This is a genomic window from Bifidobacterium vansinderenii (assembly GCF_002234915.1).
Classification (GTDB): domain Bacteria; phylum Actinomycetota; class Actinomycetes; order Actinomycetales; family Bifidobacteriaceae; genus Galliscardovia; species Galliscardovia vansinderenii.
The window spans coordinates 1-56,484 of record NZ_NEWD01000002.1; the positions used below are offsets into that span (position 1 = coordinate 1).

The window sequence follows — 56,484 nt, forward strand, 5'->3', positions numbered from 1 at the left end:
GCACTCGAACGGCTCGAAAAGATCAATGCCGATGATGCCGCCACGCTGCGCNNNGCAGNNCGGGGTGCTCGTGCGCGTTCTGCAACTGCAGCAGCTGCACGGTCCACTCCACGTCGGACAGGCCGCCCTTGCCGAGCTTGAGATGCCGTTCGCGGCGTACGCCTCGGGGCAGTCGTTCGGCCTCCACGCGCGCCTTGAGTCTGCGGATGTCCATGAGCTCGACGTCGGTCAGCTGGCCGGCCGGGTAACGCAATGGCGCGGCGATGATCTCGAGGAAGTCCTGAGCCAATGCCTGATCGCCGGCCGCGTACCTGGCGCGCAGCAGCGCTTGATGCTCCCACGTGCTCGCCCACGACGTGTAGTATTCGCGGCAGGATTCGTAGGAGCGGACCAGCGGGCCGTTCTTGCCTTCGGGCCGCAGATCCAAGTCGAGTTCGATCTTGGCTTCGGTGGAGATCGGCCCCATGAGGATGCGTCGCAGATCGTCCACCACGTTCTTGGCGAAGGTGAACGCGGTCTGGTCCTCCACTCCCCCGTTCGGCCGGTAGATGACGATCACGTCGGCATCGGAGCTGAAGTTTACTTCGCGGCCGCCGTAACGTCCCATGCCGATGACGGTCAGTCGTGCGGGAGGCTCGTCGTAGCCGTGCTCACGGCACTGGTTGTCGAGCGACCAGTCGAGCGCGCAGTCGATCAGTGCATCATACACGGTGGTCATGGCGTCGAGGCTCTGGATGTCGTCGATCACCGAGCTCATCCATCCCAGGCCGATGCGTTCGATCTCATGGCGTCGCATGGCGCGCAGCACGGTGGCGAAGTCGTTGATCCGGTCGCTGTATCGGGTTCGGGCCGCATGGCATTGGATGTTCAGGCTTTCGCGGGTGCGCGGCTGCATCTCCTCGTCGTGGCCGAGCCAAGTCACCGACTCCATGGACTTGTTCATCGCATCGCCAAGGTAGCGCGAGTTCGACAGGATGTGGCACAGGCGCTGTCCGGCGGATGCGGAGTCGCGCAGGAATCCCAAATAGTCACTGCCCTGGCCGAAGTTCTCCTCGAGCTTGCGCCAGGTGAGCAGTCCCATGTCGGGGTTCTGGCCGTCGCCGAGCCATTGCAGCACGGCGGGCAGGATGATGCGGTTGATCTTCGCGGAACGGCTGATGCCACTGGTGAGCGCCTGCACGTGACGCACCGCGCTCTCCGGGTCGGCGAATCCGATGGACGCGAAGCGTTCCCTGGTCGCCTCGGCGCTCAGCGTGATCTCGTCCTCGCCGAGCGTGGCGATGTTGGGCAGCATGGGACGGTAGTAGATATCGAGGTGAAGCTTGCGCACTTCGCGGCGCGTGGCGTCGTACCGTTCGATCAGCTCCTCCGGATGCAGGCCGAGCGCACGGGACAGGCGCCGCAGTTCGGCGTTGTTCTGCACCTCGTCACGGTCGAGCTGACGCTGCGTCTCGATGCCGCCGGCGTTGCCCTTACCCAAGTCCGGGAACAGGTGGGTGCGTTTGAGCGCCCACATCTGCTGACGGTGTTCGAGCACACGCTCGAAACTGTAGTCCACAGCGAGCCGTGCCGCCTGCTTGCGCGACACGTATCCGCCGCCGGCGAGCGCCTGCAGGGAGTCAAGCGTGCTGGCGGTGTGCAGCGCCTCGTCGGTGCGACCGTGCACGAGCTGAAGCATCTGCACGGTGAATTCCACGTCGCGCAGGCCGCCGCGGCCGAGCTTGATCTCACGGTCCTTCTGCGCCTTGGGGATCAGGTCCTCCACGCGTTTGCGCATCTGCTGGCAGTCGTAGACGAAGTTCTTGCGTTTGGAGGCCGACCAGACGAGCGGACGGGTGCGATCGTAATAATCCTTGCCGAGCTCGGGGTCGCCAGCGACGGGTCGGGCCTTGAGCAGAGCCTGGAACTCCCAGCTTTCCGCCCATTTGTCGTAGTAGCCCAGATGAGAGTCGAGGGTGCGGACCAGCGGGCCGTCCTTGCCTTCGGGTCGCAGGCCGCCGTCGATCTGCCAGAGCACCGGTTCGGCCACGCCCATGACCACCGACTGGCAGACGCGCTGCAGGGTGACGCCAAGCTTGGTGCCGATGCGGATGAGCTGTTCGTGGCCAAGGTCGGGGTCGGCGGGTTCGACCACGTAGATGAGATCGACGTCGGAGACGTAGTTGAGTTCGCGGGCGCCGAGCTTGCCCATGCCGATGATGGCGAACCGGCATCGTTCGCTGCCGACGACCTCGTGCCGGGCGATGGCGAGCGCGCCTTCGAGGGCCGCGTCGGCCAGGTCGGACAGGCAACGGCTGGTAGTGGGTTGGATAGTGAGTGGATCGTCGGCGGTGACGTCCTTGGCCATGATGGCGGCGAGCTGTTCTCGATAGCAGCGTCGCAGTTCGGTGGTGGATTCGGCGATGGGCTTGTCGCTGACCGGCGTATCCGACTGCGGGTCGGCGCCGATGCGTTCGAGCATGGCCTGACGACGCTGGTCGCGGTTCCACAGGTGGGTTTCGTATCCGGTGCCGGTGGTGACGGCGCGGATCAGGTCGGGCCGGTTGAGCATGAGCCGTCCGAGTTCGTCGGAGGCGCCGAGCACGGCGACGAGTCGGGACAGGCCGTCGAGTCCGGTGAACAGGGATTCGAGCGGGTCTCCGGCGTCGTGCACGCGTTGGGCGAGTTCGGTCACGTGTCGTAGCGCGGTGTCCGGGTCGAATGCGGACGACAGGGCTTCGAGCAGTTCCGAACGGTAATATCCCTCCACTCCGAGGGATGCGAGGGTGGCGAACAGGTCCTGTGCCCGGTCAAGGTCGGAGATCCCGGCTCTGATGATCTCGCGCAGCGGCAATCGTGAAGCTTCCATGGTGTTCCATTTTAGCGTCTGACAACGTTGAAACGATGCAATTGGAACGAATACGCGACGAGGGTTCGTATTCCCGGCATGATGCCTGGGGAACACGAACCCTCGTACTGTTGTTCGCTTGATCACGCGGCCGCGTGGCCTCGCGATCGCACCGATTGGCGTACGCCGATTCTTCATCGGCGAACGCTATCGATCAGATCTTCTGAAACAGCGGTTTGACGTTGTTCCAGATGCGTCGCGTGGTGCCCGGATGGTTCATCGAATACAGGTGGATGCCGTCCACGCCGTTCGCCACCAGATCGTTGATCTGCTGCGATGCGTAAGCAATGCCCGCCGCGTGCAACGCGTCACGGTTGCCCTCCCACCGGTTGAGAATGGCCTCGAGCGGCTTGGGAATGCGTGAGGCGTTACGCTCAGCCATGCGCCGCACCGACTTGGCGCCGCGCACCGGCATGATGCCCGCTTCGATCGGCACATTGATGCCGGCCGCACGAGCCTTGTCGAGGAACCGGTAGAAGTCCTCGTTGTCGTAGAACAGCTGGGAGATCAGATGGGTCGCGCCAGCGTCCACCTTGATCTTCAGGTTTTCGATGTCCTTGTCCAACGATTCGGCCTGATAATGGCCCTCCGGATAGCAGGCGCCGAAGATCTTCAACGACGGCCGGCGCTCGCGGATGTAGGCCACCAGATCACTGGCGTGAGGGAACACGCCTACGGACTCGTGGTCGGGCAGCTCGTCGCCACGCAACGCCAGCACGGCGGTGACGCCGGCCTCGTCGAACATGTCGAGCGCTCGGTCGACAACCTCATGATCGGAGTACAGCGCGGTCAGGTGCGCGACCGTCGGAATGCCGTATTCGGAGCGGATCGTGTGAGCGATGCGCGCCGTGGCGGTACGGTCCGACTGGGTGCCGTGACCGTAGGTCACCGAAATGAAGTCGGGATTGAGCCCTTCGAGCCCGTCGAGCGTGTCGTAGATGGTTCCCACCGGAGCGTTGCGCTTCGGCGGGAACACCTCAATCGAAAAGATCGGCTTGTGCATGGTCACGCGAGCTCGGCGCGCACCTTGCGGGTCGCCTCGACCAGATGCTCGAGGCTCGGCCAGGTCTCGGCGTTGCCACGGGTCTTCAGACCGCAGTCGGGGTTGATCCAGACCTTCTCCACGTCCATCTTCTTGAGGATCTCGTGGATGCGGTCGACGATCTCCTCGGTGGAGGGGATGCGCGGGCTGTGGATGTCGTACACGCCCGGGCCGGCCTCGGTCTCGAAGTTGGCGTCGTGGATGGCGTCGAGCACGACCAGATCACCACGGGAGGCCTCGAAGGAGATCACGTCGGCGTCCATCGCGTCGATGTCGCGGATGATGTCGTTGAACTCCGAGTAGCACATGTGGGTGTGGATCTGGGTGCCGGGCTTGACGGCGGAGTGGACCAGACGGAAGGCGGGCACGGCCCAGTCGAGGTACTTCTTGTGCCAGTCGGAGCGGCGCACCGGCAGCTTCTCACGCAGTGCGGCCTCGTCGATCTGAATGACCTTGATGCCGGCGGCCTCGAGGTCGAGCACCTCGTCGCGGATGGCGAGCGCGAGCTGCGTGGTCTGCTCCTCGTGCGTGATGTCCTCACGCGGCCAGGACCAGTTGAGGATGGTCACCGGACCGGTGAGCATGCCCTTGACCACGTGGTCGGTCTTGGACTGGGCGTAGGAGCTCCATTCCACGGTGATCGGGTTGGCGCGGGAGACGTCGCCCCACACGATCGGAGGCTTGACGCAGCGGGTGCCGTAGGACTGCACCCAGGCGTTCTTGGTGAACAGGAAGCCGTTGAGGTTCTGGCCGAAGTATTCGACCATGTCGTTGCGTTCGAATTCGCCGTGCACGAGCACGTCGAGGCCGATCTCCTCCTGCTTGGCGATCACCTCGTCGATCTGCGCGGCAATGAACTTGTCGTACTCGGCCTTGGAGATCTCGCCCTTGCGGAACTTGGCGCGGGTGGAGCGCACCTCGCGAGTCTGCGGGAAGGAGCCGATCGTGGTGGTGGGCAGCACGGGCAGGCCGAGTTCCTTCTTCTGGATGGCCTGGCGTTCGGCACGGGCGGGCTGGCGCACGTACTCGTCGTCGGTGAGCTTGGCGACGCGCTCGTGCACGGCCGGGTCGGCGGCCACGCGGGTGCCGTCGAACAGTTCCTGGTTGGCGGCGAGCTTGGCGTCGGCGGCGCGGGCTGCGTCATCCAGATCGGCAAGGTCGGCCACTTCCTTGAGCTCGTCGAGCTTTTCGACGGCGAAGGCGAAGTGCTTGAGCACGGCGGCGTCGAGCTTGTCCTCGCCGGCGGTGCTGAACGGTACGTGGAGCAGGGAGTCGGCGGTGGAGACGGCCACGTTGGCGGCCTTGGTCTTCACGGCGTCAACGAGACCCAGGCTCACGGCGTAGTTGTTGCGCCAGATGTTGCGGCCGTTGATCACGCCGGCGAAGATGGTCAGGCCGGCGGGCACGCCGTACTCCTCGATAGCGGCGAGGTTCTCGTCCTTGCCTTCGATCAGGTCGAGGCCGAGACCGTCGAATCCAAGGTCGATGGCAGTCTTGTAGGTGTCGGCGATGTGGCCGAAGTAAGTCTGCAGGAGCACCTTCACGCTGCCCTTGGCGGCGAGAATGGTGGTGTACAGCGTGGTGAAGAGGTCGAGGTCGCCCTCCTCCTTGTCGAGCACCAGGTACGGCTCGTCGAGCTGCACCCACTGGGCGCCCAGCTCGTTGAACTTGGCAAGCAGGTCGGCGTAGGCCTTGGCGGTGTCGGCCACGAGCTTGTCGGTGAGCTCAAGGTCGGCGCCTTCCGCGCCACGGGCGAGCTTGAGGAACGTGTAGGGGCCGATCACGACGGGCTTGGTGACGATGCCGAGCTCCTTGGCCTCGTTGAACTCGTCGAACGGCTTGGTGCCAGTCAGGGCGATCTCAGTGTCGGCGGTGATCTCCGGAACCAGGTAGTGGTAGTTGGTGGTGAACCACTTCTTCATCGGCTGGGCGGTCACATCGCCCTTGTCGCCCTGGTAGCCGCGGGCGATGGCGAACAGCGTGTCCTCGGCGTTCAGGCCCAGATCCTTGTAGCGCTGCGGAACGGCGCCGAGCAGGATGGCCGTGTCGAGCAGCTGATCGTAGTAGCTGAAGTCGTTGCTCGGGATCAGATCCACGCCAGCCTGCTGCTGCAGCTTCCAGTGCTCGGCACGCAGCTGGGCAGACGTCTCCTTGACGTCCTCGAGGCTGTTGGCTCCCTTCCAGTAACCTTCGATGACCTTCTTCAGCTGTCGGTTGCTGCCGATGCGGGGGAATCCGATGACGGATGTCAGTGCGCTCATAATTCTCCAATACGATGTGAGTGAAAACCGCAAAAAGGTTAACAAACTTGGCGCAAATCAAGGATATCCACCGATTTTGGGTGTCGTCATAGGCGAGTCTTATAGCTATCGAAAGTGGCGCAATATCAGCCATCCACACCATCGAGGAAAGGCTGCCTGACGGGGCTTCAAACCACCCAATTGATTGTAGATGCCATATCGCGTAGGGCTCGCCGTCATAGGAAAAATACTCATGAGATCTGCCTAGCACTTCCCACACAACAACCCCGCATAGGGTCATCGACAATGCGGCCCTTCACCTAGACGCACTGTGCCTGAACGCGAGATGACTCCATTGACAAAGAACCATAAACGAAAAAGCACCGACTCTCGCATGGCTTCTTTCAACAGTCATTCACGCACTCATATTTCACTATTTGGTCATACTGCCCGTCTTATTAAATCATTCAGCGCTAGAAATCCCCCTAAACTACGAGTGCCCTCCTTGCACCATACATTGAAATAGATAAATAAATATACCCCTTATGAATACCCCCTCTAAATATGTCTCGATAACAAAAATAACCCCTTTGCGGTCTCTATAGGCATTCCACCAAACTTCGAAAGATCACTACCATTTACTAACGCCCAGGATTGCGAAACCGCAGTATTTCGGCGATTGCGGTTTTGACGGCATCGAGAAGAAAGGATCACCATGGATTTCGAGGAAAGTCTGCGCCAGATGGCCGCAAAGGTGCGAGATCTTAAAGCCGGCATCGAGACCGAAGAGGCAACCAAGACGGCATTCATCATGCCGTTCATCGGACAGGTACTCGGCTATGACGTATTCAACCCCCGTGAGGTAGTGCCTGAATTCACCGCAGACGTTGGCGTGAAGAAGGGCGAAAAGGTTGATTATGCACTTGTGCTCGATGATCAGGTGCAAATTCTCATCGAATGCAAGAAGATCGGCGCTCCACTCACTCTGGAAAATGCCAGCCAATTGTACCGATACTTTGCCGCGACGAGAGCCCGGATCGGTGTACTGACCAACGGTCAGGTGTGGAATTTCTATATGGACATCGACGAGCCTAATCGAATGGATTCCAAGCCTTTCCTTGTGCTTGATCTGCTCGATATCGACGACACCGTACTCCCCGAGCTCAATAAGCTCACCAAACCCGCATTTGACATCGAATCCATCGCCAGTAGTGCCGAAGAGCTCAAGTACGTCGGCGCATTGAAGCGCGCCGTAGGAGACGAGTTCAGAACCCCATCGGATGATTTCGTCAAGCTTCTCGCCGGACACGTTTATGATGGCGCGTTCCGTCAGCAGGTCATGGAGAAGTTCCGCCCGCTTGTCGGCAAGGCCCTGAAGCGGTATCTCAACGATCAGGTCAATGACCGTCTGAAGACCGCGCTCGGAGCCGATGACATCAAGATCTCCCCAGAAATCCCCTCGTCTGATGGTGCCGTAACGGCAAACGAGGAAACCCCCGTCGAGCCTGAAGACGGTATCGTAACCACGGAAGAGGAGATCATGGCGTATCGTATCGTCAAGGCCATTGCCTGCAGCGACGTCGACCCTGAACGTGTCACCATGCGCGATGCGAAGTCCTATTGCGCAATCCTATTGGACAACAACAACCGCAAACCAATCGTTCGCCTGTTCTTCAACACCAGACAGAAGTATCTCGGACTATTCGACGAAAACAAGAACTGCGAGCGCCACCCCATCGAAACGCTCAACGGCATCTATACGTATGCAGATCAGATACGTGAAGAGGTCAGGCGCCTTCTGTGATCAGGACGGCAGAAGTTCCACCATCAGATAAGTACGAAACGAAGCCGTTCAAGATCCACATCTGATGAGCGTCTCCACTAGAAGAAGCAACACCAGTCGTCAGGCATGAGGGATAAAACACTGGTAAGAGATAACCGTGTTTCCATCCCTCATGACCTGTTCATCGTTTCCCATGTTCCGCGGAAATCCGAATCCATGGAACGCTTTCTTAGATTCCGAATAATCGGCCGGAATTTCATTCAATGCGCAAGCTACGCCGCGCAGTCCTTGGGGGTGAGCACGGCGACCAGATGGGCTTCACGCAGGCCCCATTCGGCCAGCGGCTTGTCGGAGCCGAGAATGACCAGCGAGCCAGTGGACAATCCTAACCCGAGCACATTGAGCAGCGCGGGGTCAGAATCCGGAGAGGCCAGCCACTGCGCCGCGGACGACACCGTGGGCTCATGACCCACGATCATCAGCCGCTTCGTCTTGGCCTTCATGTGGCTCATCTCACCCAGAATCGACTGCGTGCCGTCCTCGTACAGGCTCTTGCGATAGTCCACGTTCGGCTTGTCTCCGAAGTACTTGAGCATGCGCTCCAGCGTCTGCCGGGCGCGAGTGGCACCCGAGCAGCGAATCTGATCGGGAATCAGCGACATCACAGCCAATGCCTTGCCGACCTTCTTGGCCTGTTTGCGGCCCTTGTCCGTCAGTTCCCGATCCACATCGTTCTTGCCGGAACCGGACTCCGCATTGGCGTGACGCATGATGATGAGCTGATACTCATATGATTTGGTCTTCTTGGCGACCTTGTTCAGGTTGACCATTCCCTGCCCCTTTCGACGGGCGGCTGCAACGCCCGACTACTCTATTGTGGCAGACTTTCACCCCCGGCGGCGCTTTTGGCGATATTTGCCACCTGCGTGTCCAGATCCTTGAGCACCTTGCGAAGCTTACGGTCGGAAATGTCGCGCAGCTCCAGTTCCTCAAGCCTGGCCTGCTGCTGTTCCGGGGTGAGCTCGTCGATATCCGAATACGTGTCCTTGGTGGCACGCTGGCGCTTATGCAGCGCCTCGACGTCGGGCGCCATGGCGCGCGCGGTGATCAGGAACCCAGTGTGTCCGATCATCTCATGGTTCGGTCGCACGGCGAGCCCCTGGGCCTTCCAGCCGCGCTCCATGGTCTCGCTGATCTCCGGCTCCGTCCACTGTCCGGATTCACGCATCGCCTCGGCCACGCGACTCAGCTGCGTAGTGGTGGTCACGTAGCAGGTAATCACGCCGCCCGGAGCAATCACCCTCCATGCGTTCTCCAAACGGTTCCACGGGTCGAGCATATCCAGGAAGATGCGGTCGAAGTAATGCTCAGGAAGATCCTGCGACTTCGAATCGAAATCGCCGACGAGCAGGTTCCACCATGCCGGGCGCTCGCCGAAGTACACGGTGGCGTTCGCCTCGCAGACGCGCGCGAACTCGGGGCGCATCTCGATCGTGGTCAGCTCACCCTCCGCTCCCACGGCGTCGAGCAGGTGCAGTCCCATGGCGCCGCTGCCGCCGCCGGATTCGAGCACGCGCATGCCGCGGCGGATGTCGCACACCTCGATGACCTGGGCGATGTCCTTCGGATACATGATCTGCGCGCCGCGCGGCATCGACAGGATGAAGTCCTGCAGACGGGGACGCATGACCGTGTACTGCCATCCACCGATCTTGCGGGTGTTCTTCCACGGTTTGCGCGGATTGTGGCGATACGCCTCGGCGGCGCTTTCCATGCTGCCCTCACTGGTGAGGGTGACGACGACCGCGCCTTCCGGGCCGCCGATGATGTCGTCGTGACGGATCACTCCGCGTTCGGTCTGGGTCTCCTCCCCCGCCATGAGCTGTACGGTGATCTTCTTGCCCTTACGATCGGTGAGTTGCACCTTTTCGCCGGCCTGCAACGGTCCGCGACGAACCATCGTCGTCCTCCCCTTGAATTCGTGGATTGTGTTTTCGTCCTGCACAGATTGGCAAGACAGTGCGACAAATCGTCCGCCGCGCGCATCACGCATGGGCATTGCGTTGCATCGCACGAACGTCGGACGATCGTCGATCGGAATCTGGCCTGCGGGTCTACTCGGCGAACGCCTGCCACCGTCCGTTTTCGTGGCGTACGGTGAGCGGCAACCCGAAGATGCGCGACACCCGTTCGGTGGTCAGTCCGTGCTCCAGATCGCCGGTGTAGATGATGGTTCCCGGAGCGGGATCGCCGCCACGCACCTTGGTCTCGTGCGCGAGCTTTTCATCCCCCTCGATTCTGCCCATCACGGCGATATGGTCGAATCCTTCGGGGATCTCCTCGAGCCGGTGGGTGACCAGGATCACGGCACGGTCGCTCTGTTCCCGTCCCAGATCGCCCAGCGTCTTGACGACCAGTTCACGGCCGCCGAGGTCCAGACCCGTGGTCGGCTCGTCGAGAATGGCGAGTTCCGGATCGGCCATGAGTGCGCGGCAGATGAGCACGCGCGTGCGTTCGCCTTCGGACAGACGCCACATCTGCTTGCCTTCGAGGTAGTCGATGCCGAACCGGCGCATCAGGTCACGGGCTCGATTCATCTCCTCGTCGGTGTAGGTGTCGCGCCAGCGTCCCGTGGTGGCGGTGAGGGCGGTCACCACGGCGTCGAGAGGATCCTCGTCCGGGGGAAACGCACGGGACAGTTCCGCCGAGGACAGGCCGATTCTGTTGCGGTAGGAGAACACGTTCACCTTGCCCAGTCGGTTGCCGAGGATGTCCACCGTGCCTTCACTGGGGTACTTGCGCGTGGCCATCATGGCGATCAGCGTGGATTTGCCGATGCCGTTGGGGCCGAACAGCACCCAGCGTTCCCCCCGACGGATGGTGAGGTTCACGTCGGTGACGATGACGCGACGGCTGCGTCGGAATTCGACGCCGTTCAGTTGCAGGGCGATGTCGTTACTCGCGTTGTTCATGGATCGGGTTCCTCGTGTCCGTGTGATGTCCTCATGACATGGGACGGGCTCCCAAGTCGGGAGCCCGTCATGACAATCGGCCGTGCCGTATGGTTCAGCCGTTGATGATCTTGTTGTACACCTCGATGGTGCGGTCGGCGATGGTCTCCCAGCTGAACACGTCGCGGGCGCGCGCGTAGCCGGCCTCGCCCATCTTCTTGGCGAGTTCGGGGTCACGCATGACCTTGTTGATGGCGTCGGCCATGTCGTGCACGAACTTGTCGGGGTTGGTGGGGGTGCCGGTGCCGTCGTGCAGCTGGTCGATCGGCACAAGGTAGCCGGTCTCGCCGTCGACGACGACTTCGGGGATGCCGCCGGTGGCGCTGGCGACCACGGGCAGACCGCAGGCCATGGCCTCAAGGTTCACGATGCCGAGCGGCTCGTAGATGCTCGGGCAGATGAAGGCGTCGCAGCCATGCTCGAGGGCGCTGAGCTCCGGCTTGGGAAGCATCTCCTCAATCCAGATGATGTTGCCGCGCTCCTTGTCGAGTTCAGCGAAGGCGTTCTTGACCTCCTCCATGATCTCCGGAGTGTCAGGGGCGCCGGCGCACAGCACGACCTGCACGTCCTTGTCCACGAAGTGCAGCGCCTGCAGCAGGTACGGCAGACCCTTCTGACGGGTGATGCGACCGACGAACAGCAGCGTGGGCTTGCTGCGGTCGATGTGGTAGCGGTCGAACACGCCCCAGCCCGGATCGTCGTCCGCGGGGGTGGCGAACTCGCTCATCGTGATGCCGTTGTACACGACGTGCACCTTGTCCGGGTCGACGTTCGGGTAGGCGGCGAGGATGTCCTCCTTCATACCGCCGGACACGGCGATGATGCCGTCGGCGTGTTCGTAGGCGTCACGCTCGGCCCAGGAGCTCAGGTTGTAGCCGCCACCGAGCTGCTCCTTCTTCCAAGGGCGGAACGGCTCGAGGCTGTGGGCGGTGATGACCAGCGGGATCTCGTGAAGCTGCTGGGCGAGACGGCCGGCCAGGCAGGCGTACCAGGTGTGGGCGTGGACGATGTCCGCATCGACATCGTTGGCGATCTGCAGATCCACACCGAAGGTCTTCAGTGCCGCGTTGGCGTCGGAAAGCTCGGCGGGCGTGTTGTAGCCCACGACGTTGAGGCTGCCCTTGGGCGAGTCGCCGGGGATCGCCGGAATGTCGTCGGAAGTACGCGGACCGTCGAATGCGCGAACGGTCACGTCAATGCGCTCCGCCAGTACCTTGGACAGCTCCTCGGCATGGACGCCTGCGCCACCATAGATGTGCGGCGGGTACTCACGGGTGAGGATATCGACTTTCATTGACGTCTCCTTTGAACAAATGAACAACATATCCCAGTATATGAAAGAACCGCCGGAAAACCCGGCGGTTCATCACATGTTTCTCGCGAATTTGCAGGAAGGTCGGTCCAATCGGTCCCGACACGCCATACACACGCTAGACGGCGGTGCCGTACTCATCCAGATTCGGATTGTCCTTGGGGTTGCCGGCCACGAAGAACAGGCTGAGCACGCCCACGGCAAACACCGCGGCCACCACGATGGTGGCCCACGTCGGCATTCCCGGAATCCACATGACCACAAGGAACGCGATGGCGGACAGGATGATCAGAGCCCAGCTGACGAAACGAAGCCAGCCGCGCACCCCTCGGGGAGCGCCGGGCTTGCGCATCGTACGCGCGGACGACGCGGACTGCTCGGGCAGGTCACTGGACGCCGTGGGCTTCCATTCGGCCGTCTGACCGTTTTCCAGACGAACGGACCTTTCCTGCAACGAATACTCATCGACCATCCCTTGACGGGAACGGGTCTGAACACGTTGCGGCTGGCTGTTAGTCCCGCGACGACTGCGCTTGGCATTGGCGCGGCGCTCTCCTCGATTAGGCATGATCGCTCCTTTGACGACGTATCACTGACTGCGAGTATAACCCTTTGGTCAGCGAGGGAGCATCATCGGGCGCTTCGACGCGGTGATCGGCGCGGGCAGCTCGGTGGAACCGGTCAGGTAGCGATCCACAGCGGCGGCGCAGGAGCGGCCTTCGGAGATCGCCCACACCACGAGGCTCTGGCCACGGCCGGCGTCACCGCACGCGAACACGCCGTCCTGGCTGGTGGCGAAGGAGTCGTTCCTGGCCACGTTGCCGCGACGGTCGAGCTCGACGGGCAGCTGGTCCACCAGCGTGTCGGTCTCAGGATGCAGGAAGCCTACGGAGATCAGCACCAGATCGGCGGGGATCACGCGCTCGGTGCCGGGCTGGCGGGTGAACGGGCCGTTCTCGCCCGGAGCCACGCTCACGATCTTCAGGCCGGTGACGTGACCACGCTCGTCGGCCACGAAGCCCTCGGCGGTCGCGCCGTCGATCTCGTGCACGTTCTTCGGATCCGTGGCGCCCTCGAACTCCACCGAATCGGTGTCGTACACGTAGGTGCCACCCTCCTCCATGGAGGAGGTCTTCTGGTAGATGCGGGCGTAGGTCGGCCACGGCTGGTTGGCGGGACGCTCGGAAGGCTCCTTGCTCATGATCTGCAGCACGGTCACGGACTTCGCGCCCTGACGGATCGAAGTGCCGAGGCAGTCGGAACCGGTGTCGCCGCCGCCGATCACCACCACGTGCTTGTCCTTGGCGGTGATGTCGTTGACCGGCTTCTTGCCCCACACGCGACGGGTGGCGTCCGGCAGGAAGTCCATGGCGAAGTGGATGCCGTCGAGCTCACGGCCGGGCAGCTTCATGTCGCGCGGCACCGTGGAGCCGATGGCCACCACGACGGCGTCGTAACGGGAGCGCAGGTCATCCCAGGAGATGTCCTTGCCGATCTCCACGTTGGTCTCGAAGCGGGTGCCCTCGGCCTCCATCTGCTCCACTCGACGGTCGATCAGGGACTTGTCGAGCTTGAAGTTCGGAATGCCGTAGCGCATCAGGCCGCCGATGGCGTCGGCGCGCTCGTAGACGACCACAGTGTGGCCGGCGCGGGTGAGCTGCTGGGCGCAGGCGAGACCGGAGGGGCCGGAACCCACAACGGCGACAGTCTGGTCGGTCAGACGCTGCGGGGGCAGCGGCTTGACGTAGTCGAGGTTCCACGCCTGATCGATGATCGTCTGCTCGTCGAGCTTGATCATGGTCGGCGGCTGGTGAATGCCCAGCACGCAGGCGGACTCGCACAGCGCCGGGCAGATGCGACCGGTGACCTCGGGGAAGTTGTTGGTCATGGACAGCTTACCGTAGGCGTCCTCCCACTGGCCCTGACGGACCAGATCGTTGAATTCGGGGATGACGTTGCCCAGCGGGCAGCCGGTCATGCAGAACGGCGTGCCGCAGTCCATGCAGCGTGCAGCCTGTTCCTGGGTCCACGGCTGCAGACCGGACTCGGCATGGACGTCCAGCCAGTCCTTGATGCGTTCCTGGACCGGACGCTCCGCGAGCTCACGACGGGAACGGACCTTCAGAAAACCTCTAGGATCGCCCATGTTCAGCGCACTCCTTCCATAACCTGCTCGTAGACCTTCTCCCAGGCCCCCGGAGCGTTGAAATCAACATTGTCTTCCTCGGCCTTCTTCATCGCCGCGGTCATGGCGACGAACTGGGTAGGCACGATGTGCGTGATGCGCTTGGCGGCGGCAGGCCAGTTAGCCAGCAGCTCCTTGGCGATCGTGGAGTCGGTCTCCTCGGCGTGGCGCTTGATCAGCTCATGCACCAGCTTCTCGTCGTCGCCTTCCAGCGCGAGGAACTTCAGCGCGCCGCTCTTGACGGCGGAGGGGTTCACCTTCGACATGTCCAGATCAAGCACGTAGGCGTTGCCGCCGGAGAAGCCGGCACCGAAGTTGCGGCCGGTGGCACCGAGCACCACGACCACACCGCCGGTCATGTATTCACAGCCGTGGTCGCCCACACCTTCGACCACAAACGTCGCGCCGCCGTTACGCACGGCGAATCGTTCACCAGCCTTGCCGGCGACGAACATCTCGCCGGAGGTGGCACCGAAGCCGGTGACGTTGCCAGCGATCACGTTGGTGTGCGGATCGAAGCGTACGCCGTCCTCGGCACGCACGATGATGCGGCCGCCGGACAGGCCCTTGCCGGCGTAGTCGTTGACCTCGCCGTAGATGCGCATCGTCTCGCCGCGCGGGATGAACGCACCGATGGACTGGCCTCCGGAGCCGTGCAGGGTCATGTCGATCGTGTCGTCGGGCAGGCCCTCAGCCTGGTAGCGCTTGGTGATCTCGTAGCCGAGCATGGTGCCGACCGTACGGTTCACGTTGCGGATCGGCAGCTCGATGCGCACAGGCTCCTTGTGCTGGAGCGCGGGCTGGGCGAGTTCGATGAGCTGGTTGTCGAGCGCCTTCTCGAGCTCGTGGTTCTGCTTCTCGGTGTTGTGCAGAATCGTGCCCGGGGTCGGGCCAACCTGCTTGAGCACGTTGCTCAGGTCCACGCCTTCGGACTTCCAGCGCTTGATGGCCTCGTCCTGATCCAGGCACTCGACGTGGCCGACGGCCTCCTCGAGCGTGCGGAAGCCGAGCTGGGCGAGGATCTCACGCACTTCCTCGGCGATGAACATGAAGAAGTTGACCACGTGCTCGGGCTTGCCACGGAAGCGGGCACGCAGCTCCGGATCCTGGGTGGCGATACCCTGCGGGCAGGTGTTCTTCTGGCAGGCACGCATCATGACGCAGCCCTCGACGATCAGGGCGGCGGTTGCGAAACCGAACTCCTCGGCACCCAGCAGCGCGGCGATGACCACATCGCGGCCAGTCTTCAGCTCGCCGTCGCACTGCACGACGATGCGGGAGCGCAGACCGTTGAGGATCAGGGTCTGCTGCGTTTCGGACAGGCCGATCTCCCACGGGGTGCCGGCATGCTTGATCGCGTTGAGCGGGGCCGCGCCGGTACCGCCGTCGTAGCCGGAGATCAGCACCACGTCGGCATGGCACTTGGCCACACCGGCGGCGATGGTGCCGACGCCGAACTCAGACACGAGCTTGACGTGGATACGGGCCTTCGGGTTCGCCATCTTCGCATCGTTGATCAGCTGCTTGAGATCCTCGATGGAGTAGATGTCGTGGTGCGGCGGCGGGGAGATGAGCTCCACGCCGGGGGTTGCGTGACGGACCTTGGCGATCCACGGCGGGACCTTGGCGCCGGGCAGGTGACCGCCCTCGCCGGGCTTGGCGCCCTGGGCGAGCTTGATCTGCAGGTCGGTGGCGTGCACCAGATAGTCGCTGGTCACGCCGAATCGTGCGGATGCGATCTGCTTGATCTTGCTGTAGCGCAGCGGATCGTTGATGCGGTCGTCGGACTCACCGCCCTCGCCCGAGTTGGAGCGGGCGCCGAGCTGGTTCATGGCGATGGCCAGCGTCTCGTGGGCCTCCTGAGAGATGGAGCCGTAGCTCATGGCGCCGGTGGAGAAACGCTTGACGATCTCGCTGGCGGGCTCGACCTCGGAGATGTCGATGGGCTTGCGCTTGGAGTTGAACTTCATGAGTCCACGCAGGGTCATCAGACGGTTCGAGGTGTCGTTGATGTGGTGCGAGTACTTCTTGAACATCTCGTAGTCGCCACGCTGGGTCGACTGCTGGAGCAGGAAGATCGCATCGGGGTCGTTGAGGTGGTCCTCGCCGGTGCGACGCCACTTGTACTCGCCGCCGGTGCGCAGGTTGCGGTGCGGAGTGGCGGTCCACTGGTTCGGGTAGGCCACGCGGTGGCGGATCGCCACCTCCTCGGCGAGCTCGTCGAGGCCGACGCCGCCCACGCGGGACGTGGTGCCGGTGAAGTAGCGGTCGATGACCTCCTGGCTCAGGCCGATGGCCTCGAACAGCTGGGCGCCGCGGTAGCTCATGATGGTGGAGACGCCCATCTTGCTCATGATCTTGAGCACGCCGGTGGAGAGCGCCTTGATGAGGTTCTTCACGGCCTGGGCCGGCTCGACCTTGACGTAGCCGCGACGGGACAGGTCCTCCACGGACTCGAGGGCGAGGTACGGGTTCACGCAGGCGGCGCCGTACGCGATGAGCAGCGCCACGTGGTGGATCTCACGCACGTCGCCGGCCTCCACTGCCATGGAGATCTGGGTGCGGGTATGGCGGCGCAGCAGGTGGTGCTGCACGGCGCTGGTGAGCAGCAGCGACGGGATCGGACCCCACGTGTGGTTCGAGTCACGATCGGAGAGCACCAGGAAGTTCTTGCCGTCGGCAATGGCCTGATCGATCTCGGCGAAGATCTCCTCGAGACGCTCCTCGAGGGCCTTGCCGCCGCCGGCGACCTGATACAGGCCCTTGACGACGAACGGACGGTAGTAGCCGCCGAGCACCTTGGCGCGGTCGAGACGCTTGAGCTGGGCCATCTCGTCGCTGTCGATGACGGGCAGCGGGATGAGCACCTTCTTGGCGTGCAGCTCGGAGTCCTCGAGCAGGTTCGGCTCGGGACCGATGGCGGACTCGAGGCAGGTGACGATCTCCTCGCGCTCCCAATCGAGCGGCGGGTTGGTCACCTGGGCGAACTTCTGGGTGAAGTAGTCGAAGAGCATGCGCGAACGCTTGGACAGCACGGGCAGCGGCACGTCGTTGCCCATGGAGCCGAGCGGCTCCTTGCCGGTGTTGGCCATCGGCGTGAGCAGCAGCTTGAGGTCCTCCTCCGTGTAGCCGAAGGCGCGCTGGCGGCGCTGCACGGACTGGCCGGAGTGGTTCACGTGCTCGCGGGCGGGCAGCTGGTTGAGCTCGACGGAGTTGCCCTCCACCCACTGACGGTAGGGGTGCAGGGAGGCGAGGTTGCGCTTGATCTCCTCGTCGGGGATGATGCGTCCCTCGGCGGTGTCGATGAGGAACATCTTGCCGGGCTCCAGACGGCCCTTCTCGACGATGTGATCCTGGGCGATCTCGTTGAGCACGCCGGTCTCGGAGGCAAGCACCACATAGCCGTCGTCGGTCACCTGCCAGCGACCGGGGCGGAAGCCGTTGCGGTCGAGCAGCGCGCCGACCTGGGTGCCGTCGGTGAACACGATGTCGGCGGGGCCATCCCATGGCTCGATCAGCGTGTTGTTGTACTCGTAGAACGCCTTGATGTCGGGATCCAGATTGTCGTTCTTCTCCCAGGCCGGGGGCAGCATCATGGAGATGGCGTGCGGCAGGGAGCGACCGGCGAGGTGCAGCAGTTCGAGGCATTCGTCGAAGGTGCCGGAGTCGGAGTAGCCCGGGGTGTTGATAGGCAGCAGCGGCTTGAACTCGCCCAGCAGTTCGGAGCTGAGGCGTCCCTCTCGGGCGGAAAGCCAGTTGCGGTTGCCCTGGATCGTGTTGATCTCGCCGTTGTGTGCGAGCAGACGGAACGGCTGGGCCAGCGGCCAGCTCGGGAACGTGTTGGTGGAGAAGCGGGAGTGGACGATGGCCACCACGGTCTTCATCGAGGGATCGGACAGATCCAGGAAGAAGGACTTGAGCTGCATGGTGGTGAGCATGCCCTTGTAGGTGATGGTGCGCGCGGAGAGGGAGGCGAAGTACACGCCCACCTCGTGCTCGACGCGCTTACGCACGCGGAACGCCTTGCGCTCCAGCTCGATGCCGCCGAGCTTGGCGCCGTTGGCATCAGCAAGCACCAGCGTCTTGAAGGCGGGCATGGAGGACAGCGCCTGCAGGCCCAGGCCATTGGGGTTGGTGGGCACGACGCGCCACGCGAGGACCTCGAGGCCCTCCTCCTCCGCGATGGCGGCGATGGCCTTCTCCTGCTGGGAGCCGGCCTCGATGTCGCGGTCGAGGAACGCGATGCCGGCGATGTAGTGTCCGGCCGGCGGAAGCGCCACGTCGATGGTGTTGCGCATGAACTCGTCGGGCATGCTCATCAGGATGCCCGCACCGTCGCCGGTGTTCTCTTCGGCACCGACGGCACCACGATGATCGAGGTTGATCAGCACCTCGATGGCGTCGTCAACGATCTTGCGCTCGGGAATCTTATTGAGGGTGGTGACCATGCCAACACCGCAGGCGTCATGCTCCGAGATCGGGTCATACATGCCTTCGGGAGTATGGATCGTCAGGTCAAGCGGAGCTTTTGTCACCGAAATCACCTCTGGGCTAGGGCAGGACGCACCTGCATTTTGAATTGCCTTGACAGAATACAGCCTTTGTGTATCTTAGAGGCAAATCGGATCCCATATCACAAAAGCCAAAACTTTTAAAGACTTTTCTTTTCTAGGGCTTTGATATGTTCCATATAGTGAGACAGCGTGTGTCGCCGTGGCATATCACCGCGCACGACACGCCCGTGCGTAACATTCTCGAAACGCGATACGACACGCCGAAGGGGTTCGTTCGACGTGCCGTATCGACAGAAAAACGGGATTTTTTGAGGACTTCCCAACAACCTTCATACGATCCGCTTCGCGAATCAACCCCGCGAATCACTTGGCTTTACAGATCACACAGATCGAAGAAATCACCGATCAACGCGTCGTTCAGTAGACGTCCCCGACGAGTCGGGATCACGCGATCGCCGTCAAGGACGATCAGACCATCATCAGACAACGTGTTGAGCTGTGATCGGTCCAGCGTGCGCCCCAGTTTTGACTCCACGTGTTCGAGGCTCAGCCCCTCACGCAGACGCAGACCCAGCATGATGGTCTCTTCAAGATCCTCGTCCGGGCTGATATGCTCGCTGCCCTGCCACGGCACCCGGCCTTCGGCAATGGCGGTACCCCATAGACGGGGATGCGCGATGTCCCACGATCGCAAGGCATCCGGTGCCGCGTAATGCGAATGCGCCCCGGGGCCAAGACCGGCCCAGTCCACGTTGCGCCAATAGCCCAGATTATGGCGGCTCTCGTACCCGGGACGGGCCCAGTTGGAGACCTCGTACCATTGCAGTCCGGCGGCGGTGAACAGGTCGTCGGCGATCTCGTACTTGGCCGCCTCGTCATCGTCGTCGGGCTCCGGAAGCCGTCCCGCGGCGATCATGCGCCCCATCTTCGTGGTGGGTTCCACGGTGAGCGCATACGCCGAGATGTGGTTCACGCCGAGGTCTATGGCCGCTCGGACCGAGGTGCGCCAGTCGTCGAGGCTCTCCCCCGGCGCGCCGTAGATCAGGTCCACGCTGGAGCGCAGTCCGGCACGGTCGGCCGCACGAACGCCGGCCTCAACGTTGGCCGGCGTATGCGTGCGGTCCAGCGTGCGCAGCACATGCGGCACGGCAGACTGCATGCCGAAGGAGACCCGGGTGAAGCCGCCGTCGGCGAGCGCCTGAACGTACTCGGCGTCCACGGTGTCCGGATTGGCTTCGGTCGTGATCTCGGCGTTGTCCTCGATACCCCAGATGCTGCGGATCGCATCGAGCATGCGGATCAGATCGGCGGCGGGCAGAATGGTGGGAGTGCCGCCGCCGAAGAAGACCGTGGACGCCGCCGGCTCGTCGATCCCGTGATCGAGCTGCCACCGGCGCACGAGCTTCATCTCTTTGATCACCATGGTCGCGTAGTTGCCGCGGCTGGCGCCCGCGCCAAGGTCGGTCGCCGTGTAGGTGTTGAAGTCGCAGTATCCGCAGCGCCGCATGCAGAACGGCACGTGGATGTAGATTTCGTAGGCCACTTGCGGTGGGTCAGCCTTCCTTCTTCTGCGCGGCGCGGATCTTGTCCTTGGTGTCGCGATCCGTGGGCTCGTCGGTGGACAGGGCGGCGATGAACGCCTCCTGCGGCACCTCGACGTGGCCGAGCATCTTCATGCGTTTCTTGCCGGCCTTCTGCTTTTCGAGCAGCTTGCGCTTGCGGCTGATGTCGCCGCCGTAGCACTTGGCGAGCACGTCCTTGCGCAGGGCGCGGATGGTCTCGCGGGCGATGATGCGCGAGCCGATGGCGGCCTGGATCGGAATCTCGAACTGCTGGCGGGGAATGAGCTCGCGCAGCTTCTTGGTCATCATCACGCCGTAGCTGTAGGCCTTGTCGCGGTGCACCACGGCGCTGAAGGCATCCACCTTCTCGCCCTGGATGAGGATGTCGACCTTGACCAGGTCGGCCGACTGCTCGCCGTCCTCGTGGTAGTCGAGCGACGCGTAGCCCTTGGTGCGGCTCTTGAGCTGGTCGAAGAAGTCGAAGACGATCTCGGCCAGCGGCATGCGGTAGTGCATCTCCACGCGGTCGGTGCTGATGTACTCCATGGTGCCCATCTGGCCGCGGTGTTCCTGGCACAGGTCCATGACGGCGCCGATGAACTCCTTGGGCAGGATGATGTCGGCGGCCACCATGGGCTCGACGATCTTCTTCACCTTGCCGTCGGGGAATTCGCTCGGGTTCTTGACGATGTGCACGCTGCGGTCCTCCATCGTCACCTCGTAGGTCACGTTGGGGGCCGTGGAGATCAGGTCGAGGCCGAATTCACGGGCGAGGCGTTCGGAGACGATCTCCATGTGCAGCAGACCGAGGAAGCCGCAGCGGAAGCCGAATCCCAGCGCCACGGAGGTTTCCGGCTCGTAGATGAGGGCCGCGTCGTTGAGCTTGAGCTTGTCAAGCGCGTCACGCAGGTCGGGGAACTGCGCGTTGTCGATCGGGAACAGGCCGGCGTACACCATGGGCTTGGGGTCACGGTAGCCGGGAAGCGGATCGGCGGCGCGGCGGGCGTCCTCGGTGACGGTGTCGCCCACCTTGGACTGGCTGACGTCCTTCACGCCGGTGATCACATAGCCGACCTCGCCGGCGCCGAGCGCCTTCGTCGGCTGCATCTCGGGGCTGATCACGCCCAGTTCGATCGGATCGTGCGTGGTGCCCAGACCCATCATGTGGATTTTCTGACGGGATTTGAGCTCGCCGTCGACCATACGGATATAGGTGACGATGCCGCGGTAGGAGTCGTACACGGAATCGAAGATCAGCGCACGGGCAGGGGCGGTGGGGTCGCCGTGCGGCGCGGGGATGTCGGTGACGATGCGGTCGAGCAGTTCGGCCACGCCCTCGCCGGTCTTGCCCGACACCTTGAGCACGTCGGAAACGTCGCAGCCGATCAGGCCGGCGATCTCCTCGGCGTGCTTTTCGGGCTCGGCGCTGGGCAGGTCGATCTTGTTGAGCACCGGGATGATGGTCAGGTCGTGGTCGATGGCCATGTAGAGGTTGCTCAGCGTCTGCGCCTCGATGCCCTGGGTGGCGTCGACGAGCAGCACCGCACCCTCGCATGCGGCCAGCGCGCGCGACACCTCGTAGGTGAAGTCGACGTGGCCCGGGGTGTCGATCATGCCGAGCGTGTACTCGGTGCCGTCGAAGGTCCACGGCACGCGCACGGCCTGCGACTTGATGGTGATGCCGCGCTCCTGTTCGATGTCCATGCGGTCGAGGAATCGGTCACGCATCTCGCGCTCCTCGATGATGCCGCTCAACTGAAGAATGCGATCGGCCACCGTGGACTTGCCATGATCGATGTGCGCGATGATACAGAAATTGCGGATCAATGACTGATCGGTGTAACCGGGCTTGTTCTTCTGCTCAACCGCCAAACTAGTCTCCTTGTCAACCGCATGGGCATACGACGTTTATTCCAAAACCACCAGTTTACAGTCAACCGTTGTCACACGGTCAGCGCACGACGTTGCCACGTGCGAACTGGTCGGCCCACGACTGCGAGTTCACGTTGGTCGCAGGGTCGCCGGAGATACGGCCCTTGGGGTCGTGCAGTGCATCGATGGCGGCCATCTCGGCGTCGGTCAGTTCGAAGCCGAACAGGTCGAGGTTCTGACGCATGCGGTCGGGATGCGACGACTTGGGGATGATCACGCGACCGGACTGCACGTGCCAGCGCAGTACCGCCTGCGCCGGGCTCACGCCGTGGTGTTCGGCTGCCGCGAGCACCGCCGGGGTGTTCATGTCGCCGCCGTGACCCAGCGGAGAGTATGCCTCCACCGCGATGTCGTGTTCGGCGCAGTACGCACGCACCTCAGGCTGGGAGAACCGAGGATGCACCTCGATCTGGTTGATGGACGGAACCTGCCCCGTCTCGTCGATGAGCCGCTGCAGATGCTCGGGCAGGAAGTTCGACACGCCTGCGGAACGCAGCACTCCCTCGCTCTTGAGATCGAGCAGCGCCTTGAACGTCTCCACGTATCGGTCGATCGCCGGGAATGGCCAGTGGATCAGATAGAGATCAAGAACATCCACGCCCAGCTTGCGGCGGGACTCCTCGAACGCCACCTTCGTCGGCTCGTATCCCTGATCGCAGTTGCGCAGCTTGGTGGCGACGAACACCTTGCCGGCCATGCCAGTGGCCCTGAGCGCGTCACCCACGCCCTCCTCGTTGTAGTAGGCGGCGGCGGTGTCGAAATGGCGGTATCCGATCTCCAGCGCCTCCTCCACGGCCCGCTGGGTGTCCTTCGCAGGAATCTGATAGGTGCCGAATCCCACCTGCGGGATCGCCACGCCGTCGTTCAGCCGGATATCCTGCACACCGTCGTACTTGTCTGTCATGGCCTGTCCTTTCCTTGCCCGGAACCGGCGAAGGGCCGGTCCTTCGTTTCTCAGAATACCGTTCCGGCGCCGTTGTTTCCGGGATGCGACATGATCGGCAGGAGAAAATCCTCTGAAGAGTTGGCTTCCGTCCTTGCCCGTGGTATACTATTCGCTCGTATGTCCGTTTAGAACACGTCGTTTGGAGTACATAGTGGCAAACATCAAGTCGCAGAAGAAGCGCGTCCTGACCAACGAGAAGGCCCACATCCGCAATGTGGCCTACAAGAGCGAGCTGAAGACCGCCGTGCGCAAGGTCCGCGAAGCCATCGCCGCCGGCGATAAGGCCGCCGCCGAGGCCGCCTACCGCGTCGCCGCTCAGAAGCTGGACAAGGCTGCCGGCCGTGGCATCATCCACAAGAACCAGGCCGCCAACCGCAAGTCCGGTCTGGCCCTCGCCGTGAACGCCCTCTGATCGTCGTTCATAGCCTATAGGCGCTTCGGGATTCACCCGCGATCCACATGTGACGGCGTGAATTCATAGACGTGAAAGCCCCGCAGGATTATTCCCGCGGGGCTTTTTCGTATTGTCGGCAGACGGAGAGGTCACTCCCCGGCGTCGATGGAACGCAGCACGTCGATCATTTCCAGGGCGCCGAGCGCGCAGTCGAAGCCCTTGTTGCCGGCCTTGGTTCCGGCGCGTTCGATGGCCTGTTCGATGTTCTCGGTGGTGATGACGCCGAACAGCACCGGCACGTCGGTGTTCAGGGACACCTGCGCGATGCCCTTGGCCGTCTCGTTGCACACCAGATCGTAGTGGGAGGTGCTGCCGCGGATGATCGCACCAAGGCAGATCACCGCATCGTAGCGGCCCGTGTTCACCATGCGCTTCGCGGCGATCGGGATCTCGAACGATCCGGGCACCCATGCCACGTCGATGTCGGAGTCCTCAACGCCATGCCGACGCAGTCCGTCCTGGGCGCCGGACAGCAGTTTGGACGTGATGAACTCGTTGAAGCGTGCGACCACGATGCCGATGCGCACCGGTCGTCCGGACTGCGGCTGTGCCTTGGCTACGAGGCTTCCTTCGAATACCGTCATGATTGTGTTGCTCCTTTTGTCTGTCTGGTTGGAGATATCGGAAAATATTGTGCGACCGATCGGTCCGCATCAGTCCGCGATCGCACCGATGAGATGTCCCATGCGATGCCGCTTGGTGGACAGGTATCGTGCGTCGAACTCGTTCGGTTCGATGACGATCGGCACGCGATCGGCCACGACGATGCCGGCCTGTTCCAGCTGCTCGATCTTGTCGGGGTTGTTGGTCATCAGGTCGATCGATCCGATGCCCAGGTCCTCGAGGATGGCCGCGGCCGTGCTGTATTCGCGCATGTCGGCAGGGAATCCGAGCTCGAGGTTGGCGTCGAGCGTGTCGAAGCCCTGCTCCTGCAGTTCGTAGGTGCGCAGCTTGTTGAGCAGCCCGATGCCGCGTCCCTCCTGGCTGAGATACAACACCACTCCCCTGCCGCGCTCGGCGATACGACGCATCGCCTCCTGCAGCTGCGGGCCGCAGTCGCAGCGCATGGATCCGAAGACGTCACCGGTCAGGCACTGGGAGTGCACGCGGCAGAGCACCGGCCCGGATACGGACTCCCCGCCGGCGATTGAAGCGAGGATGTCCTTGCCCATCACCAGCGCCACATGTTCACCGCCGTTTTCGGATTCGTACCCGACCATGGTGAATCGTCCGTAGCGCGAGGGCAGGTCGACCGTCGCCACGCGGCGAACCGTGTGGGGGAACTCGTGCGTGCGGCGATACTCCTGCAGCTGGGCGATGGTGATGTACGCCAGTCCGTGTTCGGCGGCGAACTCCCGGAGGTCGTTTCGGCGCATCATGGTGCCGTCCGCCTTCATCATCTCGCAGCACAGGCCGCACGGTTCGAGTCCCGCCAGCCGGGCGAGGTCCACGGTGGCTTCGGTGTGTCCGTTGCGTTCCAGCACGCCGCCGGGGCGGGCCACCAGCGGGAACATGTGCCCGGGACGACGGAAATCCCCTGGCTTGGCGTCAGGGTCGATGCACGCCAGCGCGGTGACGGAACGGTCGCGTGCGCTGATGCCCGTGGACGTGGTCACATGGTCGATGGAGACGGTGAACGCCGTCTGGTGGTTGTCGGTGTTCGACGCACACATCGGCGGCAGGTCCAGTCGTTCGGCGATCTCGCCGCTCATCGGGGTGCAGATGAGGCCGCGACCGTGGGTGGCCATGAAGGCGATGTTGCCCGGAGTGGCGAAGCGTGCCGCACAGATGAGATCGCCTTCGTTCTCACGGCTTTCGTCGTCGGCGACCACCACGATGCGGCCCGCGGCGATGTCGCGGACGGCGCGCTCCACGGGGTCGATGTTCGGCTCGTGTTCCGAGTCAGAGTGGATGTTCGTTGTCTGGTTCATGATGTGTTCCTCGATATGTTCGATGATGTGACGAATGAATAGGTGGCTGATATGTCACCGATCATGTGCGGTCGGCCGCGACCGGCGCCGCGGTCAGAATCCGTGGTCCAGCAGGAAGTTCCTGGTGAGCGTGGGCGCTGAAACGGACGTCGGTTCCGAGTGCTCGTCGGTGTCGGCCTGCGGCATGGACAGCAGCCGGTCCACGTATCTGGCGATGGGATCAATCTCGAGATTGACGAGGTCCCCGACCTTGCGTTCCGGCAGTACGGTGTGCTCGGAGGTATGGGGAATGATGGACACGCCGAACGACCGTTCGTCCGCGAAGGTCACGGTCAGGCTGATACCCTCCACCGCTATGGATCCCTTCTCCGCGATGAACCGCATCAGATTGCGCGGGGCGCCGATCGTGTAGACCGTGGCGATGCCGTCTCGGACGATGGACTGCACGTCGCCGGTGCCGTCGATGTGCCCGGAGACGATGTGCCCGGAGAACCGGCTGTCCGCAGGCATGGCACGCTCCACGTTGACGTGGCTTCCCCGGCACAACGAGCCCAAGCTTGACCTGCGGAGCGTCTCATGCATGACGTCGGCGGTGAAGGTCGTGCCGTGGATCGAGGTCACGGTCAGGCACACGCCGTTGACGGCGATGCTCTCCCCCAGCAGCGTGCGATCGGTGACCACGACGTCGGAGGATACGGCGAGCGCGGCGAAGTCGGCTCCGCGGGTCAGCGATTCCACGGTGCCGAGGTCCTCAACGATTCCGGTGAACATAGTCCACTCCTCCTTCGAGAAGAACGTCGTCTCCGATCGTCCGCACCGTGAGGTTGACGATTCGGTAGCCGTCGGCGGGGTCCTCCACGCCGGGTCCGCCGACGGGAGATGGGGCCGTGGCGCCGCCGAAGAGTTTGGGTGCGATGTAGGCGTCGATCTTGTCGACGATCCGGGCGTGCAGGGCGGACCATGCCAATGTGGCGCCGCCTTCGATCATCACGCTGTCGATGCCACGCTCCCCCAGTGTTCGGATCAGTGCCTGCAGGTCCACGTGCCCTTCAGCGTCGGCGTCGATCGTCAGCACTTCGCATCCGGCGTCGCGGTACGGTCTGGCCTGTTCCTCGTCGTGGGAGAGGGTAGCGATGATCGTCGGGGTCTCGTGGGCGCTGCGCACGAGTGCGGCGTCCAGTGGGGTGCGCAACGTGCCGTCGCATACGATGCGCAGCGGGTCATGGCCGTTTTCGATGCGGCAGGTGAGCATCGGATCGTCGGCGAGGACCGTGCCCACGCCCACCATGATCGCGGCGAAACGGTTGCGGTCCTCATGCACGCGTCTGCGGGACTCCTCTCCGGTGATCCAGCGCGACCGGCCGGTTGCCGTGGCGATTCTGCCGTCCATGGTCATGGCGTATTTGAGCAGCACGAACGGCGTGCGCCGCACGATGTAGTGCATGAATATCTCGTTGAGGGCATCGCATTCGTCGCGAAGCACGCCCTGCTCGACGGTGATTCCCGCCCGTTTCAGCTGTCGGATGCCCTTGCCCGCCACCAGCGGATTGGGATCGGACGAGCCGACGACGACGCGGGAGATGCCGCTGTCGATCACCGCTTGTGTGCATGGCGGCTGCTTGCCCTGATGGCAGCAGGGTTCCAGGGTGACGTACATCGTGGCGCCGCGGACCGAAACGCCCTGGGCCTTGGCCGCCTCCAATGCGGATCGTTCGGCGTGCCATCCGCCGAAATGGTCATGGTGACCGGTGGCTATGATCTGGCCGTCGCGTACGATGACGGCTCCCACCATGGGGTTGGGATTGACTTTTCCCACGCCCAGTTTTGCGTGGCGCAATGCCACGGACATGAAATCTCTATCGTTCACGTTTCCCCTTTCGACGCGATAGAGCATGTCCAGGGTACGTGGCGGCGCACGGACCATTCCGCTGCCCCAAACGTATGCCGAAAACAAAAAAATCCCTGAACTCCATTGGAATTCAGGGGCATGCATATACGTGGGCCGCGCAAGGTACGATTGCGCCGCCGCATTCTTCTTCCATCCAGACTGTAACTGTCGGTACCGGAATCACACCGGTTCACGAACGCCGTAACGTTCCTGCATATTGATTCGATTTCGATCTCAATGCTCGCGGACTATACCGCCGATCGGGAATTTCACCCTGCCCTGAAGATGCGTTATTGAGTTATGGCTCTGATTGAACACCGTCTCGACGACATCCCACCTCACTGATCACGGATTCGTCCACATTGTGAACAGAATTGCGGTAGGCAAAAAGCAAGAAGGAACGACCCTCGTCATCCACGCGAACGCTCTGATACGGTCATACGGTCGGCCGCTTATTCGTCGCCGCCGTCCTTGGCGCCTTTTACCGAATCCGGGTGGATCACCGGACGCTTGAGATACTTTCCCTGCGATGGCAGATGAGCACGACGACGCTCCATTGCACCGGGGAAGGTGATGTTGAACTTCACCGAGATCACGCGCAGCACGAATACGAGGATCACGATGGCCACGTCCAGCACCATTTCGCCGTTGAGGCCCAGATTCCAATACACGGACGCACGGTAGGCGAACACAGTGAGCACGCAGGCCACGCATGACGGCACCGCGTACAGATGCTTGTCGCGCAGGATCGACGGCACCTCGTTGAGTAGGATGTCTCGAATGGTGCCGCCGGCGAGCGCGGTGAACATGCCCAGAAACGCCGCGGTCATGCCGGACGTGTGGAACGCCAGCGCCTTGGCGGTACCGTTGACGGCAAACAGGCCCAACGACAGTGCGTCGGTGACGATCATCGACCATTTGAGGTGCTCGATCTCCGGATGCGCGACGGCGACGATGATGCCGGAGAACAATGCCGTGAGCACGAATCCCTTGTCCGTAATGCCCACGGGAGGCAGGTCGCCGAGCAGCACGTCTCGCGTGATGCCGCCGCCAAGCGCCGTGACCCATGCGATAACGAGTATAGAGAAGAGGTCATAATGCTTGCGGATGGCCGCCAAGCCTCCGGAAAGACCGCAGATGAAGATCGCCAGATATTCGATTCCCATGAATACGGCGTTGCTTTCCAGCGCGACCTGATCCACTGCGCCCTCCCCCCATCGACCGCGGGTCTCCCCATATCGAATTTCAGCCGATAAGAGCGTAGCACCGTACGTCGGTGACACACTGACACCATGCCAGAGTTCGCCCGTTGTTCACCTTCAATGCGTGGCAGCGCGAAATTTTCTGCTTAACCTTCGCCCAGCAACAATCGCCTCATGCCGTCGGCCAGCGAATAGCGGACGGGACGCATGCCCATCGTGACCATGGCTCCACTCTCGACCAGCGGATCCAAAGCCGTGTTCACGCGCTTGCGGCCGAACTTCAACCCATTCTGCAACTGTGGGCGAGTAACCCGGTGCGGCGGCGTTCCGAATAGTTCCTCCTGAATGAGCACGCCGACGATATCCACCTGGTCATCGCTCCATCCGCGCTCGCGGCTGAGCTCATAAAGTACGGCCTTGGCACGCTCGAACGCTCCGTACTTTTCGGAAAGATCATCGATGATGCGCCGCTGCGCATCGTTCACGAACTTCATCATCCGGTAAGAGAACAAACTCGCATCGCAGCAGTTCAATGGGTGCTGAGCATCCTCGAACGCCTTGTAGTACCGGTCCTTGCCATCAGAGATCACGGGACTGAGACTGATGGCCGTGGGCACGCTCAGATGTCGCCTGAGCTGCAGGGCGAACAAGAACCGTCCCGTTCTGCCGTTGCCATCGTAGAACGGATGGATGTATTCGAACGCGAAATGGCACATCGCAGCGCGAAGCAACGGCGGTACATCCCGGTTCCCCATGAAGGCAAGCCACTGCGTAAGCAGCACCTTGATCTCAGATTCCGGAGTGATGCCCGTATGGATGCGCCGCCCGGTAGCCTCGTCATCGATGTAGACGGGACCGTTGCGGAACAGATCCCCATCCGGCAGGTCACCGTCATCCAGCTCCCCGGAGACCACTCGGTCGTAAAGGGACCGGATATCCTCCAGACTGCGAGGAAGGGCGAGATGCTCTGGGTCGTTGTCGCTGAGTGCGAGAAACAGCTTGGCGAACTCGCTGAACCGCTTGCGAGGACCGTTCGTCATGGCGGTCTCAAGCGCCTCGCTGATCTCCTTGCGAGTGGAACGCACTCCCTCGATACTGTTGGTGCTCTGCATCTCGGCACCGATGAGATCCATGATGTAGGCACGACGGGCGATGGAGGGAAGAGTCTCCCATAGAGCGGTCACCATGTTTTCCTGTTCGCGGACACGGTCGAGGATAGCGGCGAGTTCCCGGAAGTTGACCACGAACATCTCGTGGCCACGCAGAACGATACCGGACCTGAACGTGCTCCATCCTTCCAGCCGTTGTCGGTACTCATGTTCGGCAATGGTCTTGGGCGGCTGCGTGGACTGGCTCATATGCGTCATCTGCCGAATGCTCTTGTACTGCATATGGTCCCTTTCCATGGTTTTAGGTCAAAGAATTGTCAGAAATTCTAATTCTATTGTTTCTTTTTAGCAAAAAGAAACAATAGAGACATTTGCAATGGTATCGATAGCCGACACCACTGGTTCCCGCTAATGCTCGATATCCTCGCAAGAGGCAGTTTTTCACCAGCCCTTGGTTTTGGCATGACACTGGAATCGTCACCACAAAACCGCTTCTGAAAGGATTCTCCGTCATGGCCATGCATGCCACTGCCACCGTGCTCGTCCCCGTCTCCGTCAGGCCGATGTCCGTCGGCGACCGTCTGACTTCCCGCAAGGCGCTGCGAGATGCGTTCGGCGGCAGCATTGCGAAGAACAGCGAGCCGCTCAGGTCGCTCAACGCACGTGTGATCACCGTCACCAAGCAGGAGTGGCGTGATGTGACGCTTGAACAGCGCGTGGCCGGCCCGATGCGCAACCACGAGATCACGTTCGTGTTCGTACGTGATCCCCGCATTCACATTACCGGAGCACCCACCATGGAATATGTGTTCAAAGGCGTGTTTGTGATCGACAACGATGGCGAGCACGTCCGCGCCATGCGCATCGCACTCTCCACCACCCCGAATTTCGCGCTGGCCGCATAGCCGAGCCGGCATCGGCATCTTGCCGGCCGGCATCCGGCTTTCCTATTCGCCCACATTGTGCCCATATTTATTTTCCATCAGAACGCGTCAAACCCCGTCAAAAACGAAATGACCGCTCAGTCCGATCGCGAGTAAGCCGAACAGCTATTATTCAACGTTCCACGGAAACGGGAGGCAGGGGTCGTCGACCTTGGTCAGTCGTCTATCTTCGACGTGACGTATTCGTTGATGGCCTTGGCGTGCTCCTGCATGGCCTCGAGGCTGTCGCGACGATCAGGCTCGCGGGCAGACCTGTCTCCTATGCCACCTGATTGCGCCATGCGCTGGACTGCTTTTCGGCCTTGAACGCGTCGAGCTCCTTCTGGAGCTCGACGGCTCGGGCTGCGGCCTTCTGCTGTTCGGTCATCTGGCTTTCCTTGAGCTGTTCCAGCTCGTCGGCAGCCGTCTTGTTGGCCTTCACGTGCTTCTCCCACTCACGAGAGTGGGCCAGCGTCTCCTCGTACTTCGCCTTCCAATCGACCTCCGTGGCCTGCGTCTCGCCGTTCGGCTCGCCCGCAGGCTGCTGGGACTCGATGGTTTCCTCGGCCATGCTTCCTCCTTGGAAAATAGGGTTTGGGGCCCGTGCGGGCATAAAAAAACCACCCATGCGGGTGGCTAAAGACAAGAAAAATGGTTATAAACCTAACCATTGGTGATGGATACTGAGAAAATCAGATGCCGCTTCCCCGTATGCCAATAAGTTCGATGAGTCTCTTATCGGGGCTATCGATCATGTCTTTCGGCTTGTTGTGATAGAGACAGTGCAACAGATCCGCCCGGAGTTCCTCTTCGGAAAGCCTGACTCCGGTTGCCTCGATATCAAAGTACCCTTTGCGGAAAGCACGATGGTAAGAGCGGAGGAGTTTATTGATGCCGTCACCATTGTGAGCCGCGAAATACTCCTCTTCCGTCACCCCAGCGTCTCCTCGATCATGATATTGAATATTCTAACGCTTTCCGGGAAGTAATTGACGATGAGCCGCCACGCCTCCGGATTAGATATTTGGGCGTCGAGCATCTCGGCGAAAGCCTCCCGTGACTGTCTGGTATTGCCCAAGCCCAGAAAGTATCCAGGAGCCGTATGCCCAACGGAATATGGATGGTCCTCCCCAGCGCGGCTTGTAGCATGTCTTCCACATTCCGATCGGTCAGTTTGCTGCCTGACTGGATTTCGTTGGCTATTGCGTCAAGAACCGAGGCCCTTGACGCATCCCTGCCCGAGACCATAAGTACGGCCTGTGTACCACGAAAAAGGGTGTCGGCATCCTGGTTAAGAGCATCGGCAAGCAGCCGCCCCCGACTGGCTCAGCGGAACGATACCCATTCCTGCCCAGTATCCAATCGAGCATATGGCCACTTTCGTGGAATAGATTCTGCCCCTCGCGACGAACATTGTCCCCACTCATAGCGGTATCAATATCAATGTAAATACCACCCTTTGATGGGTTGTATTCAGCGATTCCCTGATACTGCCCATCTTTGATTTCAAAACGATCGGCATATTTTGCCCACAGTCGCGCAGCGGACTTATGCGTGGTATCGCGAAGAAGCTCGTTAATCTTCTTGGTGTATGAGGCTCCCAGCTGCTGCTCGAGCCTACACCCTCTTGGTATGCGCATGTCAGGCTGGAATGCGGATCCATCGCTGAGTTTGTCCGGATTCAAGTAGCGGAGCCATGACGTTATCACTTTCAGACCAGTACCATCGCCAGAGTCTTTGGCCGACTGCATCGCTTGAGAATACATGCTCTTCCACTCCGACTGTTTTTCGAGCAGCTGCGTGCTTGCACCCCAGCTGGGCACGACCGTGCAATGGCAGTGCCCGTCGTGGAAGCTCCCGCCCAGGGATGCGGTGTCCTCACTCGAGTAGGCGAAGCCTCGGGACGCGAGCATGACGCAGAACGCGCACGGCTTCACGCCTCCGCAGACTCGAGCCCAGCGGGGCTTGGTGGGGTCCTTGGCGATGTTGGCTCGCATGGTCATGCGGCCGCTGGTGGCGATCATGTCGGCGATGAACTGCTGGGCGTCGTCCACGTTGCTCAGGTCGGGCCACAGGTCGGCCAGGGTCACGCCGCTGCGCGCCCGGCCGTTCTTGACCTGCGTGTAGGTCAGGCCCCGCATAGTCGGTGTCGTTGAACCCGCCCTGCAGGTCCCAGAGCGCACGATCGGGATCCAATAGTTCCGTCGCATATTCAGGCATGTCCACGTTGCCGTATTCGCCCCATAGGTCACGCAGCTGTGCCTGTACACGTCGACGACATCGACAAGGCCATCAGCTAGGAAACAGAAGAACGTGCCCAAGACGTGCCAAAAAACGAAAAAGAGGACCGCTGAAACCCCAGAAAACACTGGGATTCCAACAGTCCTCAAAACAGGCTGTGAAGGGTCAGCAGACCTTCCACATCCAGTTGTGCGGATCCTCGATCTCGCCGAGCTGGATGCCGAGCAGCTTGTTGCGCAGGGCCACGGTCAGCTCGCCGGAGCCGCCGTCGGCGACGGTCACGTCGAACTTCTCGGACTTGAAGCGGCCGATCGGGGTGATGATGGCGGCGGTACCGCAGGCGAACACCTCGGTGACCTCGCCGGACTTGATGTCCTCGAGCAGCTGCTCAAGGGCGATCATGGTCTCGACCACGTCGTGGCCGTCGTCCTGCAGCAGCTGGATCAGCGAGCGGCGGGTGACGCCAGGCAGGATGTTGCCGGTCAGGGACGGGGTCTCCACATGGCCGTCCTTGTGCACGACCATCATGTTCATGCCGCCAAGCTCCTCGAGGTAGGTCTTGGTGGCGGCGTCCACGAAGCACACCTGCTCGCAGCCGTTCTCGATGCCGGTGTACTCACCGAGCAGGGAGGCGGCGTAGTTGCCACCGCACTTGGCGAAGCCGGTGCCGCCAGGGCCGGTGCGGAACCACTTGTCCTCCACCCAGATGCTCACGGGCTTGACTCCACCGGGGAAGTACGGGCCGGACGGGGAGGCGATCACGCAGTAGTCGACCTCCTGCGGAGCGCGCACGCCCAGGAACGGCTCGGAAGCGAACATGAACGGACGCATGTACAGCGTGTACTCACGACGGGACGGCACCCAGTTGGCGTCGCGCTTGACTAGTGCGGCCACGGAGCCCAGGAAGTCGTCGATCGACAGTTCGGGCAGGTACAGACGCTTCGCGGAGTTCTGGAAACGCTCGGCGTTGGCGTCCGGGCGGAACAGCCAGGTGGAGCCGTCGGCGTGACGGTAGGCCTTGAGGCCTTCGAAGCACTCCTGAGCGTAGTGCAGCACGGATGCGCCCGGATCCATCTTCAGCGGGGCGTACGGCTCGACGCGACGGTCGGACCAGCCTTCGCCCTTGGTCCACGTCATGTGGGTCATGTTGTCGGAGAAGACCTGACCAAACGCCGGCTTGTCGATGAGCTCCTGACGCTTGGCGTCGGAGGCCGGGTTGTCGTTGGGCAGCACGGTGAAGGCGTCGGCCAGCTTGGACAGGGCCGCCGGATCGTGATGAGTATTTTCTGTCATTCTCAGCTTCTTTGTATTCATTGCCGATCGAGAATCGGCTATCAGTATGTCATCGGCGCTTCTGGCGCCGAACTGAGTAACACTTTCTCACATGCCTGTTACCGACATGAAAGAAAGTTCACATTATGAAAACGGACGCCGATGATCATCCAAGAACGCAAAGAGCCCACACGGACGGTGGGCTCTTCTCCGATGGTGGTCCATCGGTTAGTCGTTCATCGTCGGATGACGATCAGGCGAGCGCTATGGCTCAGGCCTGGGCGGCGTCGGCAGCCGGAGCGGCGGCATCGGCGTCGGCAGCCGGAGCGGCGGCCGGGGCCTCGGCAGCGTCTTCCGGCACCTCGACGGTCACGACGGACTCTTCCGGGTTGTCGTGCACGAGCTCCACGCCCTCGGGCAGGACGACGTCCTTGGCCAGCACCTTGGTGCCGTCGACCAGGCCCTCGACGCTGATGGTGATGCGCTCGGGCAGGTTGGTCACGTCGGCCTTGACCTTGAGCTCCTGGATGTCGACGAACGCCACGGCGGCGCCCTTCGGGGTGCCCTCAACGAAGACCGGGACCTCGACCTCGATCTTCTCGCCGGCGCGCACCTCGTAGAAGTCCACGTGCTCGATCTGCTGCTTGACGGGGTTGCGCTGCACGTCCTTGACGACGGCGAGCTTGGAGTCCTCGCCGAACTTCAGCTCGAACAGGGCGTTGGTGTGACGCAGAGCGTTGGTGGTCTCCTTCAGCGGGAGCTGCAGGAAGGTCGGGTTCTCGCCGCCGGCGTACACGGTGGCCGGAACCAGCTTGGCGACGCGCAGGCGACGGGCCGCGCCCTTGCCGAACTCGGAACGGACGGCACCTTCGAGGGTGATATCTGCCATGATGTTCTCCTTAATAGAACTGAAAAACCTGAGGTTTCGTTTTGGCGCATCGACGCGCCGCGGAGAACGCCGTGCAGTGCACGGGAAAATCACACGTCGAGTCGATTACGGAGGATGACGCAATTCACGTCACCGCTCCCTCGCCAAGACAACAGTCGCTTAGTCTACCACATCCACCGAATCACGGCGAACCGGGTGTCGCACACGGGATGTTCCGGAGAACGTGACCACCACGGCGAGCATCACGCATCCGACACCGACGATCTCCCAGACGGTGGGGAATTCGGAGAACAGCAGTCCGACCGCCACGGCCACGGCCGGGTACATGGACTGCATCACGGAGAACGCGCCGGGCGTGGTCTTGCGCATGACCACCTGGTCGATCACGTAGGGGAAGAACGAGCTGAACACGGACACGACGAACATGAGCAGCAGCAGATGCAGGATGCCCCAGCCGCCTTCCGTAACCAGCCACGTCGCCGTCTGCGGCGGCACGAACAGTCCGCGGACGGCAGGGACGGCAAGAAAGACCGACTGGATGGCGAATCCGATGCACATGGCAACGGACAGACGGTTGAGCGGACTGCCGGCGTTGGCCACCTGACGGCCCATGATGATGTAGACGCCCCACATGCTGCCGCCGATGAGAATGGCGACAAGACCGACGATGAAGTGCCCACCGTCGGGCGAGGCGAGCGACATGCCGGCGAGCAGCACCACGCCGACGGCCGCGATGACGATGCCGATGCGTTCCCTCCAGTTGCGTCCGGTGAGCACGGCGACACCAAGGGGCCCGATGAATTCGATGGCCACGGCCATGCCCATGTTCATCTGGCTGATGGCCAGGTAGAACATGGTGTTCATGGCAACGATGGCGAATCCGCATCCGGCGGTGATCAGCCAGTCATGTCGCGTGTTCGGCAGGGTGTTGCGCACCTCGCGCCGCCACGGCCGGCGCCACAGGAGCATGAGCAGGGCAAGGAATCCGAACCGGTACCATGCCGCGCACAGCGGGTTGATCTGGGTGAACACGCTTTTGGCGGTACCGGTGGCGATGTACATCAGCGCGCCCTCGATCGCCACGATTACCACGGCCGGGGTCGCATCAAGCATACGGACAACGAACTTCTTCACACCGCCACCCTACATCGCCCTATGCCTCACATAGTCTCGCCCGATGTCCCTTGCACCCGCGCACAGGTCCCGTCCGGCGATTCCCTCCCACGGGGATCCCTCCCAAAACGCAGGCGAGGCCCCGCCCGATTCCTCGGACAGGGCCTCGCATATGTTCGACCTACTGGACCTTTCTCGCATCCCCTACTGTTTCAAGTCTTTTCAAGCTCAGGTTTCCTAAAAGAGTCTCACCTGACCGAAGGACCTAAAGCTTTCAGGGGGGGGATCATTCACGTAACGCGTGCGGCTTCGGTCGAGCGGAAGGCGAAGGCGTACGACGGTACGTCGAGTCTTCCGATCGGCCGAAGCCGCACGCGTTACGTGAATGATCACGAGATGAGTTCCTTGACGGAGGCGATGATAGCCTGCAGCTCCTTCTTCGCGTCGCCGAAGAGCATCTGCGTGTTGTCTTCGAAGTAGAGCTCGTTTTCGATGCCGGCGTAGCCCTTGCCGCGGCCACGCTTGATGACGACGACGTTCTGGGACTTGTCGACGTCGAGGATCGGCATGCCGGAGACGGGGGTGCCGGGGCGGCGTGCGGCCGGGTTGGTGACGTCGTTGGCGCCGACCACCAGGGAGATGGTGGCGGTGGGGAACTGCGGGTTGATGTCGTCGAGGTCGACGAGCTCCTCGTAGGGGACGTTGGCTTCGGCGAGCAGCACGTTCATGTGGCCGGGCATACGGCCGGCGACGGGGTGGATGGCGTAGGCGACTTCCACGCCGCGGCTCTTGAGCAGTTCGCCAAGGTCGGCGAGCTCGCGCTGGGCTTGGGCCATGGCGAGGCCGAAGCCGGGAACGAAGATGACCTTCTGCGCGTAGACGAGCTGAACGGCCACGTCGTCGGCGGAGGTCTCCTTCATGGTGCCGGTCACGCCGTCGTCGCCGCCTGCCGCGTTGTCACCGCCGAATCCGCCGGCGAGGACGGAGAGCAGTGGACGGTTCATGGCCTGGGCCATGAGGATGGACAGGGTGACGCCGGCCGCGCCGACGAGGGCGCCGGCGACGATCAGGGCCACGTTGTCGATGGCGAGGCCGGACATGGCCACGGCGGTGCCGGTGCAGGCGTTGAGTACGGAGATGACGACGGGCATGTCGGCGCCGCCGATCGGGATGACGAACACCAGGCCGTAGCACAGGGCGAACACGGTGGTCAGCACGGACCAGAGGAGTCGCTGTTCGGGCTGCACGCACAGCATGACGAATGCGGCGATGGTGAGGATGATGAACAGCACGTTCCAGAAGCTCTTGCCGGGCAGCTTAAGGTTCTTGACGAACTTGACGCCCTGCAGCTTGCCGGCGGCGATGAGCGAGCCGGTGAAGGTGACGGAGCCGATCATGATGCCGAGGCCGGCGGTGATGAGCACGACGAGGGTGGGCAGCTGCTCGTTGGTGAGGATGTCGTTGAGCGCCACGAGCGCGGCCGCGCCGCCACCCACGGTATTGAACACGGAGACCAGCTGCGGCATGTCGGTCATCTTGACCTTCTTGGCGGACACGACGCCGGCCACCGCGCCGATGAGGATGCCCACGACGAGCACGATCACGGCGGTGGTGGAGATGAAGCCCTGCACGAACAGGTGCACGAACGCCATGACGACGGCGAACACCATGCCGGTGGCGGAGATCTGGTTGCCCTTGCGCGCGGTCTTCGGGGAGTTCATGAAGTGCAGGCCCATGACGAACATCACGGCGGCCAGCAGGTATACGAACCATGCAACGATATCGATGGGTGTTGCGGTCATTACTTATCGCCTTCCTTCTCGTCCTTCTTGGAGGGCTTGGAGCTCTTGAACATCTCGAGCATGCGGTCGGTGACCACATAGCCGCCGACGACGTTCATGGTGCCGAGCACTGCGGCAAGGAAGATGAACACGTAGGCGAGCGGGGTGTGGGCTTCGGCGACGACGATGACGACGCCGACGATGACGATGCCGTGGATGGAGTTGGCGCCCGACATCAGCGGGGTGTGCAGGGTCGCCGGCACCTTGCCGATGACCTCGATGCCGATGAGCAGGGCGAGTACGAACAGTGTGATCGAAACGACGAGATCCGGCATGATCACTTCTCCTCTTCCTTGGTGGCCGTGGCGTCGCGTCCGGCGACGACCATGGCGTTGTCGAGTTCCTCGTTCAGATCCATGGCGAGGCTGCCGTCGTGCACGAAGTGGGCGAGCACGTCGGCCACGTTACGGGCCAGCAGGTTGGATGCGGTGGTGGCCACGCCGCTCGCCAGATCGGGAGCGCCGATCAGCTGCACGCCGTTGTCGGTGACGATGGTCTGGTTCGGCTCGGAACCCTCCACGTTGCCGCCGAGCTCGCTTGCCGCGCAGTCGACGATCACGGCGCCGCGGTGCAGTCCGTCGACGCCGGCCTTGGTGAGCAGCACCGGGGGCTTGCGTCCGGGCACCTTGGCGGTGGTGATGACCACGTCGAATTCCGCGGCCTTCTTGTCCACGGCGGCCTGCTGGGCGGCCTGCTCCTCGGCGGTGAGCTGGCGGGCGTAGCCGCCCTCGCCCTGTCCCTTGGAGAAGTCGAGTCCCAGATCCAGGAACTTGGCGCCGAGCGAGAGCACCTCGCCCTTGGCGGCGGGACGCACGTCGTAGGCGGTCACGACCGCTCCGAGACGGCGCGCGGTGCCGATGGCCTGCAGTCCGGCGATGCCGGCGCCCAGAATGAGCACCTTGGCGGGGCGGATCGTGCCGGCCGCGGTGGTCATCATGGGGAAGAACGAGCCGTAGGCGTCGGCGGCCTTGAGCACGGCCTTGTATCCCATGACGGAGTTCTGGCTGGTCATCTCGTCCATGGACTGTGCGGAGCTGAGCTGTCGGGGCAGCTTTTCGATGCCCACACCGACCAGTCCGGCCTTGTCGAGACGATCCACGTACTCCTGATCAGTGAACGATCCGAGCATGCCGATGACCCAGGAGCCCTTGGGCAGCTTGCCGACGAGCTCGTCATCGGGCCGTCCCACGAATCCGAACGCCTGCGCCTGCTTGATGACCTCATCCTTGGAGCCGATCCTGGCGCCTGCCTTCACATAGTCTTCGTCGCTGAAACCGGCGGCGTGTCCTGCGTTGCTTTCGATGACGCATTCGACGGACGAGCGCTTGAGTCGCTTGACGATATCCGGGGTGAGAGCCACACGGGATTCATATTCCGCGGTCTCGTTGAAAATTCCATAAGTGATGGTCGATTGCGTATCTTCCGCCACCTGGTCCTCCCTCGTAATCCTTCTGTAATGGCGCCACGCCAATCCGCAACGCCCCGATAAGTCTATATCAAAGTCAACAATTGGCAACATTTGCCCAAGATACGGAAGTTTGCGGTACACCGATCGTCCGAACGGCGTTGTTCCACCCCGCCTACGGTAGCGTAACGAGCGGGACGGGGGCTAAAGTGTGCGAGGAATCTTTAAGTTGAAGGAGAACTCGTGGGTCTAATCGGTTCCGTGAAGAACGCCGTCGCGTCGGCGGCTCATCGTGCTTCCAACCTCGGACGCAATTATCAGGACTACCCCGGCAGCGACGATCTGAACGATGACGGCCTGCCCGACAACCCGCAGTCGCAGGAGATGCCCTCCCCCGACGAGCTGCCGCACGTGGATTTCTGGGGTCCCGGCTACGCCACAACGACCTTCCTGGACGACGCCGGTCTGCTGACGGCCCGTACGGACGGCAATCCGCCGCTCGACGATGGCACAAGCATCTACGACATCTATGCCGAACGTGCCGAACGCATGGGCGATAAGCCGCTGTACACCTTCAAGCAGGACGGCCAGTGGGTTACCAAGACCGCCAACGAGGTACTCGCCGACATCCGCATCACCGCGAAGGGCCTGCTGCATTACGGTCTGAAGAAGGGCGACGGCGTGGCGTTCATGTGCCGCACCAGCTACGCGTGGAACATCACTGATGCCGCGATCATGGCGTGCGGCGGTGTGCTCGCCACCGTGTATGACACCGACTCGGGAGAGCAGATCCGCAACATCGCAAACAATTCCGATGCCCGTCTGCTGATCGTGGAGACCACGGCCATGCGTGACGAGGCGGAGAGCGTGCTCGCCGACTGCCCGACGGTGGAGCATGTCGTATGCCTGGAGACCGGTGGACTCGACGAGATCCAGGCGTACGGCGCCTCGGTCTCCGATGCCGTACTGGATGAGCGCATCAGCTCGATCCGCAAGACCGACCTGTGTTCGATCGTGTACACGTCCGGCTCCACCGCCGCGCCGAAGGGCGTGGAGATGACGCATGAGCATTACTGCGCCGACGCGTTCAACCTGCGCGACTACATGCCCGACCTGCTGCACGACGAACGCAATTCCGTGCTGCTGTTCCTGCCTCAGGCACATTCCTTCGCCCGCGCCATCAACTACATCGTGGTGGCCAGCGACATGCGCGTCTACATCGCTCAGGGCATCAAGACGCTGATCAGCGACCTGCAGGTGGCCAAGCCGGCCGTGATGATCGTGGTGCCGCGTGTACTGGAGAAGGTGTACAACGCCGCCTCCCAGAAGGCAGGACACGGTGCCAAGGGCCTGGTGTTCGCCGCAGCGGTCACCGCCGCGCAGGACTACATGAAGGAGGTCAACGACAAGGGCCATGCCAGCGCGCTGACCGCCGCCCGTCGTGCCTCGTTCGATCCCGTCGTCTACAAGTCGCTGCGCGATGTACTGGGCGGCCGCATGCAGTGGATCGTCTCGGGCGGCGCCCCGCTCGACCCGGAGCTCATGGCGTTCTTCCGCGGCGCCAAGGTGCCGGTGTATGAGGGCTACGGTGCCACGGAGACCACGGCGCCGTGCGCGTTCAATCCGCTGGGCGTGCCGTTCCATCAGGGTTCCGTCGGCATCCCGTTCCCGGGTTTCTCGCTGCGCATCGGTGACGACGGCGAGATCCAGATCAAGGGCGCCTCGGTGTTCCACCGCTACCACAAGAACGATGAGGCCACCAAGTCGTCGTTCACCGACGACGGATGGTACGCCACCGGCGATCTTGGCCGTCTCGACGGCAACGGATTCCTGTACATCACCGGCCGCAAGAAGGATCTCATCATCACCGCAGGTGGCAAGAACGTGTCCCCCGGTCCGATCGAGGAGGTGATCCAGCGCTGTGAGATCGTCTCCCAGGCGCTGGTGCTCGGAGACAAGCGCCCGTTCATCTCGGCGCTGATCACGCTGGACGAGGAGGCGTTGCGCCCATGGCTGGAGTCCAAGGGTCTCAACCGTGACATGTCGATGGAGGAGGCCGCCTCGAACGCCGCGGTGCGCGCGGAGATCCAGAAGTTCGTCGATCAGGCGAACGACGGCGTGTCCCGCGCCGAATCAGTGCGCAAGTTCATTGTGCTGCCGGAGGAATTCACGCAGGAGAACGGCCTGATGACCGCGTCGATGAAGGTCATCCGTCCGAAGGTGATCGCCCGCTACGCCGAACTGCTCAACACGCAGATGTACACGCCGCGCAAGAAGTAGGCGACCGCCCGCAACCGACACGGCAGAAATGACAAGACGACGGGGCCGGTGTCCACGATGATTCCGTGGACACCGGCCCCGTCGTTTTCATTCCTCACCGGCACTGATCGGAGGCGCCTGACGAATCGGATCGACGGACGCGAAACCCCGTGGCGGACTCTCACCGCTCGAACGGATAAACCTCGCCCCACTGCGCGCGCAGGGAGTCCATGACGCGCATGATGCGCAGCGTCTCCTCGTGAGGCATTTCCGGGCATTCGACACGGCCATCGAGAATCGCTCGGGCCGCGGAGACCACCTGGTATTCGTATCCCGTGATCTGTTCGGGAACGTCGATGGAACGCACCTTGCGATGATCCTTGTCGAACACGTCGATGCGTTCGGGGTTGTTGATGTTCTCGACGATCAGATATCCGGCATCGCCCTGGATCACACCCTGTCGGCTGCCGACGGAGACCATGGACGAGTCGATCGTGGCCGACACGCCGTTGCTGAGCCAGAACGTGGCGGAGAACTGCTCGTCCACTCCCCTGTCGGTCAGGGTGCAGGAGCTGATCGTCCGTTCGACGCCGGCGTCCGGGAACGCCATGGCGATGAAGTTGATCGGATAGACGCCCACATCGAGTAGCGCACCGCCCGCCATGGCGGGGTCGGTCATGCGGGCTTTGCCGGAGACGGGGTACGACAGGTTCGCGTATGTCTGCCGCGGCGTGCCGATCTCGCCGGAACCGAGCACGTCGAGAACGAGCTGCCGGCTGGGCATGTATCGGGTCCAGATCGCCTCGGTGCAGGTCAGTCCCGTCTTGCGGGCCACGTCCAGCACGCGTCGGGCCTGAGATTCGTTCGCGGTGAAGGACTTCTCCACCAGCACGTTCTTGCCTGCCTGCATGCAGGCGATGGCCTGATCGGCGTGCAGAGCGTGAGGGGTGGCGATGTACACCAGATCGATCTCGGGGTCGGCGAGCATGTCCTCGTACGATCCGTAGGCGTGCGGGAAACCGTACTGGTCGGCGAATGCACGGGCACGGGACTCATCGGCTCTCGTGGCCACGGCATAGGGGCGGATCAGATCGGAATAGCGTTCGTCCCGGCTCATGCCCTGCAACGTCTGCGCCATGTGATGCGCGATGCGGCCACAGCCCAGAATCGCCACGTTCACGATGCCCGAGTGCGTGCCATTGCGGCTGCTCATGATGCATTGTCCTTTCTATGCGAGGTCCCGAAGATCCGCCGTCAGAATCCGAGGCGTTCCAGCTTCTTCGGATCGGACTGCCATTCCTTGGCCACCTTCACATGCATGTCGAGGTTGGCCTTGCATCCGACGATGCGGTTGATCGGCGTGCGCAGCTTCTTCTTGACGCGCACCAGATGCTCGGCCTTGCGTCCGATGATGATCGGCTTCTGCGAGTCGCGCTCCACATACACGGAGACATGCACCTGGGCCTTGGGCTTGGGGGCGTTGGCCGGACGCTGTGCATCGGACTCGTCCTCCTCGTCCTCGTCCGGGTAGTCGATGGAGTCGACCACCACGGCCAGCGAATGCGGCAGTTCGTCGGTGAGTTCCTCGAGGAACGCGCCGCGAATGAGTTCGGCGATCGTCTCGGAGGGCGGCTCCTCGCTGATCTGATCGTCCGGGTACATCTGAGGGCCTTCCGGCATTGCCTCGATGAGCACGTGCTTCACCTCGTCGAGGTTGTCCTTCTCGAGGGCCGATACGGGCACGATGTCGGAGAACGCGGCGAACTCGTTGATCTCGATGAGCTTGTCGACGAGCTGTGCATGGTTGAGCTCGTCGATCTTGGTGACGACGGCGATCAGCGGGACCTTCCAGGTGAAGGTGCCGTCGTCGTTCTTGCGGGCGAAGTCGCCGCGCAGACGGCTGAGGATGCGCTTGTCGCCGGGGCCGATGGGCTGGTCGGCGGGAAGCAGGAATGCGACGGCGTCCACGTCGGACAGGGAGTTGTCGACGATGTCGTTGAGTCGCTGTCCCAGCAGCGTGCGGGGACGGTGGATACCGGGGGTGTCCACGAGCACGATCTGCGCGTTGTCGGTGGTGAGCACGCCGCGGATCGCCTTTCGGGTGGTCTCCGGGCGGGAGGACGTGATGGCGATATGGGAGCCGATCAACGCGTTGATCAGCGTCGACTTACCTACGTTCGGTCGTCCGACGACCGCGATGAATCCTGACCTGTAAGCTTCTTGCATGAGAAACCACTTTAGCGCGACGTCTGCCGTACGGGCTACCCATACGGCAGACGTCGCGCAGCGGCATGATTCACCTTGGGACGTCATTCGTCATCGGCGTCGTCCTGATGGTCGGACTTGGACGAGTCCTTGGTGGAGTCCTTGTCGACGACGCTGCCCAACGATTCGACCAGAATGGTCGACACCTTCTTGCGGCGTCCGGCGGAGTCGACCGCCGTCAGTTTCAGTCCATGCGTGACCGCGCTGGATCCGACGAGCGGCACGCGTCCGAGCATCTTGGTGAGCAGACCATACACCGTGTCGACATCGTCCTCGTCAAGATCGATTTCGAAGATCTCCTCGATGTCGGCGATCGACGCGCGGGCGGGGAATCGCCATCGTCCCTCGCCGATCCGTTCGGGCTCGGACTTCTGCGTACGGTCATGTTCGTCCTCGAGTTCGCCAACGATCTGCTCCAGCGCGTCCTCGATGGTGACCAGACCGGCAATGCCGCCGTATTCGTCGACGACGATGGCCACGTGCTGGCGCTGACGCTGCATCTGATGGAACAGGTCGTCCACGGGCTTGGATTCGGGCACGAGCAGCGGGTCGCGACTGATGGATTCCACAGGACGGTCGGTTGCGGCGGGATTGAAGGCCACGGCGCGCACGGCGTCCTTGAGATATGCCATGCCGACCAGATCATCCACGGAATCGCCGATGATGGGGACTCTGGAGAATCCGGAGCGGGAGAACATCTTCAGCACGCTGCCGAGCGGCTCGTTGCGACCGATGCAGATCATGTCGGTGCGCGGCACCATGATCTCGCGCGTCAGCGTCTCGGAGAGCGTGAGCACGTTGCGCAGCATCTCGGAAATCTCCGGATCGAAGTCATTGGTCTCGACCAGACGGTCGATCATGGCACGGCCCTGCTCCAGATGGATCTTCTCAAGCTCCTCGTCGTCGGACAGCTCAGCCTTGCCGGAGCCACGGCCGATGCCGTTCACACGGGCGAACGGCGTGAGAAACACGACGATCGACACCACCTTGGCGTGTCGGAGCATGATCTGCAGCGGCTTGCTGGCACCGGTGCTGCGCGGGCGCACCAGAATGGAAACCACGCCAACCACCAGCGCGAACAGAAGCCCCACCAACAGCGTAAGCCACAGCGGAGCGCCCAGCGCATCGGCGATGCTGGCCACCAGCACGCCGTCGAGGATGTTGCACACGATGCGGAAGAACGCACACGATCCCGACGTGGCGAAACGATCGGCCACCAGACGCTGCACCCGATGGATGCGGCCGATCTGCTTCATCTTGGTGAACTGGCTGTCGGAGCTGGTCTGCACATCGAGAATGAGGTTGTTCAGACTGGACCTCGTCACCCGGGACACCGCTCCCTCGGTGGAGGCCATGACCAGGGAGAACCACACCAGCAGCAGCGCCACCAGCGCCAGCACGACGACTATCGGTATCGTGGGATCGCTAAGACTCACCATCATCGACTCCCCCGCTCAGCCTTTCCGGGATCGGGTGCGGCCGTCGCGGTGCGTGGCGTCATACTGCGCCAGCAGATCGGGCGCCCCCTGCGGCAGGGTCACGTCGTCGAGCACGCCGGGACGCAATGCGAGGAAGGTGAGCAGCAGCTGACGCTGCAGGCCGAACATCTGACGCTCCTCCTCCGGCGTAGCGTGGTCGTAGCCGAGCAGATGCAGCGTGCCGTGGATGGTGAGCAGCAGCATCTCCTGAATCGTGGAATGTCCGGCGGCCCGGGCCTGCTCGGCGGCCACGTACGGGCAGATGACGATGTCGCCGAGCACGCCCTCGGGCGTGAACTTGGCGTTGCCGGGACGCAACTCATCCATGGGGAAGCTCATCACGTCGGTGGGCCCCTCGAGGTTCATCCACCGCTCATGCAGCTGCGCCATGGATTCCGGATCGTTGAACATGATGGTCAGATCGGACTGCACGCTCACGCGCATCTGGTCGAGCACCCAGACGCCGAGGTCGGAAAACACCTTGGGATCGATGGTCCACGGGGTTTCGTTGGTCACGTCCACGCTCATGCGTTGTTCTCCTGATCGTTGCTGTTGGTATGGGTGTCGTCATGCCGATCATGACGGTCGCGGCGCTCGCGGCGCGTCTGGCGTTCCTCATCGTAGCGCCCGTAGGCCTCCACGATCTTGCCGACGAGCTCGTGGCGCACCACGTCCTGCGGCTGCAGATGCACGAAGGCGATGTCGTCGATGCCGTGCAGCACACGTTCGATGGTCTTCAGTCCGGAGCTCGGCACCGCCAGATCGATCTGCGTGATGTCGCCGGTGATGATCATGCGCGTATTGAATCCCAGACGGGTGAGGAACATCTTCATCTGCTGCTCGGTCGTGTTCTGAGCCTCGTCGAGGATCACGTAGGCGTCGTTGAGGGTACGGCCGCGCATGTAGGCGAGCGGAGCCACCTCGATGGTGCCGTCGGCCAGATACCGGTGCAGCTGATCGGAACCGAGCATGTCGCTCAGCGCATCGTACAACGGCCTGAGATACGGGTCGACCTTGTCGCTGAGCGTACCGGGCAGGAAACCGAGGTTCTCTCCCGCTTCCACGGCCGGTCTGGTCAGGATGATGCGATGCACCTGACCGTCCTCGAAGGCGCGTACGGCCTTTGCCACGGCCAGATAGGTCTTGCCGGTACCGGCCGGGCCGATGCCGAACGTGATGATGTGGCTTTCGATCGCATTGACGTATGCGATCTGGCCGGGAGTCTTCGGGCGGACGGGAGCCCCCAACGCGAATGTGATGACACCGGGAACGCGTGGACGCTTTCGCTCGTTCTGGGACACGTTTCCCCGGCCCCTGTCGGTGGTCTCGAGCACCGCACCGCGTCTGGCGGCCGACTGCTCACGACGGATGGTGCCAAGATCCGCGTGGGAGTTGGCGAGCATGCGCCGCACCGTATCGGCGTCCATGGGCGCGCTGTAGGCCGCATGGATAATCGCATCGACGATCTCCTGTGCCTTGTTGGCCTGTGCCTCGGTCTGCCGCGAGCGCGACATGATCGCGACGCGGTTGCCTCGCACGATGATGGTCAGATCCGGGAACGCCTTCTCCACCTCACGGATCACCTGATCGGCGGGGCCGAGCACGGCGACGGGATCGAGTTCCGAAGGAATCGTAATGGTACGTGTTGTTGTGGCCACGTTAGGTCGTTGTCTCTTTCGTTCGTGTGATTCGATCAGCAACGTATGGACGAGCACGGTCTCGAACCGGCCGGGAACGCGAGGCTACTCGTCAAGCACCTCGCCGGTAAGCACATGCGCATGCACATGGAACACGGTCTGTCCGGCGTCCACGCCGGTGTTGAACACCAGACGGTACTCCCCGTGGAACTCGGAGTCGGCAATGGACTTTGCCACCTCCACGATGTGCGCCAGCCTCGCGGGCTCCGCCTTGGCAAGCGCCGCCACGTTCGGATAGTGGTCCTTGGGCACGATGAGCACATGCACCTTGGCCTTGGGGTTGATGTCCTTGAACGCGTACACGGTATCGTCCTCGTACACCTTGGTGCTCGGGATGTCTCCGGCGATGATCTTGCAGAACAGGCAGTCGTTTTCCTGGCTCACGCTTCCTCCTTGCATTGGTGGCACTGCGTCTTCATGCTATCGCGCTTCGGGGGATTCCGTGGAATCAGCGGTCAGGAAAATCGTCCAAGCACGCGGGTCAGGAGGGCGAGCGCCACTGGGCCCGCGCTCGATGCGCGCATGATGTTGGTGCCGAGCACCACGGCCTCGGCTCCGGCATCCACGAACGCAGCGACCTCCTCCTCGCTGATGCCGCCTTCGGGGCCGACGACCACGTTCACCGTGCGAGCGCGACCGTCGTCAAGGCAGCGCTCCTCCATCGCCCTGACCTTGTCTTCGATGCCGCTCCATGTGTCGGTGGCGTCCTGGTGCAGCACGATCACCATGTCGCCGTGCACATTGGCGCGGCGGCACATCTCCACGATCTGCTTGCTGGAGACCTTGTCGCCAAGTTCCGGCGACCATGCGCGGCGAGACTGTTCGGTAGCCGCATCGAGCACCTGGCGCCATTTGGCGGCGGCCTTGGCCTCCTTGCCCGCCTTCCACTGCACGATCGAACGGTTCGCCTGCCACGGCACCACCAGGTCCACGCCGATCTCCGTGGCGGTCTCTATGGCCTGCTCGTCCCTGCCCGATTTGGCGAGCGCCTGCACCAGCGCGAGACGGGTGACCGTCGCGGGTTCGCGCGAGAACTCGTCCACGCGCACCTGCCGGTTCTCCGGATCGTGCACCGTGGCGAGGATGCGCAACCCGCGGCCGTCGGATAGCTGCAGCCGATCGCCTTCCTCCAGACGCATCGACTTGAATGCGTGGCGGGCAACGGCCTGCGGAAGGGTGAGCACCCAGCCGTCGTGCAGTTCGTCACCGTTTACCGGGGTTTCGTCCGTATCGGGGTCAATCAGAAAAAGCGGAAACGTCATGGTTCAAACGTATACGACACGCCGGATAACGATCCGATTTGACACATCCCCTATCCGGGGTGATATAGTTCCATCTCGTTGCCAAGCACGGCACCTGTCCGGGTGGCGGAATGGTAGACGCGCTAGCTTGAGGTGCTAGTGGTTATTTTATACAACCGTGCGGGTTCAAGTCCCGCTCCGGACACAGACAAGACCCCTTGATTTTCAAGGGGTCTTTTTGTTTTTCAGAACCGCGTGGGACATTTCCTGGGACATACGCACGGACTTCATGGTCTTCATCATCCTCCAAAAACGATCCATCGAAATCAGACTGCAGCCTCCCCGTCGAACCGATCTGTCATGAATCACGAATTTTCGGATCCATCATCGGTCCGATCTGACGCCATCGATCGCCGCGCAGCCACCGACCATCACCCCTATCCTCGTCTTCGCCCCGAATGCCTACTCCCCCAATGGAGTGATCGGTATTGCCCATCCTTTGATAAATCACGCGACACGCCGATCCGCAACTCCGATTTGACAGACACCCCACCCATGATGATAAAGTTCCATCTCGTTGCCAAGCACGGCACCTGTCCGGGTGGCGGAATGGTAGACGCGCTAGCTTGAGGTGCTAGTGGTTATTTTATACAACCGTGCGGGTTCAAGTCCCGCTCCGGACACAGACAAGACCCCTTGATTTTCAAGGGGTCTTTTTGTTTCCCAGAACCGCTTGGGACATTTCCGGGACATTCCCAAAACGCCTAGGCGGCCTTCACGGTGTGCGACACGCCGTAGGTGAGCAGCATGTCGCTCATCGCGCTCGCCACCGAGTCCAGATCCTCGACGAATAGATCCGCGTACACATCCAGGGTCATCGCGGCGCTCTTGTGCCCCAACTGGCGTTGCACGAGCTTGACATTGGCGCCGCTGCGGACCATGAGACTCGCCGCGGTGTGTCGCAGATCGTGCATCGTCATCCTGGGCACTCCGGCGCGGTCACATGCGGCGCTGAACCAGTTGCCATCCTTGGACGGAGAGTCCACCTGTCGCATATACCCGTCCAGAGGGCCCGTAAACAGCAGCTGGTCGCTGTTTTCCCGGCCGTCTATCACGTCATGCAGGTAGGGGTCCAGAAACGCCGGAAACGACACCGTACGGGCCTCCTCGCCCTTGAGCGTGCCCAGCACGATCTTCCCCCGCACCTGGGTGGCGCTCAGGTCCAGCGGGATCCTGTGCCTGTCGAAGTCGATCTCGTCTATGTGGATCTCGATGGTCTCGCCCCATCTCGAGCCGATCGTGCCCAGCATGAGCACCAGCAGACGTCGTTTGCGCTCCTCGTACGTGGGCCGCTCCCCCATCGTGGTGATGCACGCGTTGGCCAGACGCATGAGCTGGCCGGCGGTCAGGTACGTGTGGGGCTTGCGGCGTTTTTTGGGCAGTGTCACCCCTCTGGCGGGGTTCTCTGCGATCCTGTGGTCGGCCATGGCGTCGTCGAGGATGCCGGCGAGCACTCCGTGCGCCCTGAGCACCACGCTCGCGCTTCTGCCGGGCTCGGTCACCTCGCCCTTGTCGTCGAGCTTGTCTGAGCCCAGCGCCGTGACCCATTCCTGGACGGCACCGCGACGGATGTCCAGCACGCGCGTCGAGCCGAACACCGGTTTCACGTGGATGCGCCACGCGTCCTCGAGATCGTCCAGATAGCTGGGCTTGGCTACCAGAGCTTTCTTGGCGAGCCACGCGGGCGCCAGGTCACCGACTGTGACCGAACCCATGGTGGGATCGACCCACGTGCCGGTGTTCTTGCTGACCGTGTTGGCGGCCTCCCAGTCCACGGCGTCACGCTTGCGCTTGAACCCGCGCTTCCGCGTCCACTTCCCCGTGGGCTTTCGATACCGCACCGCGTACCGCGTGACCCCGGCCGTGTTCTCGTAGGCCTCGATGCTCACGCCAGCACCTCCACGATTCCGCCCGCAGCCACACGCATGCGCTCGCGCCTCCCCACGTCCCTTAGAATGAGAACTGCTACATATAGCTTGGAGGACCGATGGCCCATGAAGAACACCACGATAAAAGCGATAGCTCGAGGAATGAAACGGGGACTCAGCATCGCGACGCAGCCGAACCCGACGACCGAATTCCAACGCATCCGCAGGAACATTCTGGAGACCAACACCATGAAAGCGGCGTCGATGTCGGTGCAAACGGCGATGATCCACTCGATGCAACGCATGGCGAAGCGCGGATAATCGCAACCAGAAGCTCCTACTGGTCCGGACTGACCCCCTCCCCCGAGGACATGGAGGGATTCAAACGAGTGGATCCATCGTTCCCCGACCGCATCATGCGCATGACCGAGGAATCCACCCACGCCCAGAACAAGGCCCTGCTCACCACCACGAAACTGGAATCGTGGTCCGTGCTCCTCACCTCGATCGGATACACCGTACTGCCCTAGGCCGCCGCTATAACCCTCGCATTCACCGGCCACGACATAGCGGCAGGCATCGCCGCGCTCGCCGGCCTTGCAGAAACAGGCCCCAAGATCATCCAGGCGATACGGGGCGCAAAAAACGACAAAAACTGACGACGACAATTGGATATGCTCCATTCCCCGTCCCGCGGTAGAATGAGCCACGGAACGGTCCTTGATTTTGGTAGGTGCTGTTTCAGGCCGGGTCGAGTGTTGGTAGCACTCGCCGGCATCGGATCCCGCATGTTGGTAGCATGCGGGATCTTTTTCGTTTAGAGGATTTCACTCCTTTCTGTCGTAGATCTGTTCCGGCAACGGGGCCGCTCGGCGGATGAAGTCCCCCATGCCCGGCACGGAGAATGACAGGTAGCCGCGTTCCGGAGCATATGCGAGACCACTCTCGATAAGGCCCTTGCGGATCCGCGCCACTTCGGAAACCGGTCGTTTCAGTCTTTCCGCGATCTCGGATGAGGAACAGAGCTCCTTCCCGATGGATGCCATGGCGCGCATGTATTCTCGTTCCGATGGCCTGGCGCGCTGCCAGCGGGATTCGTAGAGGCCTCGGTCGAGTACCTCTCGTGCGACCGGCTCTCCCTTGTCCACTGCCGACAGAGGGATCGGCGACGAGTCCGATGCCTCGAATGCCGCGGATCCGTATGCCTGGATGAAATACGGGTATCCCTGTGACAGCGTGACGAGACGGTCCAGTGCGTCGTCCTCGAACCGGCTGACCCTGCTGATGGTCTTTATGTAGCAGTCGCGCGTCTCGTTCTCGGGCAGACTGCCGATCTGCCGGTATTCGAACAGTCGTTCCGCGTACGAGCGGGATTTCGTCAGGACGCCCGGTAGGTTCGGCAATCCCGCCGCGATGACGTAGAAGGGAAGATCGTCCTGCCCCATGGTGTGCTGCAGGCCGATGATGGTGCCCATGAGCTCCTTCGGCATCTCCTGGAACTCGTCGATGAACAGGAACAGGCCGGAGTTGTGCTTCTTGAGCGTGGTGCATAGCTCCTCGACCATCATCTCCAATACCAGGGATTCCGACGTGGGGGCCTCCTCGTCCCGGCTGGGGCCGAATGAAGCCTGGAGCACGCCGATATGGACCGAAACCTCGTTGACGTGCTTCACCGCGGCGAGCAGGCTTTCCCGCAGGCTCTTGTCCCGTTCCTTCAGGATCGCCTTTGACACGCCCTCGAATATCGCGGCATAGTCGTGCTTGGGATCCTGCGTGGCCTCCAGACGGATGGCGAGCAGTCCCCCTTCCGTCACCATGTCGCGCATCTTGAGCAGGAGCACCGTTTTCCCGACGCCCCTCAGCCCGCTGTACACGAGACCTTGATTCGAGTATCCCGCCTTGGTCCGGGCGATGATCCGGTCCATGATCTCGAGTTCATGCTCGCGGCCCGCGAGATCCTTGGGCTGTCGCCCGGCACCGGGTACGAACGGATTCAGACCGTGCATTATCGCATGACGCGTTTTACCGTCCTCCATGCTTCTCCTTCGATGCCCACATATGAGCTTTATACAATTTTATACCTGTAAATACAGTTTTATACCCATTTATACCCGCGAATACACGTCTACACGAATTGTTCCGTTTGGGCCGTCGCCTCCCTGAGGATGTGTTGCCAGTCGTGGATGATCTGGGTGGTGACGTCGAGTTCGGCGGCGATCCGGTAGACGTCCCCGTCGTACATGGCCTCGGCGATGGCGTATTCGGCGGGGTTGACCAGGAGGAGCGCCGTCTGTCGACGGCACCGGTGTTCGGCCTTGGCGCCGGCCCACCCGCTGGTGGTGTCGTCGCCGTGCCGGTAGTGGACGAGCTCGTGGGCGAGGGCGCAGCGTTTCCTGGTGTCAGTCTGGCGTTGGTCGATGAGGATCGTGTCGAGGCTCGGACAGCAGACGCCGGCGATGTCGCCGGGCAGGATGGCGAGTTCGATCGTGAGCTGCGGGTTGGCCGCGAGGGCGGTGTCGCTCATGCGTTCGTAGCTCATACCCGGCGTGATGGGGATCATGGACACGATTACTTCTTCCAGCGCAGGCGCCCGTCTGATGCGGTCTGGCAGGTGAGGGTGGTGCCGGCGCTGCTGGTTCCGGTGGCTCCGGCCGTGCTGCAGAACGCGCCGCCGCGCACGGTGCCGGAACTGCTCGAGCCACTGTTGGAGCTGCTGCTGGAACTGTTGGAGTTGCTGGCGGTCGAACCGCTGTTCGAACTGCTGCTCGAGTTGCTGGACTGGGCGGCCTGTTCGCGTTGGCTGATGGCGTTCTCGCGGTTGTCGAGGTCGGTCTGCCTCTGGTCCTGTTCCTGCTGACGCTTGTCCTGGAGTTCCTTGTATTCGCTGCTGGTGGTGGGGTCGGCGGCGGTGTTGGCGCCGATGCCGATGGCGACGAGGAACGCGATGATCAGGCCGATGCGCTTGGGCCATTTGCTTTTCTTCTTGCCGTGCTTGCCGGATCCGGACGATTCGGGCGACTCCGCCGGCGGCTGGATGGGCGGGACGTTGTTATTCGGGGCGGGCTGTTCGGGCATGGTGATGGTGGGCGCGTCCTGTGCCGGCTGCGCGATGGGCGTTTCGGGCGCGGTGGCGTCGGCGATGGGCATGGTCGCGTCGGCTACGGGCGTGGGGCTGTAGGCGGGCAGGCTTGGGATTGCCGTGGTCTGGATCTGCTCGTTGTTCTGCTGCTTCTTCATGGTCTTCTCCTTGTGTCTTCTCGTGGTCTTCTTGGCTTTTGTTGGTCCGCTGATCTTCTGTGTGTATGAGATTCCGGTTCCTGGTATCGAGGCGCCGACGCTGGTGCCTGTCTTGCCGATGGTGACGTGTGGGGCTCCTCGTTTGCCGAGGGTGACGCTGCTGATGCCCTTCTTGCCGATGTTGACTCGGACTCCCTTGCCGAGGCTGATGCTTTTTCTGAATCTGAATCCCATGGGCTACTCCTAACTGCCTTGCGGTCCATGGCCGTCAACGCTGACGGTTGGTCTGAAATATATGGTTTTACGCGGCTTCGTCGCCGTCCCCGTCGAGCTTGTGTTCGTCATGCAGGGCGGCGAGACCGAGATCATCCCGGCCAGCGGACATGGCCTGTACACGAGACAACACATCCTCAACACGAGAATCACCGGCGCTGGGCGAATTGACAGCCTCTCCCATTTCTTCAATAAGGCGACGATAGGCGCTGTCGATGACCTCTCTTGGATCCACGCCGATGAGTTCACATGTATTGAGCAAGGCCTCAATGGGCATCGAAGGCTTTGCATTAATCCATTTCGAATAACCGGATCGAGAATGTCCCAATCGGTCAGCGACCTGAGATTGCGAAATCTGCAATCGAACGAAACTCGCCTTTAGCTCTAGGCCAATCAGCTGCGAAAACCGCTGGCCTCGATTCTTTGAATTACTCATATGGTCAGTATATTTCCTTATTTGCATATGCGCAATCTACATTGCGGGTACTGCGATCTTCATTTGAGCAACACGCCGATTGACGAATCTCTATCCGTCGATTAACGTTTCTCATATGAGCACTACAGAACTACGGACGTGGATAGGTCGTCGAATTGAGAAATTAATTCACGACAAGGGCATGACTAAGCGTGCCGTGTCGGAGAAATCCGGCATGCCCTACAGCAGCCTTAACAGCAAACTCAAGGGATATCGCAGCTTCGATCTCGACGACATCCTTGCCATCTCCGAAGCGATCGGAGAACCGCCTTCGTCCTTCCTGCCCCCGCAATTCCACGCTTCCGCGCTCGCTGGCGGGGAGGTGGAGTGATGACGCTGTTCGGACAGAAGGGTATTGGCGGGGATTTCCTGTTGACGCGGGATCCGGATCGTGAGAGTCCGGGTAGTCCGTATCAGTTCAGTCTGGCGGTGTTCGGTTCTCGCAGGTCGGAGTATCTGCGGTTGGATGCGTTGACCAAGGGCGATCTGCTGTACATGCGTCGGGCGATCGACCGAATGCTCAAGGAATCGAGAAAGGAGGAGTGATGTCACTTCCCTTTGTGTTTCTTCGACATCTTGGCGGCCGCCTTCTTAAGGGCCGTGATCTCCCTGTCCTGCGAGACGACGACGGCGGAGAGATGGTCGATCATCCGCCCCTGCTCGAGGGTCTGCTCCGTGAGCTCGTGGATGACGTCGGCCGTCTTGTCCAGCAGGTTGAGGATCAGGGTGTTCCGCGCTTCAAGTGCACGTACGCGCTCTGCCGTGGTCTTGCGCTGGCCGGTACGGGGCTGCTGCTGGTCTCCGTCCGTCTGCTTTCCCTCCGCATTGATCGTGGTCAGCGCGTCCACGATGGCGGCCGTGGCCTGGGCAAGGTTGTTCAGGTCTTCCGTATCCATTGATTCTTCCCTTCGTCGGGGGTTGGTTTCCTGCCAGATTCCAGCGTACCGGCGAGGGGATTCCACAAAGGCATCTACCAAAACAGGGGTTCCGGCGGCTACCAAACGCCGGGACCCCATCGACTCGAAAGGAGGCTTGCTATGAGCCCCGAGGATGTGGCGCGTCGTCTGGATGAGGGCGACGTGCTGATCAGCACGAAAACCGCGGCGAAGCTGCTGTGTGACGACGAGCCCAACGCGGCCTACAAGTGGCTGGCGGCTCGCCGTCAGGAGCCCAACAACGATCTGCCGTTCGTTCAGTTGGGCAGTGTGATCCGTTACTGGCGTAGCGATCTCATCGCGTACATCGCAGCCCATACCTATCTGTCCACTCTTGAATATGCGAAGTGAGGTTGTCATGAATCGTTTTCTGACCGTCGGCGGGCTGGTGTTGCTCGCGTGTCTGTTTCTGGGTGCGGTCCTGTTGGGCGGCTGGCCGGGCACGGGGTGCATGGTCCTCGCGTGCGTGGTGGGCGTCGGCCTGGCGGACGTGTACATGGAGGCCATCCTGCACGTGTTGGGGCTGGACCGGTGAGGGGTGATCGCATGACCCGCGCGCGTCTGCGCCGGCTGATGCTCGTCTCCGTCATCGTGTTCACCGCATTGGGCCTGCTGGGCCTGATGGTGGGAGTGCATGACATGGACGGGTACGGGATCCTGCGTGGCCTGGTCGTGCTCACGTGCGCGTGGCTGGTCGCCCTGTCCCGAGAACGACTCTAGGAGGAGAAAACATGGCGAATGACATTCTGGTCACGGTGGTGGGCAATCTGACCGCCGATCCCGAGATCCGCACCATCCCAAGCGGGAGCACGGTCGTGAACTTCACGGTCGCCTCCACGCCGAGCCGCTATGACTCGAGGTCGGGCCAGTGGGAGGACGGGGAGACCACGTTCCTGCGGTGCAGTGCGTGGAACGGGCAGAAGCGCACCCTGGCGACGAACATCGTCCAGTCCCTGTCGAAGGGACAGCGCGTGGTCGCGCAGGGGTACATGAACCAGCATGACTACACGGGCA

53 protein-coding genes, 2 tRNA genes, 1 pseudogene and 1 riboswitch (1 of these 57 only partly in view) are annotated in these 56,484 nt (G+C 62.2%); of the genes and pseudogenes, 14 read left to right on the forward strand and 42 right to left on the reverse strand.

The genetic code is table 11. The features are described 5' to 3' along the window. Window positions 1-55: 55 nt before the first annotated feature. The 3 genes and pseudogenes from Tam10B_RS00095 to metE form a co-directional block, all read right to left on the reverse strand. Window positions 56-2,848 (reverse strand): annotated as a pseudogene (locus tag Tam10B_RS00095) (bifunctional [glutamine synthetase] adenylyltransferase/[glutamine synthetase]-adenylyl-L-tyrosine phosphorylase); the annotation flags it as partial. A gap of 193 nt (window positions 2,849-3,041) precedes the next feature. Beyond that, window positions 3,042-3,890, reverse strand: a complete 849-nt coding sequence (gene metF / locus Tam10B_RS00100; RefSeq protein WP_093959258.1) for a methylenetetrahydrofolate reductase [NAD(P)H] — start codon at window positions 3,888-3,890, stop codon at window positions 3,042-3,044. Between the two features lie 2 nt (window positions 3,891-3,892). Next, a complete protein-coding gene (gene metE, locus Tam10B_RS00105; RefSeq protein WP_093959259.1) occupies window positions 3,893-6,190 on the reverse strand; it encodes a 5-methyltetrahydropteroyltriglutamate--homocysteine S-methyltransferase in 2,298 nt (765 codons plus the stop codon). Window positions 6,191-6,884: 694 nt separating this feature from the next. Between metE and Tam10B_RS00110 the strand changes: the two genes are divergently transcribed. Next, window positions 6,885-7,973, forward strand: coding sequence for a type I restriction endonuclease (locus Tam10B_RS00110; protein ID WP_093959260.1), 1,089 nt, complete (start codon window positions 6,885-6,887; stop codon window positions 7,971-7,973). 251 nt (window positions 7,974-8,224) lie between these two features. On the opposite strand, the gene Tam10B_RS00115 is transcribed toward Tam10B_RS00110, so the two are convergent. The 10 genes from Tam10B_RS00115 to Tam10B_RS00160 all read right to left on the reverse strand — a co-directional run bounded on the left by Tam10B_RS00115 (window position 8,225) and on the right by Tam10B_RS00160 (window position 23,372). Next, entirely contained in the window at window positions 8,225-8,782 is a 558-nt protein-coding gene (locus Tam10B_RS00115) for a SixA phosphatase family protein (protein WP_093959261.1), read from the reverse strand. Window positions 8,783-8,823: 41 nt separating this feature from the next. After that, window positions 8,824-9,912 (reverse strand): tRNA (adenine-N1)-methyltransferase, encoded by a 1,089-nt coding sequence (locus tag Tam10B_RS00120; protein WP_093959262.1) that lies wholly within the window; start codon window positions 9,910-9,912, stop codon window positions 8,824-8,826. A gap of 154 nt (window positions 9,913-10,066) precedes the next feature. Further along, window positions 10,067-10,924: an ABC transporter ATP-binding protein gene (locus Tam10B_RS00125; protein ID WP_093959263.1), complete on the reverse strand. Its 858-nt coding sequence runs from the start codon at window positions 10,922-10,924 to the stop codon at window positions 10,067-10,069. Between the two features lie 94 nt (window positions 10,925-11,018). Then, window positions 11,019-12,257: a glycogen synthase gene (glgA, locus tag Tam10B_RS00130; RefSeq protein ID WP_093959264.1), complete on the reverse strand. Its 1,239-nt coding sequence runs from the start codon at window positions 12,255-12,257 to the stop codon at window positions 11,019-11,021. A gap of 136 nt (window positions 12,258-12,393) precedes the next feature. Then, complete coding sequence (locus Tam10B_RS00135; protein ID WP_093959265.1) at window positions 12,394-12,843, reverse strand: hypothetical protein; 450 nt, start codon at window positions 12,841-12,843, stop codon at window positions 12,394-12,396. 48 nt (window positions 12,844-12,891) lie between these two features. Continuing rightward, window positions 12,892-14,421 carry a glutamate synthase subunit beta gene (locus Tam10B_RS00140; protein ID WP_093959266.1) on the reverse strand — a complete coding sequence of 510 codons (1,530 nt, stop codon included), beginning with the start codon at window positions 14,419-14,421 and terminating at the stop codon, window positions 12,892-12,894. A gap of 2 nt (window positions 14,422-14,423) precedes the next feature. Continuing rightward, a complete protein-coding gene (gene gltB, locus Tam10B_RS00145) occupies window positions 14,424-18,950 on the reverse strand; it encodes a glutamate synthase large subunit (RefSeq protein WP_093959267.1) in 4,527 nt (1,508 codons plus the stop codon). A gap of 397 nt (window positions 18,951-19,347) precedes the next feature. Next, window positions 19,348-20,481, reverse strand: a complete 1,134-nt coding sequence (hemW, locus tag Tam10B_RS00150; RefSeq protein ID WP_233133513.1) for a radical SAM family heme chaperone HemW — start codon at window positions 20,479-20,481, stop codon at window positions 19,348-19,350. Window positions 20,482-20,527: 46 nt separating this feature from the next. After that, entirely contained in the window at window positions 20,528-22,408 is a 1,881-nt protein-coding gene (gene lepA / locus Tam10B_RS00155; RefSeq protein ID WP_093959269.1) for a translation elongation factor 4, read from the reverse strand. 79 nt (window positions 22,409-22,487) lie between these two features. Then, complete coding sequence (locus Tam10B_RS00160; RefSeq protein ID WP_093959270.1) at window positions 22,488-23,372, reverse strand: aldo/keto reductase; 885 nt, start codon at window positions 23,370-23,372, stop codon at window positions 22,488-22,490. 193 nt (window positions 23,373-23,565) lie between these two features. On the opposite strand from Tam10B_RS00160, the gene rpsT reads away from it, so the two are divergent. Then, window positions 23,566-23,826, forward strand: coding sequence for a 30S ribosomal protein S20 (gene rpsT / locus Tam10B_RS00165; RefSeq protein WP_093959271.1), 261 nt, complete (start codon window positions 23,566-23,568; stop codon window positions 23,824-23,826). Between the two features lie 131 nt (window positions 23,827-23,957). On the opposite strand, the gene ribH is transcribed toward rpsT, so the two are convergent. The 6 genes from ribH to Tam10B_RS00195 form a co-directional block, all read right to left on the reverse strand. Further along, window positions 23,958-24,452, reverse strand: coding sequence for a 6,7-dimethyl-8-ribityllumazine synthase (gene ribH, locus Tam10B_RS00170; RefSeq protein ID WP_093959272.1), 495 nt, complete (start codon window positions 24,450-24,452; stop codon window positions 23,958-23,960). A 69-nt stretch (window positions 24,453-24,521) separates the two neighbouring features. After that, a complete protein-coding gene (locus Tam10B_RS00175; protein WP_093959273.1) occupies window positions 24,522-25,799 on the reverse strand; it encodes a bifunctional 3,4-dihydroxy-2-butanone-4-phosphate synthase/GTP cyclohydrolase II in 1,278 nt (425 codons plus the stop codon). Window positions 25,800-25,892: 93 nt separating this feature from the next. Next, window positions 25,893-26,570 (reverse strand): riboflavin synthase, encoded by a 678-nt coding sequence (locus Tam10B_RS00180; RefSeq protein ID WP_093959274.1) that lies wholly within the window; start codon window positions 26,568-26,570, stop codon window positions 25,893-25,895. Continuing rightward, window positions 26,551-27,666 (reverse strand): bifunctional diaminohydroxyphosphoribosylaminopyrimidine deaminase/5-amino-6-(5-phosphoribosylamino)uracil reductase RibD, encoded by a 1,116-nt coding sequence (gene ribD, locus Tam10B_RS00185; protein ID WP_093959383.1) that lies wholly within the window; start codon window positions 27,664-27,666, stop codon window positions 26,551-26,553. The genes Tam10B_RS00180 and ribD overlap by 20 nt, the downstream gene beginning before the upstream one ends. A 158-nt stretch (window positions 27,667-27,824) precedes the next feature. Beyond that, window positions 27,825-27,978, reverse strand: a riboswitch (FMN riboswitch). 161 nt (window positions 27,979-28,139) lie between these two features. Further along, window positions 28,140-28,853: a trimeric intracellular cation channel family protein gene (locus Tam10B_RS00190; protein ID WP_093959384.1), complete on the reverse strand. Its 714-nt coding sequence runs from the start codon at window positions 28,851-28,853 to the stop codon at window positions 28,140-28,142. Between the two features lie 182 nt (window positions 28,854-29,035). Further along, entirely contained in the window at window positions 29,036-30,247 is a 1,212-nt protein-coding gene (locus Tam10B_RS00195) for a Fic family protein (protein ID WP_233133507.1), read from the reverse strand. 263 nt (window positions 30,248-30,510) lie between these two features. On the opposite strand from Tam10B_RS00195, the gene Tam10B_RS00200 reads away from it, so the two are divergent. Next, on the forward strand, window positions 30,511-30,903 hold the full coding sequence (locus Tam10B_RS00200) for a hypothetical protein (protein ID WP_093959276.1): 393 nt from the start codon (window positions 30,511-30,513) through the stop codon (window positions 30,901-30,903). A gap of 194 nt (window positions 30,904-31,097) precedes the next feature. Here the strand turns inward: Tam10B_RS00200 and Tam10B_RS13680 are convergent, their stop codons facing one another. The 10 genes from Tam10B_RS13680 to Tam10B_RS00245 all read right to left on the reverse strand — a co-directional run bounded on the left by Tam10B_RS13680 (window position 31,098) and on the right by Tam10B_RS00245 (window position 39,706). After that, window positions 31,098-31,223, reverse strand: a complete 126-nt coding sequence (locus tag Tam10B_RS13680; RefSeq protein ID WP_269843556.1) for a hypothetical protein — start codon at window positions 31,221-31,223, stop codon at window positions 31,098-31,100. Continuing rightward, window positions 31,202-31,492, reverse strand: coding sequence for a hypothetical protein (locus tag Tam10B_RS00205; RefSeq protein ID WP_093959277.1), 291 nt, complete (start codon window positions 31,490-31,492; stop codon window positions 31,202-31,204). The genes Tam10B_RS13680 and Tam10B_RS00205 overlap by 22 nt, the downstream gene beginning before the upstream one ends. A gap of 121 nt (window positions 31,493-31,613) precedes the next feature. Further along, window positions 31,614-31,856 carry a hypothetical protein gene (locus tag Tam10B_RS00210; protein WP_093959278.1) on the reverse strand — a complete coding sequence of 81 codons (243 nt, stop codon included), beginning with the start codon at window positions 31,854-31,856 and terminating at the stop codon, window positions 31,614-31,616. A gap of 264 nt (window positions 31,857-32,120) precedes the next feature. Continuing rightward, window positions 32,121-33,062 (reverse strand): VG15 protein, encoded by a 942-nt coding sequence (locus tag Tam10B_RS00215; protein WP_093959279.1) that lies wholly within the window; start codon window positions 33,060-33,062, stop codon window positions 32,121-32,123. Window positions 33,063-33,327: 265 nt separating this feature from the next. Then, on the reverse strand, window positions 33,328-34,455 hold the full coding sequence (locus tag Tam10B_RS00220) for a branched-chain amino acid aminotransferase (RefSeq protein WP_093959280.1): 1,128 nt from the start codon (window positions 34,453-34,455) through the stop codon (window positions 33,328-33,330). A gap of 250 nt (window positions 34,456-34,705) precedes the next feature. Then, window positions 34,706-35,323 carry a 50S ribosomal protein L25/general stress protein Ctc gene (locus Tam10B_RS00225; RefSeq protein ID WP_093959281.1) on the reverse strand — a complete coding sequence of 206 codons (618 nt, stop codon included), beginning with the start codon at window positions 35,321-35,323 and terminating at the stop codon, window positions 34,706-34,708. A 159-nt stretch (window positions 35,324-35,482) separates the two neighbouring features. Further along, a complete protein-coding gene (locus Tam10B_RS00230; RefSeq protein ID WP_093959282.1) occupies window positions 35,483-36,457 on the reverse strand; it encodes an EamA family transporter in 975 nt (324 codons plus the stop codon). Between the two features lie 368 nt (window positions 36,458-36,825). Continuing rightward, entirely contained in the window at window positions 36,826-38,238 is a 1,413-nt protein-coding gene (locus Tam10B_RS00235) for an NAD(P)(+) transhydrogenase (Re/Si-specific) subunit beta (protein ID WP_093959283.1), read from the reverse strand. After that, entirely contained in the window at window positions 38,238-38,552 is a 315-nt protein-coding gene (locus tag Tam10B_RS00240; protein ID WP_093959385.1) for an NAD(P) transhydrogenase subunit alpha, read from the reverse strand. The genes Tam10B_RS00235 and Tam10B_RS00240 overlap by 1 nt, the downstream gene beginning before the upstream one ends. Window positions 38,553-38,554: 2 nt before the next feature. Next, a complete protein-coding gene (locus Tam10B_RS00245; RefSeq protein WP_093959284.1) occupies window positions 38,555-39,706 on the reverse strand; it encodes an NAD(P) transhydrogenase subunit alpha in 1,152 nt (383 codons plus the stop codon). Between the two features lie 333 nt (window positions 39,707-40,039). Here Tam10B_RS00245 and Tam10B_RS00250 point away from each other — a divergent pair, with 333 nt between their 5' ends. Continuing rightward, complete coding sequence (locus Tam10B_RS00250) at window positions 40,040-41,962, forward strand: AMP-dependent synthetase/ligase (protein ID WP_408606614.1); 1,923 nt, start codon at window positions 40,040-40,042, stop codon at window positions 41,960-41,962. Between the two features lie 160 nt (window positions 41,963-42,122). Here the strand turns inward: Tam10B_RS00250 and Tam10B_RS00255 are convergent, their stop codons facing one another. The 7 genes from Tam10B_RS00255 to Tam10B_RS00285 all read right to left on the reverse strand — a co-directional run bounded on the left by Tam10B_RS00255 (window position 42,123) and on the right by Tam10B_RS00285 (window position 48,643). Next, on the reverse strand, window positions 42,123-43,154 hold the full coding sequence (locus Tam10B_RS00255; RefSeq protein WP_093959286.1) for a Gfo/Idh/MocA family protein: 1,032 nt from the start codon (window positions 43,152-43,154) through the stop codon (window positions 42,123-42,125). A gap of 41 nt (window positions 43,155-43,195) precedes the next feature. Further along, entirely contained in the window at window positions 43,196-44,167 is a 972-nt protein-coding gene (gene era / locus Tam10B_RS00260; protein ID WP_093959287.1) for a GTPase Era, read from the reverse strand. Between the two features lie 83 nt (window positions 44,168-44,250). Beyond that, on the reverse strand, window positions 44,251-45,645 hold the full coding sequence (locus Tam10B_RS00265) for a hemolysin family protein (RefSeq protein WP_093959386.1): 1,395 nt from the start codon (window positions 45,643-45,645) through the stop codon (window positions 44,251-44,253). A gap of 15 nt (window positions 45,646-45,660) precedes the next feature. After that, the gene (ybeY, locus tag Tam10B_RS00270) at window positions 45,661-46,212 is read right to left on the reverse strand and encodes an rRNA maturation RNase YbeY (protein WP_093959288.1); all 552 of its coding nucleotides are present in this window, start codon (window positions 46,210-46,212) and stop codon (window positions 45,661-45,663) included. Next, entirely contained in the window at window positions 46,209-47,342 is a 1,134-nt protein-coding gene (locus Tam10B_RS00275) for a PhoH family protein (RefSeq protein ID WP_093959289.1), read from the reverse strand. Before Tam10B_RS00275 ends, ybeY begins: the two co-directional genes overlap by 4 nt. Before the next feature lie 84 nt (window positions 47,343-47,426). Beyond that, window positions 47,427-47,765 (reverse strand): histidine triad nucleotide-binding protein, encoded by a 339-nt coding sequence (locus tag Tam10B_RS00280; protein ID WP_093959290.1) that lies wholly within the window; start codon window positions 47,763-47,765, stop codon window positions 47,427-47,429. Window positions 47,766-47,836: 71 nt separating this feature from the next. Then, window positions 47,837-48,643 carry a 16S rRNA (uracil(1498)-N(3))-methyltransferase gene (locus Tam10B_RS00285; RefSeq protein ID WP_093959291.1) on the reverse strand — a complete coding sequence of 269 codons (807 nt, stop codon included), beginning with the start codon at window positions 48,641-48,643 and terminating at the stop codon, window positions 47,837-47,839. Between the two features lie 96 nt (window positions 48,644-48,739). Here Tam10B_RS00285 and Tam10B_RS00290 point away from each other — a divergent pair. Beyond that, a tRNA-Leu gene (locus Tam10B_RS00290) sits at window positions 48,740-48,827 on the forward strand. A 390-nt stretch (window positions 48,828-49,217) separates the two neighbouring features. After that, a tRNA-Leu gene (locus Tam10B_RS00295) sits at window positions 49,218-49,305 on the forward strand. Window positions 49,306-49,386: 81 nt separating this feature from the next. Here the strand turns inward: Tam10B_RS00295 and Tam10B_RS00300 are convergent. Next, window positions 49,387-50,571, reverse strand: a complete 1,185-nt coding sequence (locus Tam10B_RS00300) for a tyrosine-type recombinase/integrase (RefSeq protein WP_093959292.1) — start codon at window positions 50,569-50,571, stop codon at window positions 49,387-49,389. Between the two features lie 105 nt (window positions 50,572-50,676). On the opposite strand from Tam10B_RS00300, the gene Tam10B_RS12845 reads away from it, so the two are divergent. Both Tam10B_RS12845 and Tam10B_RS13110 read left to right on the forward strand, forming a co-directional pair. Next, window positions 50,677-50,871, forward strand: coding sequence for a hypothetical protein (locus tag Tam10B_RS12845; protein WP_143248483.1), 195 nt, complete (start codon window positions 50,677-50,679; stop codon window positions 50,869-50,871). Window positions 50,872-50,939: 68 nt separating this feature from the next. Then, on the forward strand, window positions 50,940-51,080 hold the full coding sequence (locus Tam10B_RS13110; protein WP_158214069.1) for a hypothetical protein: 141 nt from the start codon (window positions 50,940-50,942) through the stop codon (window positions 51,078-51,080). A 297-nt stretch (window positions 51,081-51,377) separates the two neighbouring features. On the opposite strand, the gene Tam10B_RS00310 is transcribed toward Tam10B_RS13110, so the two are convergent. From Tam10B_RS00310 to Tam10B_RS00325, 4 genes are all read right to left on the reverse strand, one after another. Beyond that, window positions 51,378-52,586 carry an ATP-binding protein gene (locus Tam10B_RS00310; RefSeq protein WP_093959294.1) on the reverse strand — a complete coding sequence of 403 codons (1,209 nt, stop codon included), beginning with the start codon at window positions 52,584-52,586 and terminating at the stop codon, window positions 51,378-51,380. Window positions 52,587-52,675: 89 nt separating this feature from the next. Further along, on the reverse strand, window positions 52,676-53,110 hold the full coding sequence (locus Tam10B_RS00315; protein WP_093959387.1) for an ImmA/IrrE family metallo-endopeptidase: 435 nt from the start codon (window positions 53,108-53,110) through the stop codon (window positions 52,676-52,678). Window positions 53,111-53,118: 8 nt separating this feature from the next. Further along, window positions 53,119-54,021, reverse strand: coding sequence for a DUF4236 domain-containing protein (locus Tam10B_RS13335; protein WP_093959295.1), 903 nt, complete (start codon window positions 54,019-54,021; stop codon window positions 53,119-53,121). 67 nt (window positions 54,022-54,088) lie between these two features. Then, window positions 54,089-54,496 carry a helix-turn-helix domain-containing protein gene (locus Tam10B_RS00325; protein ID WP_158214070.1) on the reverse strand — a complete coding sequence of 136 codons (408 nt, stop codon included), beginning with the start codon at window positions 54,494-54,496 and terminating at the stop codon, window positions 54,089-54,091. A gap of 115 nt (window positions 54,497-54,611) precedes the next feature. Between Tam10B_RS00325 and Tam10B_RS00330 the strand changes: the two genes are divergently transcribed. Next, a complete protein-coding gene (locus tag Tam10B_RS00330) occupies window positions 54,612-54,866 on the forward strand; it encodes a helix-turn-helix domain-containing protein (protein ID WP_093959297.1) in 255 nt (84 codons plus the stop codon). Next, window positions 54,866-55,081, forward strand: coding sequence for a hypothetical protein (locus Tam10B_RS00335; protein WP_093959298.1), 216 nt, complete (start codon window positions 54,866-54,868; stop codon window positions 55,079-55,081). Before Tam10B_RS00330 ends, Tam10B_RS00335 begins: the two co-directional genes overlap by 1 nt. Before the next feature lie 2 nt (window positions 55,082-55,083). Here Tam10B_RS00335 and Tam10B_RS00340 read toward each other — a convergent pair whose 3' ends face one another. Continuing rightward, a complete protein-coding gene (locus Tam10B_RS00340) occupies window positions 55,084-55,431 on the reverse strand; it encodes a hypothetical protein (RefSeq protein ID WP_093959299.1) in 348 nt (115 codons plus the stop codon). Between the two features lie 141 nt (window positions 55,432-55,572). On the opposite strand from Tam10B_RS00340, the gene Tam10B_RS00345 reads away from it, so the two are divergent. The 4 genes in view from Tam10B_RS00345 to ssb are tightly spaced (at most 11 nt apart) and all read left to right on the forward strand, a layout consistent with a single transcriptional unit that may run on beyond the window. Continuing rightward, window positions 55,573-55,821, forward strand: coding sequence for a hypothetical protein (locus tag Tam10B_RS00345; RefSeq protein WP_093959300.1), 249 nt, complete (start codon window positions 55,573-55,575; stop codon window positions 55,819-55,821). Window positions 55,822-55,828: 7 nt separating this feature from the next. After that, entirely contained in the window at window positions 55,829-56,005 is a 177-nt protein-coding gene (locus tag Tam10B_RS13115; RefSeq protein ID WP_158214071.1) for a hypothetical protein, read from the forward strand. Between the two features lie 11 nt (window positions 56,006-56,016). After that, complete coding sequence (locus Tam10B_RS13120; RefSeq protein ID WP_158214072.1) at window positions 56,017-56,190, forward strand: hypothetical protein; 174 nt, start codon at window positions 56,017-56,019, stop codon at window positions 56,188-56,190. Between the two features lie 11 nt (window positions 56,191-56,201). Then, window positions 56,202-56,484, forward strand: the 5' portion of a protein-coding gene (ssb, locus tag Tam10B_RS00350) for a single-stranded DNA-binding protein (protein WP_093959301.1). Its footprint extends 266 nt past the window's final position; the window shows 283 of its 549 coding nt (coding positions 1-283); it begins with the start codon at window positions 56,202-56,204; the stop codon falls past the right edge of the window.

What these genes read in the sequence shown, in the direction of transcription:
- metF (WP_093959258.1), bottom strand. Translation starts at nt 3,890, where the DNA reads ATGCACAAGCCGATCTTTTCGATTGAGGTGTTCCCGCCGAAGCGCAAC.
- metE (WP_093959259.1), bottom strand. Translation starts at nt 6,190, where the DNA reads ATGAGCGCACTGACATCCGTCATCGGATTCCCCCGCATCGGCAGCAAC.
- Tam10B_RS00110 (WP_093959260.1), top strand. Translation starts at nt 6,885, where the DNA reads ATGGATTTCGAGGAAAGTCTGCGCCAGATGGCCGCAAAGGTGCGAGAT.
- Tam10B_RS00115 (WP_093959261.1), bottom strand. Translation starts at nt 8,782, where the DNA reads ATGGTCAACCTGAACAAGGTCGCCAAGAAGACCAAATCATATGAGTAT.
- Tam10B_RS00120 (WP_093959262.1), bottom strand. Translation starts at nt 9,912, where the DNA reads ATGGTTCGTCGCGGACCGTTGCAGGCCGGCGAAAAGGTGCAACTCACC.
- Tam10B_RS00125 (WP_093959263.1), bottom strand. Translation starts at nt 10,924, where the DNA reads ATGAACAACGCGAGTAACGACATCGCCCTGCAACTGAACGGCGTCGAA.
- glgA (WP_093959264.1), bottom strand. Translation starts at nt 12,257, where the DNA reads ATGAAAGTCGATATCCTCACCCGTGAGTACCCGCCGCACATCTATGGT.
- Tam10B_RS00135 (WP_093959265.1), bottom strand. Translation starts at nt 12,843, where the DNA reads ATGCCTAATCGAGGAGAGCGCCGCGCCAATGCCAAGCGCAGTCGTCGC.
- Tam10B_RS00140 (WP_093959266.1), bottom strand. Translation starts at nt 14,421, where the DNA reads ATGGGCGATCCTAGAGGTTTTCTGAAGGTCCGTTCCCGTCGTGAGCTC.
- gltB (WP_093959267.1), bottom strand. Translation starts at nt 18,950, where the DNA reads ATGTATGACCCGATCTCGGAGCATGACGCCTGCGGTGTTGGCATGGTC.
- hemW (WP_233133513.1), bottom strand. Translation starts at nt 20,481, where the DNA reads ATGCGGCGCTGCGGATACTGCGACTTCAACACCTACACGGCGACCGAC.
- Tam10B_RS00160 (WP_093959270.1), bottom strand. Translation starts at nt 23,372, where the DNA reads ATGACAGACAAGTACGACGGTGTGCAGGATATCCGGCTGAACGACGGC.
- ribH (WP_093959272.1), bottom strand. Translation starts at nt 24,452, where the DNA reads ATGACGGTATTCGAAGGAAGCCTCGTAGCCAAGGCACAGCCGCAGTCC.
- Tam10B_RS00175 (WP_093959273.1), bottom strand. Translation starts at nt 25,799, where the DNA reads ATGAACCAGACAACGAACATCCACTCTGACTCGGAACACGAGCCGAAC.
- Tam10B_RS00180 (WP_093959274.1), bottom strand. Translation starts at nt 26,570, where the DNA reads ATGTTCACCGGAATCGTTGAGGACCTCGGCACCGTGGAATCGCTGACC.
- Tam10B_RS00190 (WP_093959384.1), bottom strand. Translation starts at nt 28,853, where the DNA reads ATGGGAATCGAATATCTGGCGATCTTCATCTGCGGTCTTTCCGGAGGC.
- Tam10B_RS00195 (WP_233133507.1), bottom strand. Translation starts at nt 30,247, where the DNA reads ATGAGCCAGTCCACGCAGCCGCCCAAGACCATTGCCGAACATGAGTAC.
- Tam10B_RS00200 (WP_093959276.1), top strand. Translation starts at nt 30,511, where the DNA reads ATGGCCATGCATGCCACTGCCACCGTGCTCGTCCCCGTCTCCGTCAGG.
- Tam10B_RS13680 (WP_269843556.1), bottom strand. Translation starts at nt 31,223, where the DNA reads ATGGCGCAATCAGGTGGCATAGGAGACAGGTCTGCCCGCGAGCCTGAT.
- Tam10B_RS00205 (WP_093959277.1), bottom strand. Translation starts at nt 31,492, where the DNA reads ATGGCCGAGGAAACCATCGAGTCCCAGCAGCCTGCGGGCGAGCCGAAC.
- Tam10B_RS00215 (WP_093959279.1), bottom strand. Translation starts at nt 33,062, where the DNA reads ATGCGGGGCCTGACCTACACGCAGGTCAAGAACGGCCGGGCGCGCAGC.
- Tam10B_RS00220 (WP_093959280.1), bottom strand. Translation starts at nt 34,455, where the DNA reads ATGACAGAAAATACTCATCACGATCCGGCGGCCCTGTCCAAGCTGGCC.
- Tam10B_RS00225 (WP_093959281.1), bottom strand. Translation starts at nt 35,323, where the DNA reads ATGGCAGATATCACCCTCGAAGGTGCCGTCCGTTCCGAGTTCGGCAAG.
- Tam10B_RS00235 (WP_093959283.1), bottom strand. Translation starts at nt 38,238, where the DNA reads ATGACCGCAACACCCATCGATATCGTTGCATGGTTCGTATACCTGCTG.
- Tam10B_RS00240 (WP_093959385.1), bottom strand. Translation starts at nt 38,552, where the DNA reads ATGCCGGATCTCGTCGTTTCGATCACACTGTTCGTACTCGCCCTGCTC.
- Tam10B_RS00255 (WP_093959286.1), bottom strand. Translation starts at nt 43,154, where the DNA reads ATGAGCAGCCGCAATGGCACGCACTCGGGCATCGTGAACGTGGCGATT.
- era (WP_093959287.1), bottom strand. Translation starts at nt 44,167, where the DNA reads ATGCAAGAAGCTTACAGGTCAGGATTCATCGCGGTCGTCGGACGACCG.
- Tam10B_RS00265 (WP_093959386.1), bottom strand. Translation starts at nt 45,645, where the DNA reads ATGGTGAGTCTTAGCGATCCCACGATACCGATAGTCGTCGTGCTGGCG.
- ybeY (WP_093959288.1), bottom strand. Translation starts at nt 46,212, where the DNA reads ATGAGCGTGGACGTGACCAACGAAACCCCGTGGACCATCGATCCCAAG.
- Tam10B_RS00285 (WP_093959291.1), bottom strand. Translation starts at nt 48,643, where the DNA reads ATGACGTTTCCGCTTTTTCTGATTGACCCCGATACGGACGAAACCCCG.
- Tam10B_RS12845 (WP_143248483.1), top strand. Translation starts at nt 50,677, where the DNA reads ATGAAGAACACCACGATAAAAGCGATAGCTCGAGGAATGAAACGGGGA.
- Tam10B_RS00310 (WP_093959294.1), bottom strand. Translation starts at nt 52,586, where the DNA reads ATGGAGGACGGTAAAACGCGTCATGCGATAATGCACGGTCTGAATCCG.
- Tam10B_RS00315 (WP_093959387.1), bottom strand. Translation starts at nt 53,110, where the DNA reads ATGATCCCCATCACGCCGGGTATGAGCTACGAACGCATGAGCGACACC.
- Tam10B_RS13335 (WP_093959295.1), bottom strand. Translation starts at nt 54,021, where the DNA reads ATGGGATTCAGATTCAGAAAAAGCATCAGCCTCGGCAAGGGAGTCCGA.
- Tam10B_RS00325 (WP_158214070.1), bottom strand. Translation starts at nt 54,496, where the DNA reads ATGAGTAATTCAAAGAATCGAGGCCAGCGGTTTTCGCAGCTGATTGGC.
- Tam10B_RS00330 (WP_093959297.1), top strand. Translation starts at nt 54,612, where the DNA reads ATGAGCACTACAGAACTACGGACGTGGATAGGTCGTCGAATTGAGAAA.
- Tam10B_RS00335 (WP_093959298.1), top strand. Translation starts at nt 54,866, where the DNA reads ATGACGCTGTTCGGACAGAAGGGTATTGGCGGGGATTTCCTGTTGACG.
- Tam10B_RS00340 (WP_093959299.1), bottom strand. Translation starts at nt 55,431, where the DNA reads ATGGATACGGAAGACCTGAACAACCTTGCCCAGGCCACGGCCGCCATC.
- Tam10B_RS00345 (WP_093959300.1), top strand. Translation starts at nt 55,573, where the DNA reads ATGAGCCCCGAGGATGTGGCGCGTCGTCTGGATGAGGGCGACGTGCTG.
- Tam10B_RS13115 (WP_158214071.1), top strand. Translation starts at nt 55,829, where the DNA reads ATGAATCGTTTTCTGACCGTCGGCGGGCTGGTGTTGCTCGCGTGTCTG.
- Tam10B_RS13120 (WP_158214072.1), top strand. Translation starts at nt 56,017, where the DNA reads ATGACCCGCGCGCGTCTGCGCCGGCTGATGCTCGTCTCCGTCATCGTG.